This is a genomic window from Nocardiopsis sp. CNT312 (genome assembly GCF_000515115.1).
GTDB lineage: Bacteria > Actinomycetota > Actinomycetes > Streptosporangiales > Streptosporangiaceae > Nocardiopsis.
In genome coordinates this window covers 79,836-136,085 of the sequence record NZ_KI911536.1, presented here as the reverse complement: position 1 = coordinate 136,085, position 56,250 = coordinate 79,836, and the positions used below count along the sequence as shown (strand labels likewise).

The 56,250-nt window shown below is 72.1% G+C and carries 55 protein-coding genes and 2 pseudogenes; 15 read left to right on the top strand and 42 right to left on the bottom strand.

All coding sequences use genetic code 11. The features are described from left to right. Positions 1-14: 14 nt before the first annotated feature. A complete protein-coding gene (locus B042_RS0117580) occupies positions 15-1,388 on the top strand; it encodes a hypothetical protein (RefSeq protein ID WP_155989185.1) in 1,374 nt (457 codons plus the stop codon). An 11-nt stretch (positions 1,389-1,399) separates the two neighbouring features. Beyond that, on the top strand, positions 1,400-1,924 hold the full coding sequence (locus B042_RS0117575; RefSeq protein WP_028649422.1) for a hypothetical protein: 525 nt from the start codon (positions 1,400-1,402) through the stop codon (positions 1,922-1,924). Between the two features lie 745 nt (positions 1,925-2,669). On the opposite strand, the gene B042_RS0117560 is transcribed toward B042_RS0117575, so the two are convergent. Further along, a complete protein-coding gene (locus tag B042_RS0117560) occupies positions 2,670-3,227 on the bottom strand; it encodes an ATP-binding protein (protein WP_028649420.1) in 558 nt (185 codons plus the stop codon). Between the two features lie 253 nt (positions 3,228-3,480). On the opposite strand from B042_RS0117560, the gene B042_RS0117555 reads away from it, so the two are divergent. Both B042_RS0117555 and B042_RS0117550 read left to right on the top strand, forming a co-directional pair. Then, complete coding sequence (locus B042_RS0117555) at positions 3,481-4,326, top strand: helix-turn-helix transcriptional regulator (RefSeq protein ID WP_028649419.1); 846 nt, start codon at positions 3,481-3,483, stop codon at positions 4,324-4,326. 3 nt (positions 4,327-4,329) lie between these two features. Beyond that, positions 4,330-4,578 (top strand): DUF397 domain-containing protein, encoded by a 249-nt coding sequence (locus tag B042_RS0117550; protein ID WP_028649418.1) that lies wholly within the window; start codon positions 4,330-4,332, stop codon positions 4,576-4,578. A 140-nt stretch (positions 4,579-4,718) separates the two neighbouring features. On the opposite strand, the gene B042_RS0117545 is transcribed toward B042_RS0117550, so the two are convergent. Further along, entirely contained in the window at positions 4,719-5,069 is a 351-nt protein-coding gene (locus B042_RS0117545; RefSeq protein ID WP_028649417.1) for a C-terminal helicase domain-containing protein, read from the bottom strand. A gap of 375 nt (positions 5,070-5,444) precedes the next feature. Here B042_RS0117545 and B042_RS0117540 point away from each other — a divergent pair, with 375 nt between their 5' ends. Beyond that, positions 5,445-5,726, top strand: coding sequence for a hypothetical protein (locus B042_RS0117540; RefSeq protein ID WP_028649416.1), 282 nt, complete (start codon positions 5,445-5,447; stop codon positions 5,724-5,726). 45 nt (positions 5,727-5,771) lie between these two features. Here the strand turns inward: B042_RS0117540 and B042_RS0117535 are convergent, their stop codons facing one another. The 10 genes from B042_RS0117535 to B042_RS0117490 form a co-directional block, all read right to left on the bottom strand. Beyond that, positions 5,772-6,893: a DNA alkylation repair protein gene (locus B042_RS0117535; RefSeq protein ID WP_028649415.1), complete on the bottom strand. Its 1,122-nt coding sequence runs from the start codon at positions 6,891-6,893 to the stop codon at positions 5,772-5,774. A gap of 62 nt (positions 6,894-6,955) precedes the next feature. Next, positions 6,956-9,046: a hypothetical protein gene (locus B042_RS0117530; RefSeq protein WP_028649414.1), complete on the bottom strand. Its 2,091-nt coding sequence runs from the start codon at positions 9,044-9,046 to the stop codon at positions 6,956-6,958. Then, positions 8,988-9,482, bottom strand: a complete 495-nt coding sequence (locus B042_RS25860; protein ID WP_155989182.1) for a hypothetical protein — start codon at positions 9,480-9,482, stop codon at positions 8,988-8,990. The genes B042_RS0117530 and B042_RS25860 overlap by 59 nt, the downstream gene beginning before the upstream one ends. 590 nt (positions 9,483-10,072) lie before the next feature. Further along, positions 10,073-10,789 carry a hypothetical protein gene (locus tag B042_RS0117520; RefSeq protein ID WP_036555571.1) on the bottom strand — a complete coding sequence of 239 codons (717 nt, stop codon included), beginning with the start codon at positions 10,787-10,789 and terminating at the stop codon, positions 10,073-10,075. A 201-nt stretch (positions 10,790-10,990) separates the two neighbouring features. Then, positions 10,991-12,232 carry a cytochrome P450 gene (locus B042_RS0117515; RefSeq protein ID WP_028649411.1) on the bottom strand — a complete coding sequence of 414 codons (1,242 nt, stop codon included), beginning with the start codon at positions 12,230-12,232 and terminating at the stop codon, positions 10,991-10,993. Between the two features lie 55 nt (positions 12,233-12,287). Next, positions 12,288-13,511, bottom strand: a complete 1,224-nt coding sequence (locus B042_RS0117510) for a cytochrome P450 (protein WP_036555524.1) — start codon at positions 13,509-13,511, stop codon at positions 12,288-12,290. Continuing rightward, positions 13,508-14,122, bottom strand: coding sequence for an ATP/GTP-binding protein (locus B042_RS0117505; protein ID WP_028649409.1), 615 nt, complete (start codon positions 14,120-14,122; stop codon positions 13,508-13,510). Before B042_RS0117505 ends, B042_RS0117510 begins: the two co-directional genes overlap by 4 nt. Beyond that, positions 14,103-14,462, bottom strand: coding sequence for a DUF742 domain-containing protein (locus B042_RS0117500; RefSeq protein WP_028649408.1), 360 nt, complete (start codon positions 14,460-14,462; stop codon positions 14,103-14,105). The genes B042_RS0117505 and B042_RS0117500 overlap by 20 nt, the downstream gene beginning before the upstream one ends. Continuing rightward, positions 14,459-14,863 carry a roadblock/LC7 domain-containing protein gene (locus B042_RS0117495; RefSeq protein ID WP_028649407.1) on the bottom strand — a complete coding sequence of 135 codons (405 nt, stop codon included), beginning with the start codon at positions 14,861-14,863 and terminating at the stop codon, positions 14,459-14,461. Before B042_RS0117495 ends, B042_RS0117500 begins: the two co-directional genes overlap by 4 nt. After that, a complete protein-coding gene (locus B042_RS0117490; RefSeq protein ID WP_231494137.1) occupies positions 14,863-16,248 on the bottom strand; it encodes a sensor histidine kinase KdpD in 1,386 nt (461 codons plus the stop codon). The genes B042_RS0117495 and B042_RS0117490 overlap by 1 nt, the downstream gene beginning before the upstream one ends. A 615-nt stretch (positions 16,249-16,863) precedes the next feature. Between B042_RS0117490 and B042_RS0117485 the strand changes: the two genes are divergently transcribed. Beyond that, entirely contained in the window at positions 16,864-17,238 is a 375-nt protein-coding gene (locus B042_RS0117485; protein WP_028649405.1) for an RNA polymerase-binding protein RbpA, read from the top strand. Between the two features lie 84 nt (positions 17,239-17,322). Here B042_RS0117485 and B042_RS0117480 read toward each other — a convergent pair whose 3' ends face one another. The 8 genes from B042_RS0117480 to tnpA all read right to left on the bottom strand — a co-directional run bounded on the left by B042_RS0117480 (position 17,323) and on the right by tnpA (position 22,621). Further along, positions 17,323-18,132, bottom strand: coding sequence for an HAD-IIA family hydrolase (locus B042_RS0117480; protein WP_028649404.1), 810 nt, complete (start codon positions 18,130-18,132; stop codon positions 17,323-17,325). Positions 18,133-18,211: 79 nt separating this feature from the next. Then, positions 18,212-18,964 (bottom strand): SCO1664 family protein, encoded by a 753-nt coding sequence (locus B042_RS0117475; protein ID WP_028649403.1) that lies wholly within the window; start codon positions 18,962-18,964, stop codon positions 18,212-18,214. Between the two features lie 10 nt (positions 18,965-18,974). Then, a complete protein-coding gene (locus B042_RS0117470) occupies positions 18,975-19,553 on the bottom strand; it encodes a DUF3090 domain-containing protein (protein ID WP_028649402.1) in 579 nt (192 codons plus the stop codon). A 68-nt stretch (positions 19,554-19,621) separates the two neighbouring features. After that, positions 19,622-20,374: an MSMEG_4193 family putative phosphomutase gene (locus tag B042_RS0117465; RefSeq protein ID WP_028649401.1), complete on the bottom strand. Its 753-nt coding sequence runs from the start codon at positions 20,372-20,374 to the stop codon at positions 19,622-19,624. Between the two features lie 73 nt (positions 20,375-20,447). Further along, the gene (locus tag B042_RS0117460) at positions 20,448-21,287 is read right to left on the bottom strand and encodes an undecaprenyl-diphosphate phosphatase (RefSeq protein WP_028649400.1); all 840 of its coding nucleotides are present in this window, start codon (positions 21,285-21,287) and stop codon (positions 20,448-20,450) included. A gap of 281 nt (positions 21,288-21,568) precedes the next feature. Then, on the bottom strand, positions 21,569-21,805 hold the full coding sequence (locus tag B042_RS26690) for a transposase (protein ID WP_231494136.1): 237 nt from the start codon (positions 21,803-21,805) through the stop codon (positions 21,569-21,571). A gap of 175 nt (positions 21,806-21,980) precedes the next feature. Then, complete coding sequence (locus tag B042_RS26685) at positions 21,981-22,196, bottom strand: hypothetical protein (protein ID WP_028649399.1); 216 nt, start codon at positions 22,194-22,196, stop codon at positions 21,981-21,983. After that, positions 22,193-22,621 (bottom strand): IS200/IS605 family transposase, encoded by a 429-nt coding sequence (tnpA, locus tag B042_RS0117450; RefSeq protein ID WP_028649398.1) that lies wholly within the window; start codon positions 22,619-22,621, stop codon positions 22,193-22,195. The genes B042_RS26685 and tnpA overlap by 4 nt, the downstream gene beginning before the upstream one ends. 157 nt (positions 22,622-22,778) lie before the next feature. Here tnpA and B042_RS0117445 point away from each other — a divergent pair, with 157 nt between their 5' ends. Both B042_RS0117445 and B042_RS0117440 read left to right on the top strand, forming a co-directional pair. After that, positions 22,779-23,729, top strand: coding sequence for an aldo/keto reductase (locus tag B042_RS0117445; protein WP_197024353.1), 951 nt, complete (start codon positions 22,779-22,781; stop codon positions 23,727-23,729). A gap of 87 nt (positions 23,730-23,816) precedes the next feature. Continuing rightward, entirely contained in the window at positions 23,817-25,541 is a 1,725-nt protein-coding gene (locus tag B042_RS0117440; RefSeq protein ID WP_028649396.1) for a helix-hairpin-helix domain-containing protein, read from the top strand. 18 nt (positions 25,542-25,559) lie between these two features. Here the strand turns inward: B042_RS0117440 and B042_RS24510 are convergent, their stop codons facing one another. The 5 genes and pseudogenes from B042_RS24510 to B042_RS23720 form a co-directional block, all read right to left on the bottom strand. Then, positions 25,560-25,994 (bottom strand): Uma2 family endonuclease, encoded by a 435-nt coding sequence (locus tag B042_RS24510; protein WP_051415767.1) that lies wholly within the window; start codon positions 25,992-25,994, stop codon positions 25,560-25,562. Positions 25,995-26,254: 260 nt separating this feature from the next. Further along, positions 26,255-27,016, bottom strand: coding sequence for an SDR family NAD(P)-dependent oxidoreductase (locus B042_RS0117430; protein ID WP_028649394.1), 762 nt, complete (start codon positions 27,014-27,016; stop codon positions 26,255-26,257). A gap of 173 nt (positions 27,017-27,189) precedes the next feature. Further along, complete coding sequence (fabI, locus tag B042_RS0117425; RefSeq protein ID WP_028649393.1) at positions 27,190-27,954, bottom strand: enoyl-ACP reductase FabI; 765 nt, start codon at positions 27,952-27,954, stop codon at positions 27,190-27,192. A gap of 74 nt (positions 27,955-28,028) precedes the next feature. Then, the gene (locus B042_RS0117420; RefSeq protein WP_028649392.1) at positions 28,029-28,733 is read right to left on the bottom strand and encodes a beta-ketoacyl-ACP reductase; all 705 of its coding nucleotides are present in this window, start codon (positions 28,731-28,733) and stop codon (positions 28,029-28,031) included. Positions 28,734-28,859: 126 nt separating this feature from the next. Next, a pseudogene (locus B042_RS23720) lies at positions 28,860-29,099 on the bottom strand (response regulator transcription factor); the annotation flags it as partial. A gap of 471 nt (positions 29,100-29,570) precedes the next feature. On the opposite strand from B042_RS23720, the gene B042_RS0117410 reads away from it, so the two are divergent. The 3 genes and pseudogenes from B042_RS0117410 to B042_RS0117400 form a co-directional block, all read left to right on the top strand. After that, entirely contained in the window at positions 29,571-30,335 is a 765-nt protein-coding gene (locus tag B042_RS0117410) for an ABC transporter ATP-binding protein (RefSeq protein WP_028649391.1), read from the top strand. Between the two features lie 2 nt (positions 30,336-30,337). Continuing rightward, positions 30,338-32,899 carry an ABC transporter permease gene (locus tag B042_RS0117405; RefSeq protein WP_028649390.1) on the top strand — a complete coding sequence of 854 codons (2,562 nt, stop codon included), beginning with the start codon at positions 30,338-30,340 and terminating at the stop codon, positions 32,897-32,899. Positions 32,900-32,991: 92 nt separating this feature from the next. Further along, positions 32,992-33,219, top strand: a pseudogene (locus B042_RS0117400) (MFS transporter); the annotation flags it as partial. 83 nt (positions 33,220-33,302) lie between these two features. Here B042_RS0117400 and B042_RS23715 read toward each other — a convergent pair. The 3 genes from B042_RS23715 to B042_RS0117385 form a co-directional block, all read right to left on the bottom strand. Further along, positions 33,303-33,602, bottom strand: a complete 300-nt coding sequence (locus B042_RS23715) for a hypothetical protein (RefSeq protein WP_036555522.1) — start codon at positions 33,600-33,602, stop codon at positions 33,303-33,305. 75 nt (positions 33,603-33,677) lie between these two features. Continuing rightward, on the bottom strand, positions 33,678-34,496 hold the full coding sequence (locus tag B042_RS0117390) for a polyprenol monophosphomannose synthase (protein ID WP_028649388.1): 819 nt from the start codon (positions 34,494-34,496) through the stop codon (positions 33,678-33,680). 148 nt (positions 34,497-34,644) lie between these two features. Beyond that, entirely contained in the window at positions 34,645-35,451 is an 807-nt protein-coding gene (locus tag B042_RS0117385) for a DeoR/GlpR family DNA-binding transcription regulator (protein WP_028649387.1), read from the bottom strand. 304 nt (positions 35,452-35,755) lie between these two features. On the opposite strand from B042_RS0117385, the gene B042_RS0117375 reads away from it, so the two are divergent. Further along, a complete protein-coding gene (locus tag B042_RS0117375; protein WP_028649386.1) occupies positions 35,756-36,526 on the top strand; it encodes a 4'-phosphopantetheinyl transferase superfamily protein in 771 nt (256 codons plus the stop codon). A gap of 56 nt (positions 36,527-36,582) precedes the next feature. Here B042_RS0117375 and B042_RS0117370 read toward each other — a convergent pair whose 3' ends face one another. Further along, the gene (locus B042_RS0117370; RefSeq protein WP_028649385.1) at positions 36,583-37,737 is read right to left on the bottom strand and encodes an acyl-CoA dehydrogenase family protein; all 1,155 of its coding nucleotides are present in this window, start codon (positions 37,735-37,737) and stop codon (positions 36,583-36,585) included. Between the two features lie 243 nt (positions 37,738-37,980). Here B042_RS0117370 and B042_RS0117365 point away from each other — a divergent pair, with 243 nt between their 5' ends. Next, complete coding sequence (locus B042_RS0117365; RefSeq protein WP_028649384.1) at positions 37,981-39,315, top strand: ABC transporter substrate-binding protein; 1,335 nt, start codon at positions 37,981-37,983, stop codon at positions 39,313-39,315. A 16-nt stretch (positions 39,316-39,331) separates the two neighbouring features. Here B042_RS0117365 and B042_RS0117360 read toward each other — a convergent pair whose 3' ends face one another. From B042_RS0117360 to B042_RS25855, 11 genes are all read right to left on the bottom strand, one after another. Further along, positions 39,332-40,738 (bottom strand): HAMP domain-containing sensor histidine kinase, encoded by a 1,407-nt coding sequence (locus tag B042_RS0117360; RefSeq protein ID WP_036555518.1) that lies wholly within the window; start codon positions 40,736-40,738, stop codon positions 39,332-39,334. Between the two features lie 127 nt (positions 40,739-40,865). Then, entirely contained in the window at positions 40,866-41,606 is a 741-nt protein-coding gene (locus B042_RS0117355; RefSeq protein WP_028649382.1) for a TIGR03943 family putative permease subunit, read from the bottom strand. Further along, positions 41,603-42,685, bottom strand: a complete 1,083-nt coding sequence (locus tag B042_RS0117350) for a permease (RefSeq protein WP_028649381.1) — start codon at positions 42,683-42,685, stop codon at positions 41,603-41,605. The genes B042_RS0117355 and B042_RS0117350 overlap by 4 nt, the downstream gene beginning before the upstream one ends. 95 nt (positions 42,686-42,780) lie before the next feature. Then, positions 42,781-44,244, bottom strand: a complete 1,464-nt coding sequence (locus B042_RS0117345) for an alanine/glycine:cation symporter family protein (RefSeq protein WP_081748869.1) — start codon at positions 44,242-44,244, stop codon at positions 42,781-42,783. A gap of 252 nt (positions 44,245-44,496) precedes the next feature. Next, on the bottom strand, positions 44,497-46,023 hold the full coding sequence (locus B042_RS0117340) for a DEAD/DEAH box helicase (RefSeq protein WP_028649379.1): 1,527 nt from the start codon (positions 46,021-46,023) through the stop codon (positions 44,497-44,499). Between the two features lie 321 nt (positions 46,024-46,344). Continuing rightward, entirely contained in the window at positions 46,345-47,184 is an 840-nt protein-coding gene (locus B042_RS0117335) for an enoyl-CoA hydratase/isomerase family protein (RefSeq protein WP_028649378.1), read from the bottom strand. A gap of 78 nt (positions 47,185-47,262) precedes the next feature. After that, entirely contained in the window at positions 47,263-47,490 is a 228-nt protein-coding gene (locus tag B042_RS0117330) for a helix-turn-helix domain-containing protein (protein ID WP_028649377.1), read from the bottom strand. A 56-nt stretch (positions 47,491-47,546) separates the two neighbouring features. After that, positions 47,547-49,145, bottom strand: coding sequence for an ABC-F family ATP-binding cassette domain-containing protein (locus B042_RS0117325; protein WP_028649376.1), 1,599 nt, complete (start codon positions 49,143-49,145; stop codon positions 47,547-47,549). A 169-nt stretch (positions 49,146-49,314) separates the two neighbouring features. Beyond that, positions 49,315-50,634 (bottom strand): AI-2E family transporter, encoded by a 1,320-nt coding sequence (locus B042_RS0117320; protein WP_028649375.1) that lies wholly within the window; start codon positions 50,632-50,634, stop codon positions 49,315-49,317. A 109-nt stretch (positions 50,635-50,743) separates the two neighbouring features. Beyond that, positions 50,744-51,151 (bottom strand): YccF domain-containing protein, encoded by a 408-nt coding sequence (locus tag B042_RS0117315; protein ID WP_028649374.1) that lies wholly within the window; start codon positions 51,149-51,151, stop codon positions 50,744-50,746. A 456-nt stretch (positions 51,152-51,607) separates the two neighbouring features. Further along, positions 51,608-51,757: a hypothetical protein gene (locus tag B042_RS25855; protein ID WP_155989180.1), complete on the bottom strand. Its 150-nt coding sequence runs from the start codon at positions 51,755-51,757 to the stop codon at positions 51,608-51,610. A gap of 68 nt (positions 51,758-51,825) precedes the next feature. On the opposite strand from B042_RS25855, the gene B042_RS0117305 reads away from it, so the two are divergent. Further along, on the top strand, positions 51,826-52,125 hold the full coding sequence (locus B042_RS0117305) for a WhiB family transcriptional regulator (RefSeq protein WP_255342358.1): 300 nt from the start codon (positions 51,826-51,828) through the stop codon (positions 52,123-52,125). Between the two features lie 108 nt (positions 52,126-52,233). On the opposite strand, the gene B042_RS0117300 is transcribed toward B042_RS0117305, so the two are convergent. Together B042_RS0117300 and B042_RS0117295 are read right to left on the bottom strand one after the other, a co-directional pair. After that, positions 52,234-53,538 carry a phosphoribosyltransferase family protein gene (locus tag B042_RS0117300; RefSeq protein WP_028649372.1) on the bottom strand — a complete coding sequence of 435 codons (1,305 nt, stop codon included), beginning with the start codon at positions 53,536-53,538 and terminating at the stop codon, positions 52,234-52,236. 125 nt (positions 53,539-53,663) lie between these two features. Then, positions 53,664-54,230, bottom strand: a complete 567-nt coding sequence (locus tag B042_RS0117295; RefSeq protein WP_028649371.1) for a GNAT family N-acetyltransferase — start codon at positions 54,228-54,230, stop codon at positions 53,664-53,666. Between the two features lie 263 nt (positions 54,231-54,493). On the opposite strand from B042_RS0117295, the gene B042_RS0117290 reads away from it, so the two are divergent. Then, positions 54,494-55,693 carry an MFS transporter gene (locus tag B042_RS0117290; protein ID WP_036555515.1) on the top strand — a complete coding sequence of 400 codons (1,200 nt, stop codon included), beginning with the start codon at positions 54,494-54,496 and terminating at the stop codon, positions 55,691-55,693. Positions 55,694-56,250 lie beyond the last annotated feature (557 nt).

Genomic DNA, 56,250 nt, shown 5'->3' with positions numbered 1-56,250 from the left:
CGACCGTGTGCCACGTGACCCCGGACGAGTACCAACGGCGTCTGACCGAAGCCCGAGCTTGGCCGTTGGGGTTCGTCATCGTGGAGTTCACCCCCGGCCGCGTGCAGGTCACAGCGAGCGCGTGGGGCGTGGCCCCGGTCCACCTGACTTCGACGGGCGGCATGTTGCGCGGGTCGTGGGACCTGTTGGACCTGGTGCCTCACGTGGACACCCGCAGACTCGATCCGCCGTCGGTGGTGAGGTTCCTGACCTACGCCAACTACTACTCCTCAGCGACTCTGCTGGCCGACGTCACCACCGTCACCGAGCGGGCCACCGCCACTTACACTGGCGACGGACTCGGCATCGCTTACCCCGAGCCGGGGTTGCACGCTCTACCCCGTGAGCTGAAGCCCGACGCGGACCCGGTCGAGGTGTTCGAACGTGTGCTGCACGGGGTGATCAGCCGGTGGGAGTTCGACCCTGACCGAGCGGCCGTTGATGTGTCCGGCGGCATGGATTCGGCGAACGTCGCCCTGGCTTTGGCCCAACTCCATCCCGGTCGGATCGGAACGGGAGGGATGCTGCTGGCCGGATCCATGGGTGAGCAGCAGAGGCGGCGGCGTCGTGCATTGGTCGCGTCGGGTTTCCGGATCGACCACACGGTGGCGATGTTGGACCACCTGCCCTTCTCTCCTGGGGGCCGTCGCCGTAGCGGGGCTCCGTTCGACCCGATGGAGGGCGCCTTCGCCGAAGCACGGGATGTTCTGGTGGGCGCGTACGCCGACGGGGGAAAGCGGGTCCTGTTCACGGGTCTGGGTGGGGACGAGGCGATGAAGCTCCGCTCGGCCGAGCGTGAGCTGTGGGGTGTGGGCGGCCGGTCGCCGTTGCGCCTACGGGACGGGGCACCGGCATTCCTCGGTTCACGGGGACGACGCCTGGTACCCCACCAGTTCGATGGTGTGGCTCCGCTGGGACCGACTCTGTGGTCAATCCTGGAGTGCTTTTCGGCGTTCTACCCCCAGCACATGCGGCACGGGATCTGGCCGATCAATCCGTTCGCGGCCCCCGAGATCGTGCGGCTGGCCGAATCCCTCCCCTCCGCGTGGCGAGTGGGCAAACGCCTGTTGCGAGAGCGGTTGGGGCGGGCCGGGTTCTCACAGGACGTGACTCATCCACGCTCCCCGGAGAACTTCCAGCACATCCTGGACACCGCCATGATCCGCCACGGAGTCGGCCACCTGACCGACATACTCGACCGTGGGGCACTCCTGGTCGGGGACGGATACCTGGACGAGTTCGAACTGCGCCGATCCGCACGCGGGTTCCAGGCCGCTGGGAAGCGTACGTTCGATGTCTATCGGCCACTGATGCTGGAGAGCGCCCTGGTATCCCTGCAAGCCGGGTGAGAGGGAAGACGATGGAGATTCGACCAGCGGTCCCGACCGACCACGACGGTGTCGAGGCGATGGTGACGCGGCGCTTGGAGTGGATGGCCGACCGAGGGCTGCGGTCCCGGCCCACCGTGGCCCGGGACCTGGCCGCCCAGACCAACGAGGCCGAAGTCCCTATGTGGGTGCTGACGGAGGAGGGCACGGTGGCGGGGTGCACCAGCGCATACTCCGAATCACCGGAGTGGGGGTTCACCGAGAAGGAACGAGAGGTGCCCGCGCTGTTCCTGGCCTCCACCTGGACCGAACCGACGCAAGGCCGGCGGCTGGGCTGGGTACTGGCCCGCTGGGCGCTGGACCACGCCGCGCGCACAGGCCGGGAAGCCGTCCGGCGCGGTACTTTCGCAACGGGACTCGTGGAGTACTACTCACAGGTGCAGGGGTGGTCTGTGGTGCGGGAGGTGGAGCGCCGGAACCGGGTGTGCACGTTCCTGTCCCGGCCCGCAGAACCGCGTCCTGAGGTGGCGGCCCTCGTCAGGACGGCTACGGCATGAGGAAGGTCTGACGGTTGAGGACTTCGTGGCATCGGGGACGGGGCGGGGCCGCCGCTGCGGCGAAGTGGTCATGGACGCCCTGCCCGAGGACTTCCCCGGACCGTCGGCGGTGCTCGCGGGCGGCGACACCTGAACCCGGACCACAGGGCGGGGCCGGGTGGGGAAGGGCCGCGCCGGCCCCCGAACCGGCGCGGCCCCGGCCTATGAGCGGGCCGCTACAGCACCGCCGTGGACAGGTGGTGGGCCAGCGCCCCCACACCCGAGGCCATGGCGTAGGCGGCCACCAGCCGCGCCAGCCCCGGCCCCCGCCGGGGCCTGCGGTGGCGAGCCAGACGGCGGCCGGACGTGCGGTGCCCGTCGCGCGGACGCCGCGAACGCCGACGCGGCAGCGGCGGCTTCGGCGGCAGGGGTGCCGGCCGGGCCGGGCCGTCGTCGGGTGCCTCACGCGGACGCGGGACCGGAAGCGTGCCGGGCCGGTCGTCGGGCCGCTGGTGGGGGCTCTGGGGCCGGTCGGACCGGTCGCAGGCGGCGATCCGCTCGGCGTGGGCGTCCATCCAGGCGGGCAGCTCACCGTGCGCCTGCCGGTACACGGTCCGGGGGTTGTCGGCCATCTGCGCCAGGACCCGCTCGCGGCGGGTGNACTCGGCTTCGGGGCGCCGGGAGCCGGTGCGGGTGCGGGTGAAGCGCGCCCCCCGGGGCGCGGACAGCACCGCCCGCACCCCGGAGGAGACCGGCGCGGTCGCGGTCACTGCCCGGCCCCAGCGGCCGTAGCGGCGGTGAGGACAGCGGGCGTGAGGGTGAATTCGGCCCACAGGAACGTGCCCAGCCCCTCGCAGAAGGGGAAGCCCGCCACGGCCCGGCTCCCCCACGATGCGGCGAGGGCGTCGACGAGCAGCAGGCCGCGTCCGCGTTCGGCCTCGGCCCACTCGCGGGGGCCGCGGTCGGCGGGGATCTCGGGCAGCGTGGGCGGGTGGGGGCCGTTGGAGCGGTAGCCGTCGTCGATCACCCCCACCCGCAGGCGGTCTTCGGCGGGCATGGTCAGGGTGCGGATGACGTGCCCCTCGGGCTCTCCGGAGCGGGAGTGGTCGACGGCGTTGGCGAAGAGCTCGCTGGCGCACAGCACCGCGTCGTCGGCGGTGTCGGAGGCCANGCCGGACAGGCGGGCCAGGTCCTCGCGCAGGTCGTCGCGGAGCTCGCGGGTGTGGACCAGGTCCCCGGGGTAGAGGCGGCAGGGCCACCGCCGCCCCGCGAACCCGCCTGTGGACGTGTGGAGGGGTGTGCGCTGTTCGGGCACAATGAACATGCCGATCTCGCTTTCTGGCTACACAGGGTGGAAAGGGTTGGCGTGCCCTGGGGGGTGTTGGCGCACCCACCAGGGCTTTCTCATGCCCAGAGCACAAGCAACATCGCGGCAGGGCCGGACACCGACCACCACCCGTCACCGAACGCCCAGGCTCGACTACAGTAGATCTCATGAGATTCGCATATGCAATCCGCATCTACAGATTTCTTCAAGAGATTTGCCCACCCAGGGACGCCAAGGCACCATGGAAGGCATGACAACAAGCCCGACTGTCGCGCAATGGCAGCTAGCAACCGATTTGCGCAAATTGCGCGAAGATCGGAAGCTCGGGGAAGTAGCCAAAGCCATCAAGGTGAACATCTCCACCGTCTCCCGTTGGGAGACTCCGGGAGTCGAAGGGGTCATCCCAGGCCCCGGGAGCTTGGAGCGCCTGCTGGAGTTCTACGGCCTCTCCCCCGAGGCGATCGAGCGCTTCCTCCATGTTCGCAAGGAAGCCCGATCGTCCGGCTGGTGGCAGTCCAGCGGCATCGCCGAGGACTACGGGACCTACATCGGACTGGAGAGCGCGGCACGGCGCATCCGCACCTTCGAACCCGTCCTGATCCCTGGGCTCATGCAGACCGAGGGCTACGTACGGGCACTCTTCAAGGGAACGATGCCGAGCGCCACCACCGATGTCGTCGACGCGGCCGTCGAAGTCCGGATGAACCGACAGAGCGTGTGGCAGTCCAGCAGTGCTCATATGTGGGCGATCGTCAGCGAAGCCGCTATTCGGACCACGGTCGGAGGCCCTAAGCTGATGGCCGAGCAGCTCAGGCACCTCGTCCAGACCGCGGAGCAGCCGAACGTGACCTTCCAGGTCCTCCCCTTCGAGGCAGGCGCCCATGCCGCCCTAGAGATCGGTGCATTCACGCTCCTCACCTTGGATGCGCTGGAAGTGCTCATGACCATCACCGACAACACGAGTCTCTTCTGGGACGATCAGACAGTCTTGAACCGGCACACGGAAGTCTTCGAACGCCTGCTGGCCGATGCGTGGCGCCCGGCTCAGACGATCGAGTTCCTCAGCCGAACCTCCGAGACTCTGGAGAAGGAGTAAGCGATGCAGCCGCAGGCCCTGCACTGGTTCAAGTCCAGCTACAGCGGGACATCATCCAACTGTGTAGAGGCCGCCCACGCCTCCGCCCGGCTATGGCACAAGGCAAGCTACACCAACGACCGTGGGGCGTGCGTCGAGGTGGCCGAGGGGCCGGTCACCGGGGTCCGCGACACCAAGAACCGTGAGCTGGGCGCACTCTTCTTCGGTGCCGATGAGTGGCAGTCCTTCATCGACACCACCAAGGACGCCTGACCGCCCCTCCCCCGGCCCATGAACACGTGATCTTGCTACCAGCGCAGGAAAACGGCCCTGATCCTGCACTGGTAGCAAGATCACGCACGTCCGGCCCCGTCCGCTGCCCGCCAGCGGGCGGGGCCGAGTGCTGCCAGGGATCAGGCGGGGGCGTGCCGCTGGCCGTAGCGGTCCACGCGGCCCTCGCGCTGGTCGTGGCGGGTGGGGTTCCACGCCAGGTCGTAGCGGACGACGGCGTCGAAGTAGTGCTGGAGGTTGACGCCCTCGGACAGGCAGTCGGTGGCGACCAGGACGCGGCGGGAGCCGGGTCCCGGGGCCGTCTCTCCCCCGGCCTCGCGGGCGGCCTCGGCGGCGGCCTCCTCGGCCAGTTCCTCGATGCGCTGGACGCGCTGCTGCGGGGAGAGAGGAGTTCGAGCGGGCGGCGCGGGAGCTGTCGGTGCTCGCCGGGCGGGCCGCCGAGCTGGCCCGGGAGGGTCTGACCGGCGGGGCACTGGAGCCCGCCGAGGACCGGTAGCCGCTCGGAGCGGGATCGGCCTCGGGTGGGGTCGACCTTCTCCCTGGGGCGAAGGTCGACCCGAAGTCTCGCCCTGGCACGATCCTCGGCAGCCACCGGAACACGAACCAGGGAACACAGGCGTTCGAAAACAAGGGTGTTGACAAAGTTTTCGTTTGAAACCCAGTCTGTGCACTGACAGGGTGCGCACCGGCGGACTCTGGAATAGTTTGGGGCGCACGTCCGAGACTCGGACCCGGCCGGGTCCGGAGATCGACAGCCACGGCTCCCTACCGCCGCGTCCTTCACCGAGGAGGAGCCAGCCGAACCGTCGGCTGCGCAGGGCCCCGAGACCGCCGACTTCGGCAGGGTGATGCTGTCGCTGTACGAGCGGGCCAAGTCCGAGGCGGGCTACACGGCCTCCTCGTTCCTGGGGATGCTCTCCGACCTGGGTCCGATGGAGACCGCACGCAAGCTGCTCGACGCCCCAGCCGTCTCCGACGGGTTCGCGAACCTGAGGGAGCGGGGGCGGCTGGACCTGACGGTGGAGGCGCTGGTGCTGCGGTCGGAGTACGCGCCGCTGTTCTCCGCCGAGCAGATGGAGCGGGCGCACGCGCGCCTAGCCCAGTTCGGGTACCGCTTCCCGGACGACTGATCCGGCAGCACGCCGCCGCCCGTCGGCCGCCCCTCCCCGGGGCGGTCAGCCCAGGAGGGCGAACCGTCCGGTGGCCAGGGGCAGGCCGTTGACCAGGATGTCGACGGGGTGCTCGCCGGGGTAGTAGACGCGGGTGCTGATCTCCTTGACGGGATGGGCCTTCTCCAGGTGGCGGACCCGGCCCGGCGCGAGTTCGAGTTCGGTCAGCTTGAAGACCTTGGGGGTGAGCCGCCCGTTGGCGCGCACGTGGTGGACCGCGTAGTCGACGGTGACGAGGTGGGTTCGGGTGTCGGTGTTCTCCAGGGCGAAGCGGAGGGTGACGGTGCCGCCGAGGCGGACTGCGGCCGGGAGTACCGTGAGGCCGTGCACGCGCATGTGCTCGCCGCCGGTGGCGCCGAGCAGGGCCAGGGCCTCCTGGTCGCCCTGCTTGACCAGGGTGCGCAGCGCGTGTCTGACGATCCACGCCGTCTCTGGAGTGGGGCTCTCCCGGGTCCAGCGCCCGACGGTCTCCAGTACGAGGGCCGGGTGGTCCTTGGAGAGGTCGTTGAGGTTGTTGGCCACGGAGGTGCGCACATAGGCGGAGGGGTCGCTGCGCAGGTGCTCCAGGACCGCCAGGACGGGCGCGGGGTCCTCGGCGAAGAACGGGAGCCGTCCCGCCCAGGGCAGACGGGTGCGCGTGCCCTCACTCGCCAGCCGCCGGACGTTGTGGCTGGGGCTAAGCGCCCACCGGGCGATCCGCTCCATCGCGGCGTCCCGGTGCTCGGTGATGAAGGGGCGGACCGCGTACTCGCCGGTGTGGCAGCGGGTCACCTCCTCCAGGAAGTCCAGGGACTCCTCGGGATGGCCGAGGCCGTACTCCTCCACGTACCGGGCCACGGGCATGAGGAACCAGGTCGTCTTGAACATGCCCCGGCCCTCGGGGAGTTCGTCGACGAGTGTGCCGCGCAGGGCGTCCAGGGTTTCGGGGTAGGGGCCGGGCAGGCGCGAGCGCAGGCCCTCGGCCAGGACGAGGACCCGGTCCTTGAGCTCCAGGCCGGGCACGCGCCGGTCGACCTCGGCCGCGTATCCGGCGGTGTCGAACCCGGGTACGGCCTCGGCGATGCCCGCGCCGAGCATCGCGGCCGTCTCGCCGGTGAAGTGCCTCTTCAGGCTGTGGTCGCTGGGCACGCCTCGCTCCTTGTCGAATGCTCCGCTGTGCCCCGCCCCCGGAAGGGGCGGGGCCGCCCGCCTCAGAAACCCATGCCGGGGCGCGAGGGGAGGACCTCCTCGGAGGCGGGGACCCTCAGGTCGACGGGGGCGCCGACGCTGCGGAAGGTGTAGTCGCGGACCCAGTGGCCCACCTCGGGCGGCGGTCCGGTGTTGGGGACCTCCACCGCGAGGTTGAGGGGGGCGCGGTCCTCTCCGACGATGAGCACGAACTGCCGGGTCGCGCCGTCGTCGGCGGTGTAGGTGCCCTCCAGGCGGGTGCCGGGGACCAGGTCTCCGGTGGCGGGTTCGACGCTGGGGTCGTAGATGTGCCAGAGCTCCAGGACCGGCGCGAACTCGGTGGGCTCCTCCGAGGTGACCTCGCCGGTCTCGGCGATGGCCGTGAGCGGGCCCGCCACGGCCTCGGGGGTGTAGTCGGCCGGGTCGTAGGCGGTGCCGCCGGTGTCGTCGAACCAGGCGTTGGTGCCGAAGTCGTTGACGAGCATGCGCCCGTCGACGTACATGCTCCAGTCGTACTCGGAGGCGTAGGTGCCCACCTGGCGCTCCATCGCCGAGCCGTCGTAGGCGTAGTTGTCGAACCAGACCTGCATCCCCGACGCGCCGAAGGGGTCGGCGGGCGGGTCCTGCTCGGGCCCGGACCCGTCCCCGGCGTACTGGTGGACGGACACCTCGAAGCTGCCGGCGTCCAGGAAGGACTCCAGGGAGGCGGCGGCCAGGTCGACCCCGGCGGGGTCGGCGGAGACGGGGATCTCGGACCCCTCCACGGCGGGGGGCGCCGCCGTCGGCTCTTCGCCGCCCGAGCGGTTGAGCAGCAGGTAGCCGCCGGCGGTGACGATGCCGACCGCGACGACCCCGGCGGTGACGAGCGCGGCGACCTTGAGGCCGCCGGAGGCCGCCGCACCCCCGCCTGTGGCGGAGCCGCCCGGCGCCGGGCCGGGGTCGGGGCTCAGCATCTCGGAGAGGGAGCGGGCGGAGCGCCCCCCGTCGGAGGGGATGCCCGCCGGGATCGGGGCGGATCCGGAGGGGGGAGTCGGGTCGTAGGAGGGCGGCGCGGAGAAGCCGCCGTCGGAGGGGATCCCGGCGGGGACCGCGCCGCCGAGGGGTTCGGCCGGTGCGGGCGGGGGCGCGGGGATGTCCCAGGTCTTGGAGGGACGGGGGGCGGGGGCCGACCCGGGGCCGGGGAAGGGTGCCTGCGGGGCGGACGGCCCCGCAGAGGCGGCCCGGGACGGGCCGTCCGCGGGTGCGCCGACGGAGCCGGCGGCGGAGGCGTCGTCGTCCCCCCGACCGACCGCGTTGCGCCAGCGGGCCGGGTCGTGCCAGGAGGTGTCGGCGTAGGGGCCGTGCTCGGCGATCAGGGCGGCCAGGCGCTCCGGCCACTGCTGCGCGGGAACGTCCTCGCCGATGCCCAGGAGGAGCAGGAGTTCGAGGTGGACCTCTTCCATCTCGGGGCGCGCCGCCGGGTCCGGCGACAGGGCCCGGCGGATGAGGGAGTCGAGCCCGTCGGGGAGGTGTCCGGGGCGGGCGGGGGTGCGCCCGGCGGCGAAGAGCACGAGCCGCGCCCAGGAGGCCACGTCGCCGCTGGCGTCGGACGCGGAACGGCGGATCCAGCGGCCGAGCCCGTGGTCGACCAGGCGGGGTCCGTCGGCGGTGATGCACGCGGTGTCGGGGCCGACGTCGCCGTGCACCAGGCCGGCAGCGTGCAGGGCGCCGACGGCCTCGGCGTACCCAGCGGCAGCGGTGACCAGGGCTCGGCCGGTGATGGGCCCCTGTTCCTGGAGCTGTCGGCGCAGTGTGCGTCCGGGGAGGAAGGGGACGGCCGTCCAGGGGGCACCGCGGTGGAGGCCTCCGTCGCGGGCGGCCACCGCGCACAGGCCCGAGGCGGCGCGGGCGGCGGCGATCCGTTCGGCGAGCGCGGTCTCGGCCCCCGGTTCGGCACGCACGTCGGTGCGGGTGAGCGCGGTGGGGGTGCCGTCGTCGGTGAGGGCCGCGTAGACGGTGGCGGCGGAGGCGTCGTAGAGCCTGCCGATGAGCTGGTAGGAGCCGATGGTGTGCGGGTCACCCGGAGCGAGCGGTGTGACTCCGGGCGGCAGGTGTCGTGCGGGGGGATGGGCCATGGCGGAGGCGGTTCTTCCCTAGAACATGAAAGGTGCGGGCGTGGGTTACCGGGGAGTTCGATCGTAGACGCAAGTGAGACGCCCCAACAAGACGCAGTGTCACCGGACGCGCCGGGCGCGGAGTCGGAGCACCGGTGCAGGCGACCAGCGGCGGGAGGATCAGGACGGCGGTGGACAGGGCGGCGCAGACGGCGAACGCCGTGTCCCCGGTCCCTGGCGGTCTGCGGTGTCGGCGCAGCAGCGCCAGCACGTCGGCGGTGAGCTCCAGGTGCTCGCGGACGGTGGGGCCGGTGAGAGCGGTGCACGTCCCGGGCCGGACGGCCAGGTCGATCGGGCCGACGGCGTGGAGGGGGCCGTAGCGGCGCACGGCGCCCTCGAAGCGGACGGCCGGATCCCCGGCGGAGGCGTCCCGGGGCGGGCGTGGGTGGACCGGCATGGACCCCACGGTACGGGCCCGGCCCGGCACCGCTTGCGTCAGGGCTTGCGGCCGACGGCGCCGTAGCCGTCCCCGCTGGCGGGCCTCGTCCAGGATGCGCTCGGGCTCGCACAGGTCGGTGTGGACGTCGTCGGTGGCTCCCTCGGAGGTGGGAGGGGCGTGCCGGACATCCTTCCAGAATCCACCCCGCGTACCAACAGAACCGCTGCGGGGGCGGGCTTGTGGGCCGGGAGCAGCCTCAGCGGTACCGGCGGTGCGGGTGGGGTGCCGTGCGCCTGCGGGGGCACCGCCCTCGGCGGGCGGGCCGGGGCACTCCCCCGCACGCGCGCGCCGGGGCGCGGACCTCGGGAGGGTGCGGGAGCGGCCCGGGGAGGGGCGGGTGGTCCAGGGCGGCGGCCAGCACGGCCGCGGCACACCACAGGCACAGTGCCGGGGGCAGGGGGCGTCGCGAGGGCATGGCCCCCACTCTGGCAATCCCGGCCGCCGCGGGGGCGGCGATCCGCGGACGGAACGTGTCCGCTAGCGGACACACCGTGTGCGCATGGGCGATCCGGGCCGGGGAATGAGCACTCTTTTCGGCCCGGCCGGTGTCAGGGGACCGGAACGGTGAGGTCGACGAAGGCGGAGCACTCCTCCAGGCATCCGGTGAGCGTGACCTCCCCGCCGAGGTCGACGTCGCGAAAGTACAGGGCGGCCTGGGTGTCGTCGCCGGCGTCGAGTTCGCGCTCGCCTCCGGCGGCCCGCGCGCGCACCTCGTCGTCGCCCGGGTTCCGGTAGACGGCCCCGGACAGGTCGAGGTCCACGCTCTCCTTGGTGGAGATCCCCAGGACGACCACCAGGACGGGGCCGGTGACGCTGCGGTAGGCGGTGAGGAGCGTCGCCTGGGTCCCCGCGGAGGAGGCCGGGTCCGTGCCGCCCTCGACGAGGTAGGGGCCGGGGTCGAGGCCGTCGACACGGAAGTCGGACACGAGTCCGTCCTCGTAGGCGAGGCCGGTGAGGTCGGCGCAGCGGTTCCCGTCGGCGGGCGGGGCGTCGCGGCAGACCCGGACCCCGTCGGGCACGGGTTCGGCGGTCTCGTCGGCCAGGGGGCGGCCCCCGTCGGCCCAGGCCCGGGCGACGTAGGTGCGGTGGCGGAGGTAGGTGTGGGCGGTGGAGCCGTCGGCGGCGCTCGTCCACCCTTCCGCCATCCGGTCGGGGGCGCTCGTGGCGGTGAGTGCCTCGGCGTAGTCGCGCGCGGCCTCCTCCTCGGCGGCGGCCGAGGCCGACGCCGCCAGGAGCGCGGCGGCGAGCAGGTGTGTCGGGTGCACGGAGTCCTCCCCCACCAGGGGCACGCATGCTTCTTATGCGAAGTTCGTGACCTTATGAACCATTCGGTGGCTTCATTCCTCGGCGTACACCACGGGAAACCCACCCGCGGGAACGGAAAGGACGGAGTCCGTCACCCCGGGTAGCGCGCCCGGGTGAGGCGGCCCCGGCCGCCGGGGGGTGTGCGGCCGGGGCCGGGTCCGCTACGGACGCAGGCGGACGGGGAACTCGGCGAGGCTGGTCACCGACAGGGCCGACTCGACCCGCAGGTCCTCGTCCGGGACCGCCAGTTCCAGACCGGGGAAGCGCTCGAAGAGCATGGGCAGCACGATCCGGGCCTCCAGACGCGACAGCGGCGCCCCCGGACAGATGTGCGGCCCGTAACCGAAGGTGATGTGCCGCCCCTGGGTACGGCCGGGGTCGAACACCGAGGGGTGCGGCTCCTCACCGAACTCGGCGCGGTCGCGGCTGGCCGCACCGTAGTGGGTGGCCAGCGCCTCGCCCTTGCGGATGGTCTGCCCGCCCAGCTCCACGTCCTCGGTGGCGAAGCGGAACATGAAGATGTTGTTGGGCGGGTCGTAGCGCAGGACCTCCTCGATCACCGCGTCCCAGGTGATCTCCCCCTTCTTGAGCAGGTCGAACTGCTCGGGGTGGGCGAGCAGGGCGCGGACCGCGTTGTTGAGGAGGTTGACCGTGGTCTCGTGCCCGGCGGCCACCACGGTGAGCAGCGTGATCACGACCTCCTCGTCGCTGAGGCCGTCGCCCTCCTCCCCCTCCTTGAGCAGGTCGGTGGTGAAGTCGTCCCCGGGCTGGGCGCGCTTGCGGGCGACCATCTCGGAGAAGAACTGGAACAGCTGCGCGTAGATCTGGAGGTGCTCGCCCTGCTCTCCGGTACCGGAGAAGAGCTTGCCGTACATCTCTCCGAGCTGGGAGTACTCGGACTCCTCCACGCCGTACAGCAGCCCGATGACCGACATCGGCACCCGGAAGGTGAACTCCCTGCGCAGGTCCAGGACCTCGCCCGCCCTCGGCTCCAGGGCGTCGAGCGCCGCGGCGGTCACGCGTTCGATGTCGGGGCGCAGCCGCTCCACCCGGCGCGCGGAGAACGGGCTGGAGGTGAGCTGGCGCATGCGCCGGTGGGCGGGCCCGTCCAGGGCCAGCATGTTGGTGTTGTCCCGGGGGATGGTGCCCAGCAGCGGCCACCCCTCGTCCACCGTGCCGTTCTGGTAGTCGGCCCAGTGGTCGACGCTCTTGGCGAAGCGGGGGTCGTTGAGGGCGGCCTTGCTGACCTCGTGGTGGGTGGTGGCCCACGCCCGGACCCCGCCGGGCAGCTCGATCCGGGTGACCGGCCCCTCCTGGTAGAGGCGCTCGCGATCGGCCTGGACGTCGTCGGGTACGGCGTGGACGAGGGGTACCCCGTCGGCGGCGTGCATGGGGCAGGACATGGTTCTCTCCTTGTGGGGGCGTGGTGACTGTCCTGGTGCGGGGTAGCGGGGGTCTTCAGAGCACCGCGTGCGGTGTGGTGGGGGTGAAGGTCGCGGGCAGGGAGAGCACGCCGCGGACCCAGGGCGAGGGACGCCACTGGACCTCCTCGGCGGGGATCGCCAGTTCGAGGTCTGGCAGGCGGTCGAGGAGGACCTCGACCGCGGTGACGGCCATGACCTCGGCCAGGCCGCGCGCGGCATGGGGGCACCCGTGCTCACCGTGGGAGAAGGACAGGTGGGCGTGGTTGGTGCCGACGGCGGCGGAGCGGCCGGGCGGGTTCAGCCACGGGTCCTGGTTGGCCGCGGCGAAGCCGAGCAGCAGCAGGTCCCCCTCCCGGATGATGCGGTCCGCCAGTTCCACGTCGTGGGCGGCGAAGCGGCCCGCGTTCATCTGGGAGGGCGAGTCCTCCCACAGAACCTCCACCAGGGCCTCGCGCACGCTGCTGCGCGCCCCGGACAGCGACGCGGAGAAGCGGTCGTCGGTGAGCATCAGCCTCAGGGCGTTGCCGATCCACTCGGTGGTGGTCTGGTGGGCTCCGCCCAGGATGGCCACGAGCTCGGCGACCAGGTCCTCGTCGCCGTAGCCGGCCGGGTGGACGATCAGCCGGGACACCACGTCCGGTCCGGGCCGCTCACGGCGCTCGGCAATCAGCCCGCCGAAGGCCGCGGCGATCCTGCCGTGGGCCTCCACAGATTCGGGCCCCGCGTTGAAGACCGTGGTCAGAGCGCTGGCGATGTCCTCGCCCCGATCGTCGTCGAGGCCGTACATCCAGCACAGCAGCAGGGAGGGCAGGCGCTCGGCGTACTGGGTGCGCAGGTCGGCACCGCCGGAGCCGCAGAAGCCGTCGATGAGCCGGTCGGCGATGCGGGCGGTGACCGTCCGCAGTTCGTGGGGGTCGGCACCGTTCAGCGCGTCGTTGACGGCCTTGGCACGGCGGCGGTGGTCCTCGCCCTCGGCCGAGAGCAGGTTGGGCAGCGGCACCAGGACCGGCAGCAGCGGCCAGTTCTCGGGGACCCGGTCCCAGGCGTTCCAGCGGCGCGGGTCGCGCGCGAACACCGAGGGGGTGCTCAGCACGTGGTGGAGTTCGCGGTAGCCGATGACCAACCAGGCGGGGACGTCCCCCTCCAGCAGGACCGGCACCACGGGCCCGTGCTCCTCGCGCATGGACCGGTAGAGGGCGGAGGGGTCTTCGAGCCCGGAGCCGTACAGGCGGACGGGGTTGCCGGTGTCAACGTTCACCGCGGGTCTCCTGAGACAAGGGATCGGACGTGTTGGACGAGGGTGACGAGGACCTGGCGCGCGGAGTCGCGTTCGCGCGCGTCGCACCGGATCAGGGGGACCGCGGGGTCGAGGTCGAGCGCGGCGCGGATGTCGTCGAGGGTGTGTTCGGCGTCACCGAAGTCGTTGTGGGCGACGATGAACGGCGTCTTCTGCGCTTCGAGGCGGTCGATGGCGTACCAGGAGTCCTCCAGACGGCGGGTGTCGACGAGGACGACGGCGCCGAGGGAGCCGGCGAGGACCCGGTCCCACAGGAACCAGAAGCGCTGCTGGCCGGGGGCGCCGAACAGGTACAGCACGGAGGTGGCGTCCAGCGTGATCCGGCCGAAGTCGAAGGCGATGGTGGTGGTGCGCTTGCCCTCGACCCCGCGCACGTCGTCGACGTTCGCGGCGGCCTCGGTCATCGTCTCCTCAGTGGTGAGGGGGCGGATCTCGCTGACCGAGCGCACCAAGGTGGTCTTACCGACGCCGAAGCCGCCCACCACGGCGATCTTCAGGGCGTGTTCGACGGTGCCCGGAAGGGGGGACCCCGGGGTGGGGGCGTCGGCGGCGTCACAGGTTCTGGAGTGCAAGGAGCACCTTCTCCAACACGTCCGGTGAGGTGGTCGGGCGCGCTCTGCGGGGCGCGCTCCGGGGGTGGCGGGCGGTGGCGTGGCCGCCGTCGAGGAGGTCCGTGACGAGGATGCGCGTGATCGCCAGGGGCAGCTCCAGGTGCGCGGCGATCTCCACGAGCGCTGTCGGCCCGCGGCATAAGCGCAGGATGCGCGCGTGCTCGGACTGCATCCCCGCGGTGGGGGCGTTCTCGGCGACGATGAGGGCGACGGAGTCGAGGGCGTCGTCGGGGGCCGAACTGCGACCCGAGGTGATGACGTAGAGCCGGTCGGGGCTCTCATCGCGGTGGGATCGGCTCATGAGGAGCCGTGTGCGGCGCGCAGCGGGGTGGTGAGATGCTCCCCCATCTGCTCGACGAGTTCGTGCATGTTGTGACCGAGCAGGCCGGGGTCGGCGTCCTCGGCGGCGATGACGGCCAGGTGGGTGCCGTGGCCGGCCTCGACGATGAAGAGCAGGCCGCCGTAGAACTCGGCCATGGCCTGGCGGACACCGCCGTCACCGGAGCCGAACTCGACGGAGGCGCCGTGCACGAGGCTCTGGAGTCCGGCGGCGATCGCGGCGAGGTGGTCGGCCTTGTCGGTGTCGAGCGCGGCGCTGTGGCAGAGCTTGAGGCCGTCGCGGGAGAGCACGAGTGCGTGCTTGGCGCCCGGGGTGCGGTCGAGAAGGCCTTCGATGAGCCAGGTCAACTTTTCGAGGTCCATCACACGTCCTTCGGTGTTGCGTCCGGGGCCTGTCCGCGCACCGCGGTGCGGAAGGCGCGGAAGCCCCCGGTGGACTGGGTGGGTGTCTTGGCTTTGGGGGCGGAGCGCTCAGGGCCGGGTCCGGCCTCGGCCAGGGTGTGGCCTCGGCGGCGGACGGGCAGGCCCTTGACGGAGTCGCCGGTGGGCGGCTCCGCGGCTGCTCGGCTCCGGTGCCCGGCGAACGGTTCCTCGTCGCCTGCGGGGGGTTCGGCCGGGTGTTCGGTAAGGGCCGACTCCTCGGAGAGGGATTTGACCAGCTTCCTGGGGATGAGCAGGACCACGGCCGTTCCGCCCCGCGAGGAGGTGCGGAAGGAGACCGACAGGTCGTAGCGGCGGGCGATGTGGCCCACCACGGACAGGCCCAGGCGGGTGCCCGAGATCGAGGTGATGTCGAGGCTGTCGTCGACGGCCGCGCGGGCGCGTCTGAGCGCCTCGTCGCCCATCACCAGGCCGGCGTCCTCGATCATGACGGCGATCCCGGCCTGGACCTCCTCCACGTGGACGTGGACCTCGGTGGTGGGCGGGGAGAACTTGGCCGCGTTGTCCAGCAGTTCGGCCAGGGCGTGGATGACGCCCTCCGCGGCGAACCCGGCGACGGCCAGGCCGGTGGCCTCGTGGGTGCGCACGCGCTGGTAGGAACCGATCCGGGACATGGCGCCGCGGAGCAGGCTCTCCACCCTGATGGCCCGGCTCCACCTGCGGCCGGAGCGGGCCCCGGTCAGGACGGCGATACTGTCGGCGACACGGCCGGTCTGGGCGATGCTGTGGTCGAGCTGCATGAGGTCGCCGAGGACGCCGCCGTCGGTGCCGTCGCCGTAGCGGTCCTGCATGCGGCGCAGGTCGGCGAGCATAGCGGTGGACATGGCCTGGACCCGGCCGGCGGCGGTGGCGCAGGCGAGCATCGCGGCGGTGCGGCGGCGCTCGGCGGTGGCGATCTCGGTGGCGACAGCGCTCAGCAGGTCCTGGTGGATCGGGTCCTCGGGCAGGGTGTGCCGGGACAGGGCCGTCTCTGCGGAATCCCCCGAGCGCAGTCGCTCAACGAGGTCGGGCAGGTGGCGCTCGGCCAGGGCGGCGGTGTCCGCACGCTGCTCTTCCACGGCCCGTTCGAGCGCGGCGATACGGCGTTCGCGCTGGTTGACCAGAACGGCCAGGAAGCTCATGAGGGCGAGGGCCAGCCCTCCGGCCAGGAGGACGGACACGAGTGCACCGTCGCGGGCCGCCCAGAGCGCCCAGGCCCAGAACGGGAGGACTGCCAGAGGGAGCAGGAGCCAGCGTGGAACGGCGAGCCACGGCGGCAGGGACTCCCGGGCGGGCGGGGGATTCCAGGTCGTCATCGTCTCCAGCATCCGTACATGGGTGTCGCGGTCGGGCAGAAGGGGTGTGGGGATCCACGCATGGGCGCTAGACCGCAAAAAACGTTGAAACATCACGAATTCGACGCCATTCGCACACAGCGAGAGAACATACCACCATGGATCTGAAATGACCACGTGGTCACCATGCGTGATGGTCGGTGTGGCCATGAGAGCTCTTCGTACAACGATGGACAGCCACAACCCCTGCACCACAGGCAGTTTGGCCCACAAGTCCCGACCAGGACTTTCGCAGTGAACCACCCCAGAAATACTCACAAAAAGGACATCACCAAGCGATCGGCGGCCGGCGCAGGACACCGGAACAGCCGACGAAACATGACGGAAACATCACCCGCCGGGAAGGAGCGACGCCGCCCATCACGGAACGTCATCAGAAGACATGCCATTCTTTCCTTACGCGGAATCACTCGATCCGGCCGTCCGAGGTCGCTGCCTCCCCCGAGCGCTCCGTCGGGCCGACAGGGCCGGGGAAAGGCGACCCGGGGCCGCCACGGGTGGTTCGACCCCAGGTCCGCGGGGAATCTTGACGTGGACCGACGCGTTACACCCCGCGAAACCGCACGAGCGCCTGGAGGCACCCACACGATGGCCGAGCGAGCACTTCGCGGCACCCGGCTCGGAGCGACGAGCTACGAGAACGACCGCAACACCGATCTGGCTCCGCGACAAGAGGTCACCTACGACTGCACCCGGGGCCACCGCTTCTCGGTCACCTTCGCCACGGAGGCCGAGATTCCCGCGGAGTGGGAGTGCCGCTTCTGCGGAGACCGCTCTCTGAGGCGGGACGGAACCGGTGAGGAGCCCAAGAACGCCAAGCCGGTACGCACCCACTGGGACATGCTGCTGGAGCGGCGGAGCATGGAGGACCTGGAAGAGGTCCTCGCCGAGCGCCTCGCCCTGCTGCGAGCGCGCCGCCGCGAGGAGGCGGCCAAGGTCGAGGAGCTCGCCAATCAGGAGTAGCTCCCACCCGCGTAGGGCCAGAGGGACCGAACGGGGGCGGCGGGCCTCGTGTCCACCGCCCCCGTCACGTACCACGGGTCCTGCTCAGCCCTCCTGGGCGAAGGGGTCACCGGTCCTGCCCACCAACTCCTTCACCGACCCGATCACCTTCGTGGGGCGGTAGGGGAACTCCTCGGCGGTGTCGCGGCCGGAGATCCCCGACAGCACCAGGACGGTCTGCAGGCCCGCCTCCAGGCCGCTCAGGACGTCGGTGTCCATCCGGTCGCCGACCATGATCGTGTTCTCGGAGTGGGCTCCGATCCGGCGCAGCGCCGACCGCATCATCAGGGGGTTGGGCTTGCCCACGAAGTAGGGGCGCCGACCCGTGGCCTTCTCGATCAGCGCCGCCACCGCGCCCGTGGCCGGCAGCCGCCCCTCGGCGCTGGGACCGCTCTCGTCGGGGTTGGTGGCGATGAAGCGCGCACCGGCCTCCACGAGGCGGATCGCCCGCGTGATGGCCTCGAAGCTGTAGGTGCGGGTCTCCCCGAGCACCACGTAGTCGGGCTCGGTCTCGGTCATCACGTAGCCCGCGTTGTGCAGCGCGGTGGTCAGACCGGACTCGCCGACCACGTAGGCCGACCCGCCCGGCCGCTGGGTCTGGAGGAACTGCGCCGTGGCCAGCGCCGAGGTCCAGATGGACTCCTCCGGGATGTCCAGTCCCGAGTGGAGCAACCGGGCGCGCAGGTCGCGCGGGGTGTAGATGGAGTTGTTGGTCAGCACCATGAACGGGACGCCGTTCTCACGCAGCTCGGAGACGAGATCGTCGGCGCCGGGGACGATGTGCTGCTCGCGCACGAGCACACCGTCCATGTCGAAGAGGTAGTTCCACGCGTGTTCGTTGCTCACAGGGCCCATTGTGCCGCCGACCGGTGCCGGGGCACGCACCGGCCGGTGGGGCGCGCCTCACACACCGTCCGGTACGCGCGGGAGCGCCTCACACGGGTGGCCAGGGCACCGACGGCCAGTCGGGCGACGGGTAGGGGTGGATCCGGTGCTCGACGAGCAGTTCCACCCGCCTGCGCACCGCACGGGCCTCCGCCTCGGTCAGGTGGCGGTCCAGGGTGCGCGCGAGCGCGCTCCCACTGTCGGCGAGCAGGGCACGCACCGCCTCCAGCGCCTCCAGGGCCTCCGCTGTGAGCGCCTGCCCCTGCCACTGCCACAGCACGGTCCGCAGCTTGTAGTCCTCGGCGAAGGAGACACCGTGGTCGCAGCCGTACAGGTGGCCGCCCGGGGTGGGCAGCAGGTGGCCGATCTTGCGGTCGGAGTTGTTGATGACCGCGTCGAAGACCGCCATGCGGCGCAGGCCGGAGTGGCCGGCCTCCCGGGAAAGGGCGACGAGGTCGACGGTGGTGTCGCCGTGCACCCACAGTTGGACCATGCCCTCGCCGAACGGTCCGTCACGGTGGACGGTTGGCGGGACCACGCCCCACCCCAGCGCCTCGGAGACGGCGTAGGCCGACACCTCCCGCCCGGCCAGCGTGCCGTCAGGGAAGTCCCACAGCGGCCGCTCCCCCGCCACCGGCTTGTACACGCACGCGGCCGAGCGCGCGCCGTCGGAGACGGTGCAGTACAGGGTGGCGTTGGAAGCCGATGTCAGGCGGCCCTCGACGGCCAGGTCCCCGCCGTGGAGCAGCTCCAGGCCCTCCGCCGTGCCCAAGCCGTCGAACGCGCCGGTCGTCTCGCTCATCAGGGCCGGCTCAGACGACGCGGCCCGGCCGGTAGCCGTTCTGGCGCACGCAGATGTGGCCCTTGGGGTCAAGCGGCCGGGTGCACAGCGGGCACTCGGGCCGACCCGCCGCCACCACCTTCAGCGCCCGCCCGGCGAACGCGCGCGCCGCGCCGGAGGTGAGGTAGACGCGCAGGACGTCGCGGTGCGGAGCCTCCTCAGCGAAGACCTCGATCTCCTCCTCGTCGTCCTCGGTCAGCTCCTCGTCGGTACCCTCCTCGATCTCCTGCGCCTCGATGATGACGCGGCCCGCCTCGGCGTCCCAGGCCAGGGCGAGGGTGCCCACCCGGAAGTCCTCCTCGATGGGCATGCGCAGGGGCTCGTCGTCCTCGGGCGGGACCACGTCGTCGTGCGGGGGGCCGAACCGGCGGTGCACCTCTTCCAACAGCTCTTCGACCCGGGTCGCCAACGCTTCCACCTGCGCCTTCTCCAAGACGACACTGGTGACGCGCCCCTCCCCCACGGCTTGGAGGAAGAAGGTGCGCTCTCCCGGCTGGCCCACGGTCCCGGCGACGAACCGCTCCGGCGGATTGAACTGAAAGACGGGCATGCCATGCACCCTAAGGGATGGCGGCGACACCGCGCTCGGCTACGCCCCGTACGTGCCCCGCTTCGCGCCTACTCCGCGCCCTCCCGGGCGCCCGCGCCCCCGCCGACCGCCGCGTCGCCCGAGGCCTCCCCCCGGGTCGGCAGGCTCCCGGCCAGGCCCTCTCCCGTGTCGTTGAGCTTGTTCAGGAAGGGGCGGGTGCGGGTGTAGGTGATGGAGGTGACCGAACAGGGGTCCACGCGCAGACGTTGGAACAGGTCCAGGTGCAGGCCCAGGGCGTCGGCGACGATCGCCTTGATGATGTCGCCGTGGCTGCACACGACGTACACGGGGGGCTCGGCGGAGTCGGCGGACCGGCCCTGGAGGAGGCGGGTGTTCCAGTCGCGGACCGCCCCGACGGCGCGCGCCGAGGCGGCGGCGAGCGCCTCGCCGCCGGGGAACCGTGCGGCGCTGGGGTGTTCCTGGACCACCCGCCAGAGCGGTTCGGCCCCCAACTCTCCCAGGGTGCGGCCGGTCCAGCTTCCGTAGTCGCACTCGATGAGGCGGTCGTCGACCGCGACCGCGGCGCCCAGGTGCTCGGCGACCGCCTCGGCGGTCTCCCGGCAGCGTTCGAGGGGGCTGGAGACCAGGGCGGCGGGGCGCAGACCGGTGAGTCGGCGGGCCAGGTCGGCGGCTTGGGCGCGGCCGGTGTCGTTGAGGCGGACGCCCTCGGCCCGGCCGGCCAGCAGGGGGCCGGTGGCGTCGGTCATCCCGTGCCGGACGAGGAGGAGGGTGACCGCCTCCGGGGCGGGCGGCGGGGCGTCGGCTGTCTCGGATGTCGCCATGGGCCCACAGTAGCGGCGACGGTGCCCCGACCGAAGGGGCTCGGCCGGGGCACCGGGAAACGGGGTGCGGCGGCTATCCGACGCCCGCGCCGCCCTGGGGGTCGAGCGTGCCGGTGAAGACCAGGACGAGGATGAGCACGCCCAGGGCGACGCGGTAGTAGACGAACGGCATGAAGCTGTGCGTGGAGATGAACTTCATCAGCCACGCGATGACGACGTAGCCGACCACGAAGGCGACGAGGGTGCCGACGATGGTGGCGCCCCACCCGGCGTACTCGCCCCCGCCGATGTCGAGCATCTTGTACAGGCCCGACGCGAACACTGCCGGCAGCGCGATGAGGAACGCGAACTCGGCGGCGTCGGGGCGGGTGAAGCCCATCAGGCGGCCGCCGGTGATCGTCGCACCGGAGCGGGAGACGCCCGGGATGAGGGCGAGGGTCTGGAAGAGGCCGAAGGCCACGCCGCGGGACAGGTTCAGGTCCTTGATCTCGCGCTCGCGGCGGGCGAAGTGGTCGACCGCGCCGAGGATGAGGCCGAAGACGATCAGTGTCAGGGCGATCAGCCGCAGGTCGCGGAAGACACTGTCGATCTGGTCCTCCAGCAGCAGGCCGAGGACGCCGATCGGGATGGTGGCGATGATGATGTACCACCCCATGCGGGCGTTGATGTCGCCGCGTAGGTCCCGGTTCACCAGGGAGCGGCACCAGGTGGAGATGACCGCCCAGATGCGCTTGTGGAAGTAGAGCACGACCGCCAGTTCGGTACCGATCTGGCTGACCGCGGTGAACGCGGCCCCGGGGTCGGGCCAGTTGAAGAAGGCCGCGAAGACCCGGAGGTGGGCGCTGGAGGACACGGGGAGGAACTCGGTCAGGCCTTGGATGAGACCGAGGACGACCGCCTCGAAGATGGACACTGGGATCGAACTTTCGTCAGGGTCCGGCGCTGGGGGGCGCCGGAGCACGGCCAGGGAAGGAAGGGAACCCCGCCGCGGCGGGGCAGGGGAGGACGGTGCCCGGCGGCATCCGTGGCGGGTTCGTCGCCGATACCGGGGCGTTCCCGGTGCTCACCGGGCAAGGGGGACGGTAGCAGAGCATAGCCGCGGTGTCGGACCTCGGAGTTCTCCGAGGTGGACACGGTGCTCTCCAGGCGGTGACTCCTCCTACCGCCGAAGCGGCGGGATTCTCCTGTCCCGACTCAGGCGACAGGAAGGACCAGCCCGGCCCTGATCCCCGCGTTGACCGCTCCGCCCCGGTCTGCGTGCCCTGCGTAGCCGCACCGGGCGCAACGGAACTCCTCCCGCGTGATGCGGTTGTCCGCACCGGTGTGCCCGCATGCTTGGCGCGGGCAGGTGCGCGACGTGTCGCGGGGGGCGGCTGGGGCCAACCCGCGACCGGCGCTCTCAGCCCTGTACTCGAGGATTCCCAGGAACACCCCCCAACCCGCCTCGCGGGATACTCTTGTCCGGTCCGGCCTTGGCTGCCGCGCGGTTGGGCAGGAACGCTCCCGCACGCCCGGGACCGGGCTTGGGGCCGGGCTTGACACACCCGAAGGACGCCTGGAACGCCTTGTCCGGGCAGCGGAGGGTGGCCTGCTGTCAGGAGAACGGCTACCGTCCCTGACGTTGGGGGGCGAACGACCGGATCTCTTTGAGCCGCGCGGACTGGTCGCCGTACTCGATCTTCGTCTTCGACGGGTGGGCGCAGGCCTGGCGCCGCTCTTGCGGTGCCCCGTCGCACAGAAAGCAGTGGTCGCGCAGCGGCTGCGCGAGGGGTGCCTGCTGGCGGCCGGCGGGGCGGAGAAGGAACTTGCACGAGCGGATCACGTGCCGTTCCCCTTCTTCCGCGGGCGTTCCCACTGGGTGTCGATGTAGCGCTGCACGGTTTCGGCGCTCACGGCTCCCGCGGACGCGGCGAAGTACGACGACGACCACAGTGTGGGGAGCCTGGACCGGAGCCGGGGGAACTCCTCACGGAGCACACGCGAGGTGTACCCCTTGAACTGGTTGGCGACGTAGGACGCCGACGCCTTGGGGTCGTGCTTGACGAACAGGTGCACGTGGTCGGGCCTCACCTCGACCGTGACGGCCTCCCAGCCGCGCTCGTCCGCCTTGGACCTGACCAGTTCCTCCAGGCGCTGTGCCACGCGCCCGCCCAGGACCGGGCGGCGGTACTTCGAGCACCACACGACGTGGAGCCCGAGGTCGTACACACCGCTGGAGAACCGGCGAACCTTGCGGGTCACAGACATGCCGCAATTATACACGCGCCTCAAGTCTACTTGGCAAGTACTGTGGTGGGTGTGGACGCCGGACCGGCTAGCGGCGGTTCGGCTGTCCTTGTCCCGCTACGCGGGAAACCCTGATTCCCCCACCGGCTCAAGCCGGTGGTCCCCTCAGGAGGATTTGATGGAACAGCGACAGGTGGGCAGATCGGGGCTGTGGGTGTCACGAACCGCCCTGGGCACGATGACCTGGGGAAAGGACACCGGCGAGGAGGACGCCGGGCACCAGCTCACCGCGTTCGTCGACGCGGGCGGCACGTTCGTGGACACCGCCGACATCTACACCGGCGGACAGAGCGAACGCATCCTGGGCCGTCTGCTGGGCGCGGCGGTGCGCCGCGAGGACGTGGTGGTGGCGACCAAGACGGGACACACCCCGGAGGGCTACCGCGCCGTGGACACCTCCCGGCGGCACCTGCTCGCCTCCCTGGAGGCCTCCCTTCGGCGGTTGCAGACCGACTACGTGGACCTGTGGCAGCTCCACGTGTTCGACGCGGCCACCCCTCCCGAGGAGTCCCTGTCCGCGATGGAGGAGGCGGTCGCGGCGGGCAAGGCCCGGTACGTGGGCACCGGCGACCTGACGGCGTGGCAGTTCGCCACCCTGGCCACGTGGCAGCGCGCCCTGCCCGGACGCGTGCCCCTGGTGAGCGCCGGCGCAGAGTACTCACTGCTCAACCGCGGTGCCGACCACGCGCTGCGGCCCGCCGCCGCGGCCGCCGGGGCGCACCTGATCGCGTGGTCGCCGCTGGGCCGCGGGGTACTCAGCGGCCAGTACCGCGACGGGGTGCCGCCGCAGTCGCGGGCGTCCCTGGCGCACATGGCGCCCTACGTCGAGCCCTACCTGGACGGGCGCAGCCGCCGCGTGGTCGAGTCGGTGTGCACGGCCGCCGAGGGGCTGGGGGTACCGCCGCTGGCGGTGGCGCTGAGCTGGGCCCGCGAGCAGCGGGGGGTCGCCGCGGCCGTGGTGGGTCCGCGCACCCCCGAGCAGTTGGAGCAGATCCTGCGCGTGGAGCGGGTCGAACTGCCCCCGGAGATCCGGTCCGCCCTGGACGACGCCACCGACGACGGCCCCTGAGGCCGGTCGGTCGGGAGCGGAGGGTCACCCGGAATGGATAGGGTTTCCTGCGTCCAGCGAACCGCGTGACGAGGGGGACCAGCCGAGGTGTCCGAGGCCGTCGAACAGGTCAGTGCCGTCCTCGACCGGATGGGCGCCCCGCCCTCCCTGGCCCCGCGGCTGGTCGCCGCCCTGGGTCCGGGCGCCGCCGCGGAACTGGACGCCGATCCGTGGCTGCTGCTGCGGCTGCCCCGGGTGAGCGTCGAACAGGCGGACTTCTGTGCGCGCAGGCACCTGGGTCCGGGCGCCCGCCCCGACGACCCGCGTCGGCTGGGCGCCCTGACCGCGCACGTGCTGCGCCAGGCCGCCGCGCGCGGGCACACCGCCTTGGAGGAGCGGCGGCTGGCGACCATCGTCGGCAAGACGGGGGCGCCCGACCCCGCGGCGGCGCTGGAGGCCGCCGAGGCGTCGGGGAGCACGGTGGTGTTCGAGTCCACCGACGAGGGCGACGAGGACTTCGACTTCGAGGACGGCGTCCCCGAGGTCCCGGAGGCCGAGCGCTTCCACGCCCTGCCCGACCTCGGCCACGCCGAGCAGCGCCTGGGCGCTCAGGTGGCCCGCCTGGTCGACACCGGCGAGCCGGTCATGGACGCGCTGACGGCGGAGGAGACCGCCCGGGCCGAGGCGGAGCGGCACGGGTTCGCGCTGGGCGGGGAGCTGGGCACGGCGGTGGTGACGGCCGCGCTGCGCCCGGTCACGGTGCTGCTGCACGGCCCCGGCGACGCCGCCGAGGTGGCCAGGGCTCTGCTGTGCCTGCACGGGATCGGGGAGCACAGTGAGGTGGGGTGCGCCGTGGCGGCGCCGACCGCCCAGGGCGCGTCGGCCGTGGCGGCCGATCTGGGCCGCCTCACTGACTCCGCGCCGCCGGTGGTGCCGCTGGCCCGGCTGCTCGCCGCCCCCGTGACGGCGGGCCTGGTGGTGGTGTGCGAGGCGATGGCGCTGGACACCGTCCGCATGGCCGAGCTCGTCTCGGCCTGCCCGGACGGCACCCAGTTGGTGCTGGCCGCCGACCCGCGCCAGGCGCCCTCGGCCGGACCGGGCCGGGTGGTGGCCGACCTGGTGGCCTCACGGACCGCGCACACGGCCGTGCTGGAGGTCAACGGTCCCGTCACGGGACCGCTCACCGAACTGGCCTGGGAGGTGGCGGGCGGTTCCTGGACCGATGTGGAGGCGCCGGAGCGCGAGGTGGTGCGGGTGCCCGCGGCCTCGCCGGAGGAGACCGTCCACCGGGTGCTGCAACTGCTCACCGACTCGATCCCCCGCGCACTGGACATCGGCTCCGAGCACGTGCAGGTGGTGGCGGTGCGCGAGGACGGCCCGGCCGGGACGGCGGCGGTCAACGCCGCGTGCAAGGAGCGGCTCAACCCGGGGCCGGGGGAGCACGGCGGCCTGGACGTGGGCGACCGGGTGCTGCTGGCCGCCGGCGGCCCGGGGTACACGCGCGGCGACGTGGGCTACCTGCGCGCGGTGGACGGGGGCGTCGCGGCTGTGGAGCTGGCCGACGGCTCGCGGGTGGACGCCGATCCGGGGGCGCTGCGCCCGGGGTGGGCGGTCACGGTGGCCGCGGCGCACGGCAGCCGGTGGCCCTCGGTGGTGCTGGCGCTGACGCCGGACGCACCGCTCTCGCGTCCGCTGGTGTACACGGCGCTGACCCGGGCGGTGCGCCACGTGTCGGTGGTGGACGCCAGCGGCGGCGGTCTGGAGGCCGGGGTGCGCGACAACCCGGGCACCGAGCGCACGACCCGCCTGGTGGGGGTGCTGCGCGAGGCCTGAGCGCCCCGCACGGGGCGCTCAGCCGGTGCGGCGGGGGAAGACGCCGGTGTCGATGCGGACGTCCTTGAGCGGTTCGGGCGGGACGGCCTCCTCACCGAACACGGTGTCGTGGTGGGCCCGGTACTGGCCGCCGCGCGGGTCCCAGTAGACCCCTGCGGTGCCCTCCCTCGGGTCGATCAGCGGGTAGAGGGGGATGCGCCACCGCGCGTGCAGCGACGGCTTCACCTTGGTGCCGTTGCTGTGGCTGCTCGGGGAGACCACCTCGACCACGCAGTCGACGTCGTCGGGGTCGACCAGCCGGCCGTCCTCCTCCTCGGCCTCGACCGGAACGATGAGCAGGTCCGGAGGGGCGGAGTCCTCGCCCTCGGGTGCCTCCACCGAACACAGCTGCTCGGCGACACGGTCCTCCGGCCACTGCGTGGCCACCCGGTCGTAAGAGCCGGCGCAGGACACCGGCGTGCCCCTTCGACGGGGCCGGAGACATCACGACGGCCCCGTCGGTGACCTCCACCGTGGTTCCGGGGGAGCTCGGGGCGGTGGGCCAGTTCACGCAGGCTGAACGGGGCTGGAAGCGCCCGGGACGGCTCCGCCGGCAGGGCGGTCATGTCTTCCCCCCTCTTTCGCTTCGCCGTCTTAGGGACCTCCGGGGCCGTGCGTCCGGGCTTCGCCGGTCTTCACCGTGCCCCTACCTGTTCCCGGCCGGCAGCTCCGGCTCACACGCGGTCGAGGAAGCCGCCGTCGACCACCAGGTTCTGCCCGGTGGTGAACGCGGAGACGGGGCTGGCCAGGAAGGCGATGGCGCGGGCGACCTCTTCGGGGCGGCCCAGGCGTCCGCAGGGGATGCGCTTGCGAATGGTCTCGTAGTACTCGAGGTCGGTCTCGCGGCGACGGTCCCAACCGCTGCCGGGGAAGTCGACGGGGCCGGGCGAGACGGTGTTGACCCGGATGCCCTCCCCGGCCCACGCGCGGGCGAGGGAGGCGGCGTGGTGGTTGAGGGCGGCCTTGACCGCGCCGTAGGCCGCCGCCCCGGCGGGGCGGGTGGTGTGCAGGGCCGAGGTGGTGGAGACCAGGATGATCGCTCCGCTGCGCTCGGAGGCGACCAGGTGCGGGTGGGCGCGCTCGGCCAGGCGGACGAAGGGCAGCAGGTCGGTGGCGAAGTTGCGCTCCCACTGGTCGGGGACGCGGCTGCTGCCGGCGGAGACGTTGGAGACCACGATGTCGATCCCGCCCAGGTACTGGGCGGCGGAGTCGACGAAGGCGTCCAGCGCGGCGGTGTCGGCGACGTCCAGGGCCCGGGTGTGGACCACGCCCCCCGCCTCGCGGAGCCCGGCGGCGGCCTCCTCCAGGGGTTCGGGGGAACGGGCGCAGATCGCCAGGTCGGCGCCCTCCTCGGCGAACACGCGGGCGGTGGCGAGGCCGATGCCCCGGCTCGCCCCGGTCACGATGACGCGCGATCCCGACAATCCAAGGTCCATGCTCTGTCCCCTCCTCGCGGCCGGTGCCGTGGGGCAGGCTACACCGGGCCGGGGCCGCCGGTGCGAACCCCGGGCCGGTCCCGGCCGTGTTGCCCGCGCCGCTCGGCGAGCATCCGGCCGGCGGGGCATGGAGAGGCCCCCGCCGAGGCGGGGGCCGCGGTGCGGGCCGGGGCTCAGGCCCCGGTGGAGTGGAAGCCGCCGTCGACGTGCACCACCTCGCCGGTGGTGGCCGGGAACCAGTCGGAGAGCAGCGCCACGACGGCCTTCGCGGCGGGTTCGGGGTTGGACACGTCCCAGCCCAGCGGGGCGCGCTGGGGCCAGTGCTCGGCCAGGTCGGAGAACCCGGGGATGCTGCGCGCGGCCATGGTGCTCAGCGGACCCGCGGAGACCAGGTTGACGCGGATCCCCTCGCCGCCGACGTAGCGGGCCAGGTAGCGGGCGGTGGAGGTGAGCGCGGACTTGGCCACGCCCATCCAGTCGTAGATGGGGTAGGACACGCTGTTGTCGAAGTCCAGGGCCACGACCGAGCCGCCGTCCTTCATGAGCGGCATCAGGGAGGTGGTGAGCGACTTCAGCGAGAAGGTGGAGGTGTGCATGGCCGTGGCCACGTCCCGCCACTCGGTGTTGAGGAAGTTGCCGCCCAGGGCCTCCTGCGGCGTGAAACCGATGGAGTGCACGATGCCGTCGATGCCGTCGACGTGCTCGCCGACGCGGGTGGCGAGGCTGGCGAGCTGCTCGTCGTCGGTGACGTCGAGTTCCAGGACCGGGGGCGTCTCGGGCAGCCGTTTGGCGATGCGCTCCACGAGGCTCATCCGGCCGTAGCCGGTGAGCACGAGTGTGGCGCCCTGTTCCTGGGCCAGGCGTGCCACGTGGAAGGCGATGGAGGAGTCGGTGAGCACCCCGGTGACGAGGATGCGCTTACCTTCGAGAAGTCCCATGGTCGGGTGTGTCCGTCCTGTTCCTGGTCGGTCCGGTGGGGGCGGCCGGCTGGTGGTGTGGTGGAGGGGCCGTGTCAGTGGCCCATGCCCATGCCGCCGTCCACGGGGATGACGGCACCGGTGATGTAGGCGCCGCCGGGCCCGGCGAGGAAGCCCACGGTGCGGGCGATGTCCTCGGTGCTGCCGTAGCGCCCCAGCGGGATGTTCTTCTTGATCTCCTTCTGGCGCTCCTCGGGCAGCTCGGCGGTCATGTCGGTCTCGATGAACCCGGGGGCCACCACGTTGACCGTAATGTTGCGGGACCCGAGTTCGCGAGCGAGGGATCGGCCAAAACCGACCAGCCCGGCTTTGGAGGCCGCGTAGTTGACCTGGCCGCCGGAGCCTGTCAGGCCCACGACGGAGGAGATGAGGATGATGCGGCCGCTGCGCTTGCGCATCATGCCGCGCACGGCGCGCTTGGCGACGCGGAAGGACCCGGTGAGGTTGGTGTCCAGGACGGAGGAGAAGTCGTCCTCGCTCATGAGGGCCAGGAGCTGGTCCTTGGTGATCCCGGCGTTGGCGACCAGGACCTCGACCGGTCCCTGCTCGGCCTCCACCTCCTTGAAGGCGGCGTCGACCTGCGCGGAGTCGGTGATGTCGCAGCGCACTCCGAAGAGCCCTTCCGGCGGCTCGCCCGAGCGGTGGGTCACCGCGACGCTGTCGCCGCCCGCCGCCAGCTCCCGCGCGATGGTCAGGCCGATTCCGCGGTTGCCGCCGGTGACCAGAACCGATCTCGACATTGAGGGCACCTCTTCTCCAGTGGCCGGGGTGAGCAGCCACGACGTGATGTTCCAGGGATGGGACCGCCTCGCAGGGTACCGAGGTACCCGCCGGTAACGGCAACCGAGGCACCCGGGAGGCGCCCTTCAGACCCAGCCCGCGTCGTGGGCGAGGATGGCGGCCTGCACCCGGTTGGCCAGCCCCAGCTTGGCCAGGATCCGGCTGACGTGCGCCTTGACGGTGGCCTCCCGCATGCCCAGGGCGCGCCCCGCCTGGGCGTTGGACCTGCCCTCGGCGACGGCCGCGAGCACCGCGCGCTCGCGTTCGGTGAGAGCCGACAGCCTTCGCTCGGCCTCCGGACGCCCCGCCGAGGGCGCGGGGCCGGGGCGGCGAACGGGAACAGGCCGAGGGCGTAGATCCAGCCGGCGAGGCGCAGACGGTAGGTCCACCACCACTCCCGGCCGCACCGCCACGTGTGGGCGGCACCGCCCGGCGCCCCGCCGCTCGGCTTGTCCATGCGCCGGATTCTACGGCCGCGCACCGACCCGGACCGACCGTTTCGATCAGCAGGAAAACGGACCGACGATCGTCGATACGGCCGGTATCGCTCCAGGCCACAGGGTTTCCGCGCCGGTGCGGTTCTCCCGAAGCGACCGGCCGGGCCCCGACGAAAGTCGGCGGTGGGGCCCGACGTCGGCATCGGCGGGGGCCGTGCACCCACCCGTTCGGCCGGGGCACGGAATCATCCCGTAGGCCGATGAGAGCGGGCGGTGTCCGCGCCTAGCCTGGGGACCGCGCCGGTCGGTGGTCCTCCCCCCCCGGTGCCCGTATACGCCGCGATCCTGGAGCCGTTCACCGTGACCGAGCCCGCAACCCAGCCCGCCCCTGCGACCACAGCGCCGCCGGTGGTGGTCGCACGGGGGCTGACCAAGACCTACGACACCGGTGACAGCCGGGTCCACGCGCTCGCCGGGGTGGACGTGGAGTTCCACCGCGGTGCCTTCACCGCGATCATGGGCCCCTCCGGTTCGGGCAAGTCCACGCTCATGCACTGCCTGGCGGGCCTGGACGCGCCCACCTCGGGCACGGTGCACCTGGGCGGGACCCCGATCACCGGCCTGCGCGACAAGGAGCTGACCCTGCTGCGCCGCGACCGGATCGGTTTCGTCTTCCAGGCGTTCAACCTGCTCCCGATGCTCACCGCCGAGCAGAACATCCTGCTGCCCTCCCAGATCGCCCGTCGCCCCGTGGACCGCGAGCGCTTCGCCCACATCGTCGAGGTGGTGGGGCTGCGCGACCGCCTCGGCCACCTGCCCGCCAAGCTCTCCGGCGGCCAGCAGCAGCGCGTGGCCGTGGCCCGCGCCCTGCTCAACGCCCCCGAGGTGGTCTACGCCGACGAGCCCACCGGCAACCTGGACTCGCGTTCGGGAGCGGAGATCCTGGAGTTCCTGCGCGACTCGGCGCGGGACCTGGACCAGACCGTCGTCATGGTCACCCACGACCCGGTGGCCGCCTCCTACGCCGACCGCGTCGTGTTCCTGCGCGACGGCCGCCTGGTGGACGAGGTCGCCGACCCGACCGCCGAGACGGTGTCCTCGCGACTGTTGAAGCTGGAGGCCTGACGATGCTGCGCACCACGCTCGCCGGGCTGCGGCTGCACAGGTCCCGGTACGTGACGACCGTCCTGGCGATCCTGCTCGGCGTCATGTTCGTCTCCGGGACGATGGTCTTCGCCGACACCCTCAACGCCGACTACGAGGAGTCCGTCATGGGCTCGGCCACCGGCGTCGACGCGATCGCCGAACCGGCCGCCCCCGAGCCCCCGGTCGATGAGGGGCCCGAGCCGCTGACCGGCGACCACCTGGAGGAGGTCCGCGCCCTACCCGAGACGGCCTCGGCCGGCGGCCTGGTCCGGAGCCGGGTCGTCCTGCTGGACGCCGAGGGCCGCGCGTTCGGCTTCATGCCCCCGGCCGCCGTCGCCTTCGACGGCCCCGTCCGGTTCTCCGCCGCAGAGGGCGCGCTGCCCTCGGACGGCGGCGAGATCGCCCTGGCCACTTCCACCGCCGAGCAGGCCGGGTTCGGGGTCGGCGACACGGTGACCGTACTCGACAGGCGGGAGCGGGAGCGGGAGTTCACCGTCACCGGCCTGGTCAACTTCGGGGTGGACCCCTCCTACAGCGGCAACGGGGCCGTGGTCCTCGATCCGGGCACCCTGGAGAAGGTCGCGGGGGCGACCGGTTACACGGAGATCGACGCCGTCGCCGCCGAGGGGTACTCCGACCGGGAGGCGGCCGACGCCGTGGCCGCGGCGCTGGGGTCCGCCGCTGAGGTGGCCACCGGCGAGGAGTTCGGTCTGGCACTGGCGGAGAGCTTCGGCGCCCCGACGGAGATGCTGCGGATCGCCCTGCTGCTGTTCGCGTTCATCTCGATGTTCGTCGCCGGGATCGTCATCTACAACACCTTCGCCATCCTCATCGCCCAGCGCCAGCGCGAACTGGCCCTGCTGCGGTGTGTGGGCGCCCAGCGCTCTCAGGTGTTCCGGTCCGTGCTCGCCGAGTCGGCGGTGGTGGGCCTGGTCGCCTCCGCACTGGGCGTCCTGGCGGGTACCGGTGTGGGGGTGGCGGGCTCCGCCGTGGTCGGCCCGCTGGTCACCGGTACCGAGACGGGGGCGGACGCGGTCGTCACACCGGTCGCGGTGCTCACCGGGCTGGCCGTCGGCACGGCCGTGACGGTGTGCTCCGCGCTCATCCCGGCGGTGCGCGCCACGCGCGTGGCCCCGCTGGTGGCGCTGCGCACGAGCGCCGCGGCGGCCGGGCTGGAGAAGGGCACCGGCCGGGTCCGCGTCGCGGCGGGGACCGTACTCTTCGCCGGTGCGGCGGCGCTGGTGGCCCTCACCCGCTCCACCGGCCCCACCCAGGAGGGGCCGGTCCTGGTGACGGCCGCCGCGCTGGTGGCGTTCGTGGGGGTGGTGGTCCTCGGGCCGCTGCTGGTGCGCGGCGCGGTCCGCGTCCTGGGCCTGCCGCTGCGCAGGGCCGGGGTGGCGAGCACGCTGGCCGTGGACAACTCCGCCCGCAGCCCCCGGCGGGCGGCCACCGCCATGATCGCCCTGACGGTGGGCGCCACGCTCATGACCGGCTACTCCGTGGTCAGCGCGTCCCTGGAGACGACCATGACCGCGCAACTGGAGGAGCAGTTCCCCATCGAGTACCAGCTCAACCCGCAGTTCTCGCTGGAGGAAACGGGGCCCGACGAGGAGCCCGCCGTGCCCACCGTGCCCGCCGAGGTCCGCGAGGCCCTGGCGGACGAGCCGACCGTCGAGGCGGTCTACGGGCAGCGCACGACCCAGGTGACGCTCGACGACGGGACACCGCTGTCGGTGATGACGTACACGGGGGCCGTGATCGGCACCGACCTGGCCACCGACGCCGTCGAGGGCGACGTGTCCGGCATGGGCCCCGGGAAGGTGCTGCTGGTCGAGCACTACGCCGAGGCGGCCGGGGCGGGTGTGGGCGACACCTACACCGTCCCGGTGGAGGGTGGTACCGATCTCGAACTGGAGGTCGCGGCGCTCACCGACGGCAGCGGCCGGTTCTGGGGCGCCACACTCGACGAGGCCGACTTCACCGCTGCCTTCCCTGAGGTCGACGGCGACGAGGTCCTGTTCGTCGACGGCGCCGACGGCGCGGACCCCGCCGCCCTGCGCGAGGCCGTCTTCGCGGCGGTCGACGACCACCCCACGGTCCAGGTCGGCTCGGCCGCCGAGATCAAGGAGCAGTTCTCCTCGGTCATGGACGTCGCGTTCTACACCATCGCGGCGCTGCTGGGACTGGCGATCGTCATCGCGGTGTTCGGCATCTCCAACACGATGGCGCTGTCGGTACTGGAACGCACCCGGGAATCGGCGCTGCTGCGGGCGCTGGGGCTGGCCCGCTCCCAGCTGCGGCGGATGCTGAGCGTGGAGGCGGTACTGCTGTGCCTGATCGGCGCGGGTATCGGCATCGTGTTCGGGGTGCTGTTCGGCTGGGCGGCGATCGGCTCGGTCCTGCCCGACCCACAGATCTCGGTCCCCCTGGGCCAGATCGCGGTGTTCGTCGCGATCGCGGTCCTGGCGGGGCTGCTGGCCTCGGTCGTGCCGGGGCGGCGCGCCGCGGGCACCTCGATCACCGGGGCGCTGGCAAGCGAGTGAGGTCCGGAGCACCCGGTGCGGCCCCTGCCGTGCGGAAGGGGCCGCACCGTACCGTTGCCGGGGGAGGTCGGCGATGGGCACTCGGGGCACGGTTGCGGCGGGTGCGGTGGCGGGGGACGCCCACCGCCCGGTGGGCCCTGGCGGCCACGGTCCTCGTTTCGGGCGTGGCGTTCCTGGATTCCACGATGGTCGCCGTGGCCCTGCCCGCCCTCCGGCAGGAGTGGGACACGGGGCTCTCCGGTCCGTCATGGGTGGTCAACGGCTCCATGGTGACGCTGTCGACGCTCATCCTGCTCAGCGGTTCGCTGTCCGACCGGTTCTGCGGAGTGTCGGTGCCGCCGTTGCGGGAGTGCCCGGATTCGTGTGCGGGGCATGCCGACGGCCGGTGACGCCTCCGGACGGTTCAGGAGGTCTCGTTGTCGGGCGCGGTGTCCGGCTCCCCGGCGATCTCGGACTCGGGCACCACGCTCAGGGCCTCCTGCTCGGCGCTGCGGCCGCCACCCCAGTCCCGGCGGGGGACGACCCTCTGCCGCTCGGCGCGCACCTCGTCGCTGATCCCCAGTTCGCCGCGGCTGTCGTCGTCGACGAAGCTGTACTCGACGATGTTGTACTCGGGGTCGATCCCGCTCTCGGTCTCGGCGATCGCGCTCTCCTGGGGATCGTCTCCCAGGTCGGTGTCGACATCGTAGGGCTGTTCACTCACGGTGGCCCCTCCTTCCCCCCGTTGCTCCGATGATCCCAGGTCAAGACGGCTAAGGGAAGGAACCGGATCCCGAGGTCAGTGGCGGGCGCGTTCGGACCAGCGCAGACGCAGCGGTCGCAACGCGGCCTCCAAGGCGACGGACCCGTCCAGTTTGCTCTCCCCGGCGGTGCGGTCCTCGAAGTGGATGGGGATCTCCACGAGCTTCTGGCCGCGTCGGAAGGCCCGGTGGTGCATCTCGATCTGGAAGGCGTACCCGGTGCTCTGGATGCTGGGCAGGTCGATGGCGCGCAGTGCGGCGGCGCTCCAGATCTTGAAGCCCGCGGTGACGTCGCGGATGGGCAGGGAGAGCACGGCCTTGACGTAGGTGTTGGCCCACCCGCTGAGGAGCCGCCGGTGTGCGCCCCAGGCCTCGGACAGGCTGCCGCCCGGCACGTAGCGGCTGCCGATCACCACCCCGGCGTTCGTGGACAGCTGGGTACCCAGTAGTTGGGGCACGTAGCCCGCGGGGTGGCTGAGGTCGGCGTCCATCTGCACGACGTGGTCGGCGCCGTCGTCGAGGGCACGGGACATGCCCGCGACGTAGGCGCGGCCGAGGCCGTCCTTGCTCTCACGGTGCACCACGCTGAGCCGTTCGCCGTGTTCGGCGGCGAGCTTGTCGGCCACCTCGCCGGTGCCGTCGGGTGAGCCGTCGTCCACGACGACGGCTCTCAGTCCGGGAAGGTCCAGTGCCATGAGCTGTCCGACCAGGAGCGGCAGGTTCTCCGCCTCGTTGTAGGTGGGGACGACCACGCTCACCCGTGCGGCGGACCAGGAGGGGGGCAGTGCGACGGGCGGGGGTGAGATCCGTACCGGGGCTCCGGGGGTGCGGTCGGTACGGGAGGACTGTTCGTGCATACGCGGCGGCTCCTCGGCTCCTGCGTGTCTACGGTGCGGGGTCCGGAGGCGGCCGAACCCGGGTCCGCGCGTCCGGCGCCGACCGCGTCGACAGGTACCGACCGTAGGACACGCCCGGGACCGGTCAGGCACGGTCGGCCTGATGCGGTCACTCCCTCCGTTCCCTGTCGGCGACGACGACGTGGACGAGGGCCCCGCTCTCCTCCAGCGTGACGACCTGCTCCGGGTCGGCTCCGCTGTCGGTGACCAGGTGGGCGATCTCCTCGGGCGCGACGGTGGGCACCATGGTGTCGGTGCCGATCTTGGTGTGGTCGGCCAGGACCACGGTCTCCTCCGCGCAGGCGGAGAGGGCCCGGTCCACCCCGGCCACGGCGGGGTTGGGGGTACTCAGTCCCCGGTCGGCGCTCACGCCGTTGCCGGACAGGAAGGCGCGGGTGACGCGCAGCCCGGCCACGCCGGACTCGGCGGCAGGGCCGACCAGCGCCCGGATGGTGCCGTGCAGGGTGCCGCCGGTCACCAGGACCTCCACCCCGGGCGCGCCGGCGAGGGCGTCGGCCACGCCCAGGGAGTTGGTGACCACAGTCAGCTCACCGCACGAGCGCAGTGCGCGGGCGAAGGCCGCGGTGGTGGTGCCCGGTCCGATGGCGATGGCCTCCCCGGGGCGTACCAGGCGGGCCGCGCGGGAGGCGATGGCCGCCTTCTCCGCGGCGCACTGGTCACCGCGGCCGGAGTAGCTCTGTTCGTGGCCGATGCGCCCGGGCAGGGCGACGCCGCCCCGCCTGCGGTCGACGAGTCCGTCGGCCTCCAGAACACGCACGTCGCGGCGGATGGTGACCTCGGAGGCTCCGAGTTCCTTGGCGAGGCCACGCAGGGAGATGGTGACGCGGGCGCGTACGAGGTCGAGGATGCGCTCCCGGCGCTCGGCGGCGAACGCCGGTCGGCCCTCCTCGGTCATGGAACACGCGCCCCTTTCGTCCGCGGCTGCGGAATCCTCTTCCCGCCCCCGGGCCTCCAGGGTACGGACCCTGGCCGTCCGTCCTCCTCCCGGGAGGCCTCCCCCTCCTCCGTTCCTGCCGTGACCAGGGTCACGACCAGGACCGCCGACAGGGCCACCAGTCCGATGACCGTTCCCGCTCCGAACAGCACGACGACCGACATCCGGGCCTCCCAAGGGCGGCTTGACCTGCTGTTTGCCCGATTCCCTGTTTCGGCTGGGCTCACACCACCCGGAGCCCGGAACTTGGGAGGACAATGGGTGCATGACGCTTCGCTCCGCCCCCTCGTCCGCCACCGTGTGGTGGGCCCGCACCTCCTCCGCCGACGACCGACTCCTGCGCCTGCTGGACGAGCGGGAGAGGTCCCGCAACGCCCGGCTGCGCCACCAGGCCGACCGCGACCGCCACCTGCTCGGCAGGGCGATGGCCCGGCTGGCACTGGCGCGGGTTGCGGGCTGCCCGCCGGAGAAGGTCTCCTTCGACCTGGTCTGCCGCTCCTGTGAGGACAAGGCGCGTGCGGGGGCCGAACCGGGAGGCCGGGAGCCCCACGGCAAGCCCGTCCCCTCCGGTCCGGCGCTGGGCTGGGAGATCTCCGTCAGCCACTCGGGCGAGTGGGTGGTGCTGGCCCTCACCGAGGGGCCTCCGGTGGGGGTGGACGTGGAACGGGTCTCCGACGCCCGCGACCTGGAGGGGCTCGCCGACTACACCCTGGCCGAGTCCGAGCGGGCGTTCTGGAAGACGCTGCCGCCCGCCGAGCGCACCGGCGCCTTCTTCGGCTACTGGGCCCGCAAGGAGGCCCTGCTCAAGGCTACGGGTCTGGGCCTGTCCGGCGGACTGCGCAGGGTGGGCGTCAGCCCGCCGCACGAGGCGGCCCGGCTGGTGGAGTGGACGGGCGGGGGCGGCCCCGGCGCGGTCTGGCTGACCGACCTGGACCGGGAGGAGGACTACCGTTCCGCGCTGGCCGTGCTCACCGACGGAGAAGTGGAGGTGTCGGTCCGCTCCCTCGGGGACACCGCGGCGCTGCTGCGCGGCTGAGGGGGTGCTCCGCACGGCTCCTGCCGCGGTCGGGTGCCCCTGGGGGCCGGGCCGCCTCACGCCCCGCGTGCCAGGTGGCGGCCGATCACCAGGCGCTGGATCTGGTTGGTGCCCTCGACGATCTGGAGGACCTTGGCCTCGCGCATGTAGCGCTCGACGGGGAAGTCCCGGGTGTAGCCGTAGCCGCCGAGGACCTGGACGGCGTCGGTGGTGACGCGCATGGCGGTGTCGGTGGCCATGAGCTTGGCCATCGCCGCCCGCGCTCCGAAGGGCCGGCCGGCGTCGCGGAGTCTGGCGGCCGACAAGTACAGCTCGCGGGAGGCCGCGATCTGTGTGGCCATGTCGGCGAGCAGGAAGCCCACGCCCTGGAAGTCGCCGACGGGCGTACCGAACTGGTGCCGCTCGCGCGAGTAGGCGAGGGCGGCCTCCATCGCCGCCTGAGCGAGCCCGACCGCGCAGGCGGCGATCCCCAGGCGTCCGGAGTCCAGCGCGGCCAGGGCGATGGCGAACCCCTGGCCCTCCTCGCCGATGAGGGCGTCGCCGCCGAGTTCGACGCCGTCGAAGAGGACGCCGGCGGTGGGGGAGGCCGACATCCCCATCTTGCGTTCGGGGGGCGCGGCGCTCAGCCCCGGGACGCGGCCGGGGACGTGGAGGCAGCTGATGCCGCGTGCGCCGGAGTCGGGGGCCCCGGTGCGGGCGAAGAGCGTGTAGTAGTCGGCGCGGCCGCCGTGCGTGATCCACGCCTTGGCGCCGTCGACGCGATATCCGGCAGCGGTGCGCTCAGCGCGGGTGGTGAGGGCGGAGGCGTCGGAGCCGGAGCCGCTCTCGGAGAGGCAGTAGGCGCCCAGGAGGCCGCCGCCGAGCATGGCGGGCAGGAGGGCTGACCTCTGGGCGCCGGTACCGAAGGCGGCCAGCGGGAAGCACGACAGGGTGTGGACGCTCACCCCGAGCCCGACGGTGAGCCAGCCGCGCGCCAGTTCCTCGACGACCTGGAGGTAGACCTCGTGGGGCTGGCCCCCGCCGCCGTGGGCCTCGGGGTAGGGCAGGCCGAGCAGTCCGGCGGAGCCGAGTGTACGAAAGACCTCGCGGGGGAAGGCGGCCTCCTCCTCGTCCCGGTCGGCGCGCGGGACGAGTTCTTTGTCCACGATTTCGCGGGTGAGCCCCAGGAGCTGCTCCGCCTCGGGTGTGTGCAGTGTGCGTTCGACCGCCATGTGCCCTCCTACGGTTGCGCCGCCCCGCGACGAATATAGTAGGTCGTCCAACTATAGGGTGAGGTCCGCCACTCGGCCAGTACGCCGCACGGGGGGTGCGCACCGACAACCGGGAGGCGCGAACGCGCGGAGCGAACTCGCCAGTAACATATGTACGGACAGACCTCCCGCCACCGGCCTGCACCGGTCCGCCGTATCCCCCCGTGCCCGACGAACAGCACCTTCCCTTCCCAGGACGCCTCCATGCGATCACTGACCATCTCCGCCTCGGCGCTGGCCGTCGCGCTCCTGGCCGCCTCCTGCTCCGGCGGGGAGAAGGCCGACAGCACCGCCGCGCCCGCCGGGGACCCCGCTCAGGGCGTGAGCGACGACGCGGTCGTCGTCGGCACGCACCAGCCCCTGTCCGGTGCGGCCTCCCCCGGCTTCGTCCACGTGTCCACGGGCGCCCGGGCGGTCTTCGACTACGTCAACGACAACGGCGGTGTCCACGGGCGCCGAATCGAGTACGTGGTGAAGGACGACGCCTTCGACCCGGTGCGGACCCAGACCGCCACCGGCGAGCTCCTGGACGAGGAGGGGATCTTCGCGATGGTCGGCGGGCTGGGCACCCGGACCCACGAGGCCGTCATCGACGAACTCAACGACCGCGGGGTCCCCGACCTGTTCGTCTCCTCCGGGGCGCTGTCCTGGGACCAGCCGGAGGAGTACCCGTACAGCTACGGCTTCCAGCCGGACTACACCCGTGAGGCCAAGGTCCAGGCCCGTTACATCGCCGAGAACCTCCCGGGTGAGAAGGTCGGCCTGCTCTACCAGAACGACGACGTGGGCCCGGCGGCGCAGGCCGGGATCGAGCAGTACCTCACCGACGAGGTCGTGGCGTGGGAGGCCTACGACCCCAGCGTCCCCGAGCTGGGTGGACAGATCGCCGGCCTCCAGGAGGAGGGGGCCGACGTCGTCGTCTGCTCCTGCATCCCCTCCTTCCTCGCCCTGGCGCTCATGGAGGCGGCCCAGGCCGGCTACGAGCCCCAGTGGGTGGCCCCCAGCTTCGGCGGCGACGCGGCCGTGGTCGCCGGGGTCATCGAGGAGTACTCGGCCGGCACGCCCCTGGAGGGCGTTCCGCCCGCGGGCCTGGTCGACGGCCTCATCCTGACCTCCTTCCTGCCGTTGGCGTCCCAGACCGACGACCCCTGGATCGAGTTCTACCGGGAGGTCCTCGACGAGTACGCCCCCGAGGGAACACCCTTCGTCGACACCACCGTCTACGGCATGGTGCAGGCGACACTGTTCGCCCGGCTGCTGGTGGAGACCGGCCCCGACCTGGACCGCGCCGGGCTTCTGGAGACCCTGCACTCCCACGATCTGGCCGGGCCGGGCCTGGTGCCGTTCGCGGCCACCGAGGAGGACCACGCCGGGTACACCGGTGTCATGGTCGCCCGGATCCGGTCCGGCCAGGAGCCGGAGATCCTCCAGGGGCCCCAGCGCACCGACCGCGGCGGAGGGGAGATCCTCGACGTCGAACTCGACCGCCCCAGCCCCGACGGGGTCCGGATCTTCGGCGGGGAGGAGAACCCCGGGTAAGCCCGGCTCGGGCCGGTCAGCCGGGTCGGCCGGGCTCGGCCGGGAGCATGAGCGTGAAGACGGCCCCGCCCAGGAGGGGGCTGTCCCCGACGGTGAGCGTGCCGCCGTGGTCCCTGGCGATCTCACGCGAGATGGTCAGGCCCAGGCCGCTGCCGCCCGGGTCACGCTCCCGCGACTCCCTGAGCCGGGCGAAGCGCTCGAACACGCGCTCGCGGTCCTCCTCCGGCACGCCCCGGCCGTCGTCGTGGACGCGCACCACGGCCCTGCCCCCCTCGCAGCCGACCGCGACCACGATCCGGGAGCGGGCGTGCCGCTCGGCGTTGGCGACCAGGTTGGTGAGGACCCGGACCAGGCGGAGCCGGTTGGCCGACACCAGCACCGGGTTCCCGGCGTGCACCTCGACCGAGGTGCCGCCCCGGATCTGCCCCGTCTCCTGTCGGACCAGTTCCGACAGGTCGAGGCTCTCCCTGCTCATCGCGAGTCCGGCGTCCAGGCGCGCCATCTCCAGCAGGTCGTCGACGATGCCCTCCAACCGCTCGGTGTCGTCGAGCAGGACCCACAGCAGCCGCTCGCGCTCACGTGGATCGGGCTCGGGCTCGGACAGCTCCACCTCCAACCGGGTGCGCATCCCGGCGATGGGGTTGCGCAGTTCGTGGGAGGCGTCGGAGACGAACCGCCGCTGCTTGGTCACGGACTCGGACACGCGCTCGATGCTGTCGTTGGCCGTGCGCGCCAGGTGGGCGATCTCGTCCCGGGTGCGGGGGACGGGCACCCGGCGGTCGAGGTCGCTCGCCGACAGGCGTTCGAGTTCCAGACGGATCTCCTCCACGGGCCGCAGCGCCCGGCCCACGCCGTACCAGGTGAGGGACCCGCTGATGGCGAGGAGGAGGACACCGGTGCCGAGGATCAGCGCCTCCGGTGCGTTGGTGCTGACGATGGCGGGCTCGGGGGTGCTGGCGATGACGAGCACGTCGTCCCCGTAGGCCGTGTCAAGGGCCTCATAGACCACCACGACGAAGCAGACCTCGCGCTCGTCCTCCACCCGGATGGTGCACACGGTCGTCTCCATCCGGATCCCGGCGATCGGGGTCGGCGGCCGGACGACCGCGGGCGCACCCCGCATCGCGGCGCTGGCGGCCAGGACCTCGTAGGTGCGGGCGTCGACGATCTGGAGGCGCCCGATCGGGGGATACGGAGGGATGTCCCCGGCGTAGCGCTCCGTACCGATGTCCTCCACCACCGCTCGGGCGGCGGCATCGGCCTGGACGGCCTGCTGGGCGACAAGAAGCGTGTGGAGGACGATGATGAAGACGACGAACAGCACGGTGAGGAGGACGAAGAGCACCGCGACCGACCACAGTGTCACCCGGGCGCGAATCGACCGCGGGCGCTTGCTGTTCCACAGTCGTCTAGCGTGGTCCATCCATTCCGACACCGACCCATTATCACCCGTTGCACTAACCGCAACCCGGAGGGTGGCTCCTGCGGCGATTCGGTTCGGCCCGCGAGGCCCTGGTCCGGGCGAGCCGTCGCGCCTTCCATGCGGCCCTCTACCCCTCGTAGGGGTCGGGCGGGTTCTGCACGGCCTCCTGCTCCACAGCGTGGAACTCGTGCTGGGCCACGTCGACGAGGTCGCCCTCGGGTTCCACCCAGGTGCCGCGCACCGTCCACCAGGAGTCCTTGTCGGGCGCGGGGGTGTTGGTGATGAGCACCTTGTTGACAATGGCGTCAGCGGCGCAGCAGGCCATCTGGAGGCGGGCCAGGTACCACCCCTGCCCGTCCTCGGTAGGGACCGCGAACCCGGTCAGCTCGATCTCCCGGCCCGCCATGGCGCGTTCCTCGTCGACCCAGGCCCGCATCACGAACTGGCGGATGTCCATGTCGACGGCCTCGCCGGGGGCCGCCTCGTCCAGACCGTCGTCGAACATGCTGCCGCGGTAGGGCACCTCGGGCGGCGCGGCGGGGGCGTCATCGCGCTCCACCGTGTAGGAGCCCAGCGCCGGCGGAGCCACCACGAAGACGGCCACGACCGGCGCGAGCAGGAGCCAGGCCACGCCCGGGGCGCGCTCGTGGCCGTGGCCCGGGGCGCAGTCGGGATCGGCGCTGCCCTCGCCGCGCAGTTCCGCGGCGATGACGAGCGCCCCCAGGATCGCCATGACGACCCCGGCGGCGATCAGGAAGGGTCCGAAGACGGGTTTGACCCAGTTCAGGTACAGGTCGCTGAAGAGCGTGCTGCTCAGCGCCGCGGACCCGAGCAGGACGAGCGTGAGCCCCTGGGCGATCCGGTTCACAGCAGAAGTCCTCCGATCACGAACGTACTGGCCAGACCGACCACCAAGCACAGCGGCGCGAAGCGGACGGCGAAGCGCCAGCCGAACACGGCGGCCTGCATGGCGATGAGCTTGAGGTCGACCATCGGGCCGATCACCATGAAGGCGAGCTTGGCCGTGGGCGAGAAGTCTCCGAAGCTGAGCGCGACGAAGGCGTCGGCCTCGGAGCAGACGGACAGCAGGATCGCCAGCGCCGCCATGACCAGCACCGACACCACGGGGGTATCGGCCACCGCCAGCAGCCACTCGCGGGGGATCATGATGTTGAGGCTCGCAGCGGCCGCGGCCCCGACCACGAGGTAGCCGCCCGCGTGCATCATGTCGTGGAGCATCGAGTCGCGGAAGACGAGCCACCGCGCCGTTCCCACCGCGTGGGTGGGCGCGGGCAGCCTGATCCAGTCGGCGCGGCCGAAGCGCACCCAGATCCAGCCGATCACCACCGACGCGGCCAGGGAGGCCGCGAACCGGGCCAGCACCACCTCGGGCTGCCCGGCGAAGGCCACCGCGGTGGCGATCATGACGACCGGGTTGATGGCGGGCGCGGCCAGCAGGAACGTGAGCGCGGCCGCCGGGGCGACCCCGCGCTTGACCAGGCTTCCAGCGATGGGGACCGAGGCGCACTCGCATCCGGGCAGCAGCGCCCCGGACAGTCCGGCGACCGGCACAGCCGCCCCCGGACGCGAGGGGAAGAAGCGCTGGTAGGCCGAGGCCGGCACAAAGGCGGTGAGCGCCGCGGACAGGGCGACCCCGAAGACGAGGAAGGGCAGCGCCTGGAAGCTGATCGCGGTGAAGATCGTGGACCAGGCGAGGAAGGCCTGGTGGGTGAGCTGGTCGGACACCCAGGCGTGGCCCAGCGCCATCGTGGTGATGAACAGCGCGAACAGCCAGACCGTCCCGGTCCCGGGCCTGCGCTTGCGGCGCCCCCAGTCCGAGGGGGGTAGTTCCTCCCCCTCCGCGCGGGGGTCCCATCCCCCGGCGAGCGTGTCGCCGAGGGAGGAGTGAGTGGTGTCGTCGTCCGAAGGCGTGGTCCGGTCGGGCACAGCGCTACTCCGCGTGGTCGGGTGGGATCTGCCCCAAGGGTAGCCGAGAACCGTTTTCCTTCGGACCGCCCCCGAGGCCTGTGGACAGGCCCGTTTCAGCCCCGCTCCCGGCCGTCCTCCTCCGGCGGACGCCCGTCCTCGTCCCGCAGCACGGGGTCGCCCAGTGGGGAGCCGTGGCCCAGCTCCACCTCCTCGGGCAGGGCCCCCTCCGCCTCGCCCCAGCACCGCACGTTCCTCAGGTCCGGCATCTTGGCCAGGCTCCACTGCGGGTCGAGACCGTTGCGGTGCTGGCGAGTGTAGTCGGCCAGGAGCCGGAACGCGGTCCCCGACAACGGGATGAGGGCGGCCAGATTGACCAGGGCCATGACGCCCATCGCCGCGTCGGCCAGGCTCCACACCAGGGGCAGCGGCGCCACGCTGCCCAGGAACACCGCGGCCAGCACCACTGCGCGGAAGTAGGTCATGTGGCGCGGATCGGCGTCGAGGAACCTCAGGTTGGTCTCGCCGTAGTAGTAGTTGCCCAGCAGCGAGGTGAAGGCGAGCAGGCACAGGATGAGAGTGAGGGCGTGAACCGACCAGCCGCCCAGGCTGGCCTCCAAGGCGACCTGGGTGACCTGGGCACCCGCGTCGCCGCCGTAGTCGGGTTCGGGCACCAGGATGACGAACGCGGTGACCGAGCACACCAAAAGCGTGTCGAAGTACACCCCCAGGCACTGCACCAGGCCCTGTTTGACCGGGTGCGACACCGAGGCCGTGGCACCGGCGTTGGGTGCCGACCCCAGGCCCGCCTCGTTGGAGAACATGCCGCGCCGCATGCCCTGGACGATCGCGGCTCCCGCTCCGCCCGCGACGAACTCGCGCAGCCCGAACGCCCCCGCGAGGATGTCGCCGAGGACCCTGGGCAGCTCCCCCAGGTTGAGCACCACCACGGCCAGACCGATGAGGAGGTACAGCAGGGCCATGGCCGGGACCAGCGTCTCGGCCACGTGGGCGATGCGCCGCACGCCCCCGAAGACGACGAGCCCGAGCAGAGCTGTCACCACGAGCCCGATGAGCGTGTTCAGCAGCCACCCCGTGGGCAGGCCCGCCGAGTCGACCGACATCGCGACCACCCCGGCGATGCTGTTGGACTGCACCGAGTTGAACACCAGGGAGAAGGTGACGGTGATGATGACGGCGAAGAGCACGCCCATCCAGCGCTGCCCGAGACCGTGGAACATGTAGTAGGCCGGGCCGCCCCGGAAGCCGGTCTCGGTGCGCACCTTGTACAACTGGGCCAGTGTGGACTCCACGAAGGCGGCCGATCCGAGGACCGTGGCCATCAGCCACATCCAGAAGATCGCTCCCGGGCCGCCCAGGACGATCGCCGTGGCCACACCCGCGATGTTGCCCGTGCCCACACGCGAGGCGGCCGAGATCGCGAACGCCTGGAAGGACGAGATCTCCTTGCGGCCGTCGGGCGCGGTTCCGGGGCTGCTGCGCACGACCCGGAACATCTCCGGGAACAGCCGCAGTTGGACGAACCCCGAGCGCACCGTGAAGTAGACGGCCAGGACCATCAGGAGCGGGATGAGGATCCAGCTCCACAGGACGTCGTTGACGGCGGTGATGGCGTTCACGCGTTCCCCTCCGTACGGCGCGGGACTCCCGGCCCTGTTCCGGGGCCGTCCCGCCACTGTCCACGGCAACGCGGCGGAAGGGCACGCGGGACACGTCAAATCGGGGCAAAGGAGGGGCTCCGGCAGCGGTGCGGAGGTCCCGGACACGCCTCGGGCCCGGCCGGAGCCGGGCCCGAGGCACAGCCGCAGGTGTCAGCGGCGTCCGGCCGGGTTATAGCGACCGCCCCTGCGGTCATCGCCGCGGTAGCCGCCCCGGCTCTCGCCGCGGTGGTGTCCGCCCCGATCCTCGCGCCGGTCCCCGCCGCGGGGGCCGTCCCCGTCGCGGTGGCCGCGGCGCTCGCCGTCGCGGAAGCCGCTTCCCTCACCCCGGTAGGCCCGGCGCTCGCCGTCGCGGAAGCCGCCTCCCTCGCCCCGGCGGTTGCCCCGCGGACGGTCGCCGCGGTAGCCGCCCCGGTAGCCGCCGCCGCGGTACCCGCCGCGGCGGGGGCCGCCCCGGCCGCGGCGCGGGCGCTCCGGCTCCGGCGGCTCGACCCACGGCTCACCGCTGGGCTCGCGCGCCCCGGTCACCTCGGTGAGCAGCTCGTCACCGGGGTTGACCAGGTGCTGCTTGGCCACCACGCCCGCGTCGCTGAGCAGGCGGCGCGCCGTGCGGCGCTGGTTGGGGGCCACGAGGGAGACCACCGCGCCCGAGGAACCGGCCCGGGCGGTGCGGCCCCCGCGGTGCAGGTAGTCCTTGTGGCCGGTGGGCAGGTCGACGTTGACGACCAGGTCGATGCCGTCGACGTGGATACCGCGGGCGGCGACGTCGGTGGCGATCAGGGCCTGGATGCGGCCCTCCTTGAACTTGGCCAGGGTGCGGGTGCGCACGCTCTGCGTCTTGCCGCCGTGCAGGGAGGCGCAGGGGACGCCGAGCTGGACGAGCTGTTCGCTGATGGTGTCAGCGCGGTACTTGCTGCGCACGAACAGGATGGTGCGCCCGTCTCGGGCGGCAATCTGCGCGACGATCTTGTTCTTGTCGCGCGGCAGCACCTTGAGCAGGTGGTGCTCCATGGTGGTGACCTGCGAGACCGGCGGGTCCACGGAGTGGGTGCGCGGGTCGTTCATGTACTTGCGGACCAGCTTGTCGACGTCACCGTCGAGGGTGGCCGAGAACAGCAGGGTCTGCCCGCCGGGGCGGACCTGGTCGAGCAGCTCGCTGACCTGCGGCATGAAGCCCATGTCGCACATCTGGTCGGCCTCGTCCAGGACCGAGAGCTCCACGTCGCCCAGGTCGCAGGCGCCCTGCTCGATGAGGTCGGTGAGGCGGCCCGGGGTGGCGACGAGGACGTCGACGCCGCGGCGCAGTTCGTTGATCTGTCGGGTGTAGGAGCTGCCGCCCACGACGTCCCCCACGCGCACACCGACAACGCGGGCGTAACCGCGCAGGGCGTCACGCACCTGGTGGGCGAGTTCGCGGGTGGGCACCAGGATCAGGGCCCGGGGGCGGGAGGCGGCGGCGCGGCGCTCGGAGCAGCGCATGAGCACCGGCAGCCCGAAGGCCAGGGTCTTGCCCGATCCCGTGCGGCCGCAACCGAGGACGTCGCGGCCCTCGATGGCGTCGGGGATGGTGGCCGCCTGGATCGGGAACGGCGTGGTCACACCGTTCTTGGCCAGCTCTCCGACGATGTCCTGGGGCAGCCCGAGGCCGTCGAAGGCAGGCTCTACGGCAGTGTCCGTCAAGTGACGTGTACCTTCCTCATCGTTTGGCGGCGTTTCGAGGAAGGCTCCACACGGCCCGGGGACCCAGCGAAGAAATCACACAAACGCGCCTGATCACACGCGGAAGCGGACCCCGGACTGGATTCGGGGTTCGGGACTCTTCACTTCAAGAGTGACGCCGACAGGGTCGGCACGCGCTCCGCGTCTTGCGCGGCCCGGCGCGCTCGGATGCGCGCGGCATTGAACGACCGCTTGGAGAAGCCTACTAGACATCCTCCGCGACCGGGACGGGACGGGGGTTTCCGGCTCGTGATCCAGCTCTCCCCCGCCCCTCCGGCCGGTTCAGGAGGGGTCGGCTGCCCGGGCCCCGGCGAGCGCGGTGAGGCGCGCCGCCTGCGCCCGGCGCTCGGCCGCGACCTGCTGCTGGAGGGTGTTGCCCGGGGCCTGCTGGAGCAGCGCCTTGGTGGCCGTGGCCGCGTCGGGGTCGGTGGCCAGCAGGGCGGCGACGAGGTCGTCGACGGCGCCGGGGAGTTCACCGGCGGGGACGACGGCCTCGGCCAGGCCGAGTTCGCGCGCCTCCCGGGCATCCACCCTGCGCGCGGTGAGGCAGATCTCGGTCGCCCGGTGCACGCCCACGATGTCCACGAGCGGTTTGGTCCCGGTGAGGTCGGGGACCAGGCCGAGGGCCGGCTCCTTCATGCACAGGGAGGCGTCGTCGGCGAGGATTCGGATGTCGCAGGACAGGGCCAACTGGAACCCGGCACCGATCGCGTGCCCGCGCACGGCGGCCACGGTCACCAGGTCGGGGCGGCGCAGCCATAGGAAGCCCTCCTGGAGCCCCGCGATGTAGGCGTCCACCCCCTCCGGATCGACCGTGCCCGCGGCGATCTCGGTGACGATGGAGCGCTCCCCCTCGATCCCCTCCGGGCTGAACATGCCCAGGTCGATGCCGGCGGAGAAGATGTCGCCCTCTCCCGCGAGCACGACGACACGGACACCGCCGGGCAGGGTCCGGCCGATGCGGGCCAGGGCGGCCCACATGCGCCCGGTCATCGCGTTGCGGCGCTCGGGGCGGGCGATGGTGACACGGGCCACCGGCCCGTCCACCGCCAGCCGCAGGCCGACCCGGGCGAGCTCCTCCCCGGTGGGTGCGGTTTCCGTGTCGCTCGGGGCCGGTGCCATGGGTTCCTCCGTCGTGTTCGGTGTCACACCCAAACCCTACTGTCAGGTAACCCCGGGGCCACGGGTGGGCACGCCGATCTACTCGACGATGGTGCCCCGGCGACGCGAGACGCCGCCGCCCCCGCGGCCGCGCAGCTCCACGCCGGCCTCCTCCAGCACCGTGCGGACGAACCCGTAGGACCTCCCGGTGGCCGCCGACAGCATGCGGATGCTCTCTCCCGCCTCGTAGCGGCGCCGGAGCTCAGCCCCCAGGGCCGTGCGCTCCTCGCCGGAGACGCGGGGGCGCTTCTCGGAAGCCTCGTTCACGGTGCACTCCTCAGGGTCGTGGGGGCGGTGGGGACCACCGCAGGGCCGGCCGCCGCTCACGCGAGGGCGATGAGGTCCTCGAACTCGGCGTTCCACACGTCCTCGACACCGTCGGGCAACAGGATCACCCGCTCGGGCTGGAGCGCCTCCACCGCGCCCTCGTCGTGTGTCACCAGCACGATGGCGCCCCGGTACCCCCGCAGCGCCGCCAGGATCTCCTCACGGCTGGCCGGGTCGAGGTTGTTGGTGGGCTCGTCCAGCAGCAGCACGTTGGCGCTGGAGACCACCAGGGTGGCCAGTGCCAGGCGCGTCTTCTCCCCGCCGGAGAGCACCCCGGCGGGCTTGTCCACGTCGTCACCGGTGAAGAGGAAGGAACCGAGCGTCTTGCGCGCCTCGACCTCCGGCAGGTCCGGGGCGGCGCTCATCATGTTCTCCAGCACGCTCCGGTCCACGTCCAGGGTCTCGTGCTCCTGGGCGTAGTAGCCGAGTTTGAGGCCGTGGCCGGGCACGACCCGGCCGGTGTCGGGCTCCTCCACGCCGCCCAGCAGCCGCAGCAGCGTGGTCTTGCCCGCGCCGTTGAGGCCCAGGATGACCACACGGCTGCCCCGGTCGATCGCCAGGTCGACCCCGGCGAAGATCTCCAGGGAGCCGTAGGACTTGGACAGCCCCTCCGCCATGAGCGGGGTCCTCCCGCTGGGCGCCGGGTCGGGGAAGCGCAGCTTGGCGACCTTGTCCGAGACCCGCACGCCCTGCACGCCGTCCAGGATCCGGTCCGCGCGGTTGAGCATCTGCTGCGCGGCGCGCGCCTTGGTGGCCTTGGCCCGGAAACGGTCGGCCTGCTTGCGCAGGGTCTCCGCCTGCTTCTCGGCGTTGGCGAGCTCGCGGCGGCGTCGGCTCTCGTCGGCCTCGCGCTGGGACAGGTACTGTCTCCAGCCCATGTTGTAGACATCGATGACACTGCGGTTGGCGTCCAGGTAGAACACCCGGTTGACCACGTCCTCGACCAGTTCCACGTCGTGGCTGATGACGATGAGGCCGCCCTGGTGGGCCTTGAGGAAGTCCCGCAGCCAGACGATGGAGTCGGCGTCCAGGTGGTTGGTGGGCTCGTCCAGGAGCAGGGTGTCGGAGTCGCTGTAGAGGATCCGTGCCAGCTCGATCCGGCGGCGCTGGCCGCCGGAGAGCGTGCGCAGGGGCTGCGACAGCACCTTGTCTGGCAGGCCCAGGCTGGAGGCGATGGCGGCGGCCTCGGACTCGGCGGCGTACCCGCCCAGGACGTGCAGCCGCTCCTCCCATCGGGAGTAGGCGCGCACCCCCTTGTTGCGGGTCTTGGTGTCGGTGCTGGCCATCTTCTTCTCCGCCTCGCGCATGCCGCGCAGGGCCTCGTCGATGCCCCGGGCGGAGAGGATCCTGTCCTTGGCGACGACGTCGAGGTCGCCGGTGCGCGGGTCCTGGGGCAGGTAGCCGATGCTCCCGCTGGAGGTGACCGACCCGCCGGTGGGAATCCCCTCACCGGCCAGGACCTTGGTCATGGTGGTCTTGCCCGCGCCGTTGCGACCGACCAGGCCGATCCTGTCCCCCGCCCCCACGCGGAACGTGGTCGGCTCCAGCAGGAGACGGGCTCCGACACGCAGTTCGAGGTCGGTGGCGATCAGCATGGCAGGGGCTTCCTCAGGTCGGTGGGACTCATGCGGCGGCGCACCCGTGCCGCGAGGGGCCGGTGCGCGGGCGACCGCTCCAGCGTAACCGCACCCGGGGGCCGGATCCGGTGGCCGCGGACGTACGGTCCCCGCCCGCTCGGTGGGGGCGGGAACCGCATACCGCGGGTCAGCCCCCGGCGACCGGAGCCCTGGGCTCCTCCCCGCGACCGCTCTCAGGACCGGCCCCGCCGTCCTTGGCGGGCGGGCCGTTCCTGACCGCCTCAGCGCGGGGAAGGGCCGGCGGCCGGTTGCGCAGCAGGGCGGCGAGCACGGCCGCGACCGGGGTCGCCAGGAACAGGCCGGTGATGCCGCCGAGGATGCTGCCGATGGTCAGGGCGATGAGGACGATCGCCGAGGGCAGTTCGAGCGCCTGCCCGTAGATGCGCGGCGCGAAGACGTTGCTCTCCAACTGCTGGACCAGCAGAACCACGCCCAGCACGACCAGGGCCACGATCCACCCTTCGGTCACCAGGGCCACCAGGACCGCGAGCAGGCCGCTGAGAAAGGCCCCGATGATCGGGATGAAGGCCCCGATGAAGGTGAGCACGATCAGCGGGATGGCCAGGTTGGTGTCGATGAGGAAGACGAGGAACACACCGATGCCGACCGCGTCGAAGAGGCCGACCATCGCCACACCGCGCACGTACCGCCCCATCACGCCGTAGGCGACGCCGCCCGCGTGGCGCAGGCCCGGGCGGGACTTGGGCGGCAGCAGGGTGATGAGCCACTCCACGAGCTGGTCGCCGGAGTGGACGAAGTACACGGTGAGCACGATGATCAGGACGATCCCGAGCAGGACCTGGAACACCGCGGTCGTGGCGGTCCAGGCTCCGGTGAGGATCTGGTCCTGGTTCTCGGTGAGAGTGGTCTGGATCTGGGCCCAGGCGCTGTCGATCAGTTCGGTGAACACCGCGGGGTCCAGACCGAAGGGGATCTCGATCGTCTGCAACCGGTCCACCGCGTCGTTGACGCTGGCCACGATCTCGTCGAAGCCGCTGACCGCCGGGGTGACGATCATGGAGATCACACCGCTGAAGACGATGAGCCCAAAGAGCAGACTGATGGCGGTGGACAGCCCCCGACCGAAGCCGGTGCGCCTCAGGGGGTTGGGGTTGCGCAGCCAACTGGCGAGGGGCATGAGCAGAGCGGTGAGGAAGACCGCGATGACCACGGGCAGCGTGACCACGCGCAGGTAGATCACGGCGTAGAGCAGCAGTCCCGCCACGACGCCGATGATGAGCAGCCTCAGGGCCACGTCGCTGACCACGCGGAGGATGTCACCCGCACCGATGTCGTCCTGGGCCGCCAGTTCCGCTTCGGGGATCTCGGGCTCGGGCGGCGGGGACGGCTCCTCGGCGCGGACGCGGGCACGGAGCTCGGCCCGGGCCCGGCGGGCGGTGGTCCACCTGTTCAGAAGCGCCCACACTCCTGGCCGCTGGGCTTGCACATGGACTCCATTCTCTGGGGGTCGGTGGAACACGGTGGGAAGCGGCCGGCCCGCGGGGCACCGTCGCCGCCGCACGGGAGCCCGGCCCCCTCACAGGGGATCCAACGTGTCAGAACTGCCAGGGTTCCCGGGGTTGACCGCTGTGGACGATCTCGTTGCCGAAGGGTGCCAGGGCGACGGGGATCATCTTGAGCGAGGCCCACGCCATCGGCAGTCCGATGATGGTGACGGCCAGACCGATCGCGGTGGCGACGTGGCCGAGCGCCAGCCACCATCCGGCGACGATCAGCCAGATGACGTTGAGGACGGTACTGCTTCCGCCCGAACCGGGCTTGCGGACCAGTTCGCGGCCAAAGGGCCAGAGGGCGTAGTTGGCCGTGCGGAAGGAGGCCACACCGAACGGGATCGTCACGATGAGGACGCAGCAGATGACGCCGGCGATGACGTATCCGACCGCCAGCCAGAAGCCCGCGACGAAAAGCCAGATGACGTTGAGGACGAGTCTCACGAAGGCCATCGTGACGTGGTTCTCCCTGTGGTCCGTTTTACGGGCGGCGGTGTCGTGGAAAGGCCGCCCCTGTCCTACCGCATCGGATGCGGAAAGACCGTGATCCGTTCCCGGCGGTTTCCCTTTCGGAGCGTTCGGGGGTCGACCGGCCCCGGCCGCCCCTGGGAGGCCGGTCGCCCACAGTGATGCCCTACGGTCGGCCGGATCCCGGGCGCGGAGCCTGTCCACAATGTGACCAGTACATCACAGAAGGCCCCTAGGCAGGCGGGACATCGCGCCATACGATGTGTGACGTCGTCGGCAAGCCTGCAACCCCTTGCTGTTTACGACAAAAATGGACAATCAACCACATGCCACGCCGTGGCTACGTGGATTCGGTAACGGTTCTGTGAGTAATTTCCCCACCCCCCGTGCATGATCGGGATCGGGGATGGCATGATTACGTACCGGCTCGGACGGAGGCTGTCACCGCCTCCACAGCCGTTCGTGTGAGAGCACCCCGTCGACGGCGGCCATCGCCGCCTCGCCCGTGCGCTTCTTCGTGGCCTCAGCCACACCGGGGAACACCGCCATCGCCGCGGGCGTTCGCGTCCTGCGGGGACTCTCACGCCGCATGACCGACTTTGTGGTGACTGAAGCTTTTTCTGACAGCTTACTAGTGATTCAGTAGAGGTGGTTCAAGCATGTCTCAGGTACGTCGGCAGGCCGCGCTGCGCCCCCGCCCGAGCTGGGGGTGGCAGGACGCCGCCGCGTGCCGGGGCGAGGACCTTGTGCTCTTCTTCGGCCCCGACGGCGAACGCCAGCCGGAACGGGAGATCCGCGAGCGCAAGGCCAAGGAGATCTGCACGGCCTGTCCGGTACGCACGGAATGCCTGGACTATGCGATCTCGCGTCCGGAGAAGTACGGCACGTGGGGCGGCCTCAATGAGGACGAGCGCGCTTCCGAGCGCCGCCGCCGCATGCGCCGCGCCAACGCCGCCTGACCGCGGACCCTGACGCGGCAGCGGCCGATCGCAACTCCCCGGTGGCCCCGGCCCCAGAACGAACCCGCGGCGCCCGACGACCAAGGTCGAGGGCGCCGCGGGTTTTTCTCATCCCTTCTCCAGGTGGCGGTCGAACCAGTCCACCGCCTCCATCGCCACCTGCCGCCACTCCTGGGTCTCCTGGAGCAACTGCTCGGCCCCCGACACCACCTTCAGGTCGGTCTCCGCGCCCATCCTCCGGCGCGCCCACTCCCCGAGTTCGCGGATGAAGGAGTCCCGGCCCTCCAACAGCACCAGCACCGGGGCGCCCACCTGCGGAAGGCTCGGCTCGGCCAGATCGATCCGACCGCCGTAGGCCACCACGGCGCCCACGTCCTGCGGGTGCCGCGCCGCCGTGACCAGGGCCGCCGGAGCCGCGGAGCCGTACCCGAGGATCCCCGGGGCCCGCTCGGCCACGTCCGTCGACCGCCTGAGCCAGGCGACCGCCGCGTCCAACCGGTCGCCCAGCACCGAGGCGTCCACACCGTCGATCCGGTGGGCGCGCTCGGCCGCCGTCACCAGGTCCAGAACCAGGGTCGCGTACCCGGACCGCCGCAGCACCGCCGCGATCGCCCGCCAGCGCGGATCGTCCCGGCCAGTCCCCGTCACCAACACGACCGCGCCGCGCATGGCCGCGGGCACGGTGAGCTCGCCTTCGAGATAGGCCTGGCCGCCGGCCCGGATCCGGACTCCGCGCACGGTCTCGGGCTGCTGGCGGTGGCCCCCCAGCGCGGAGAGGATGGCGGTCACGTGCCCGTCGGAGAGCTGGCTGAAGTCCCGGTACCACTCCCCCACGGCACGGAAGTTGTCGGGGACGCCGAGCACGATGAGCTTGTCGGCCTCCGGACGGAGCGCCTCGACCGCCTCAGGAGAGGCGATCGGGACGGCCAGCACGAGCTGGGCCGGCTTCTCCTGGCGGAGCATGCGCAGCGCCGCACGCGCGGTGCCGCCGGTGGCCACGCCGTCGTCCACGACGATGACGTCGCGTCCGGCGATCCGCGGCATGGCGCGGCCCCCCCGGTACACGCGGCTCCGGCGCTCCAGTTCCCTGCGCTCGGCCTCGACCGTGGCGGCCAGGGCCTGGCGCGGTAGGCGCATCCGGGCCAGGGCCGTGTCGTCGAAGATCACGTGCCCGTCCTCGGCGACCGCTCCGACACCCAGTTCCGGCCGACCGGGCAGGCCGATCTTGCGGACGATGAGCACGTCGAAGTCGGTGTCGAGCAGGCGGGCGAGTTCAGCCCCGACCGGGACCCCGCCCCTGGGCAGGGCCAGTACCAGCGGGTCCGCGGCCGCGAACGGGCGCACCCGCTCGGCGAGGCGGCGGCCCGCCTCTGCGCGGTCGGCGAAGGGCAGCGAAACGGGTACCGGGTTCATGTGCTCACCGGTGCCAGGGCCGTGGCCCCGCACCACTCCTCTCTGTGGAGTGAGCCGTGGGAAAGTGCTACCGGGATACCCCGGACCGCGGCGGCCACAACCCCGCCATCAGGCAAAACCCGATTTCAGTCCTCTTTGGCGGGTATATCGCTACGCAATACCCCCATGAGGAGCGCGTCGTGGCGGCGGCCCTCCCAGAACAGGGAGTCGCGCAGGCGGCCCTCCACGGTGAAACCGCACGAACGGTACACCGCGATGGCCCTCATGTTGAACGTGTACACGTACAGCCAGATCCGGTGCAGGCCCACGCGGTCGAAGGCGTACTCCAGCACGAGTCGGGTGGCCTCCCGCCCCAGCCCCTGTCCCGCGAACCGGAGGGCCGACAGGGTGATGTGGTAGCCCGCGCTCTCGTTCTCGGGCGAGATCGCGTAAAGGAACAGGTCGCCCAGGTAGCTTCCGTCCTCTCGGGAGATGATGGCCAGATCGAGCCGGTCACCGTCGGCTGGGCGCCGCTCGCACCGCTCACGCGCGTCCTCGTAGGTGAGATGGCGGTGGCTTCCGGTGAGTCTGCGGATCTCCTCGTCGAGGCTGGCGGAGAAGTAGGCGTCCGTGTGCTCGGGCCCCAGGGGTACGAGGCGGATCCGCTCCCCGACGAGGGTGGGCGTGTCTCGCAGCGCGCTCGCGTTGATCATGAACACTTCCGGTTCCGTCCGGGCCGCGGTCGCGGTCTCCAGCGTGGGTTCGGCGGTCGTGAGCAGTGGCCGGGGCAGGGCCGGTCGGGGGCAGGGTCGAGAGGTCTTCGATGGGGGAACGTGAGGGCAGAGAACCTCTTTGTAGGTGCCGATGGGCTTTCAGGCAAGCCCCTCGGCAAGGGTGAGGAAAGGGCGTACCGCCGGATCGGCGAGAAAGATAGGATGACCCGCGCCGCCCAAACGCGTAGGAGTCCCCTGTGAGTATGCCCGATATCCGCACCGCCACCGGGGCCCCGCCCCCGGCTGAGGCCCGCAGGGCGCGGACAGCGGTCTCCACCCTCTTCTTCGTCAACGGTTTCACCTACACCAACGCGGTCCCGTGGCTGCCCGTGCTCAAGGACCGGCTGGCCCTCGACAACGCAGAACTGGGGCTGGCGATCGCCGCGGCGCCGACTGGGGCGATCCTGACCGGCATGCTCGCGGGGCCGATGATCCACCGATTCGGCAGCGGCCGCACGGCCGTCGGAGCGAGCCTCATCACTTTGGGAGCGCTCCCATTCATTGCTCTGGCACAAAACTGGTGGATGCTCGCCGCCGCGTTCCTTGTCCTGGGCAGCGCCGACGCCTGGACCGACTCCGGGCAGAACGCGCACGGGCTGCGGGTCCAGCGCCGGTACGGCCGCAGCATCATCAACACCTTTCACGCGGTGTGGAGCATGGCCGCGGTCTCCGGCGGACTCGTCGGGGCCACGATGGCGGGGCTCGGGGTACCCGTCCTGTGGCACCTGGGAGGGGTCTCCGCACTCCTGGTGTGCGTGAACCTGGCCGTGGGCCGCATGCTGCTCCCGGGCCCGGAACACAGTGAGCGCGGGGACGGCGCCGCGCACGGCGGCGACCGCACGCCTCTGCCCGTCCGTGCGGTGGCGGTGCTCGTGGCTCTCGGCATGCTGCTGATGCTCGCCGGCGGGATCGAGGACTCGGCCGCCTCCTGGGGGGCGGTGTACATGACCGGGGAACTATCCGCGCCGCTGTTCCTCGCGGCGATGCCGTTCGTGGCCTGCCAGGCGATGATGGCCCTGGGCCGCCTCGCGGGCGACCGCGCCACCGACCGGTTCGGCGCGGTCGCGGTGGGCCGGGTCTGCGGCCTGCTGGCGGGCGGGGGCATGGCGCTCGCCCTGCTCCTGCCGCATCCGGCAGCGGCCGTCGTCGGGTTCGGCGTCATGGGGCTGGGGGTGTCCACGCTGTTCCCGTTGACGCTGGCGGCTGCGGGCGAGATACCCGGGGTGCGCAGCGGTGACGGTGTGACGATCGTGGGGTGGCTGGGACGCGCGGGGTTCCTCGCGTTCCCGCCCCTGCTGGGTGTCCTGGGCGACGCCTTCGGTCTGGGCGCCGCGCTGTGGGTGGTCTCCGTCGGCGGTCTGGCGGTGTTCCTCCTCGCCTCCGTGCTCCGCCCCCGCGGCTGAGATCGGCCCCCGGCCGCGCCTTGGGGCGCGGGCCGGGGGCCGTGGCACACGTCCACGGTCCGCGGGAACCGTTCGCGGGCATGTGGATCAGGCGATCGAGGCCGGACGGCGCGCACCGGCCCACAGGGCGAACGCGCCAATACCGGTCACCACGAGACCGCCGAGCACGAAGCCCTGCATGTCGACGCCGGTCACGGCGAGGGAGTCGTCGTCCCGGTCGCTGTCGTCGTCCGCGGAACCGTCGTCACCACCGCCGTCGGCGGGGGCGCCGTTCTGGGGCCGGCGGTCGTCGCCGCCGTCATCGGTGCTGCCCCCGGCACCGCCGGAACCTCCGGTATTGCCCCCGGCACCGCCGTCACCGGAACCACCGCCCGCGCCGCTACCGGAACCGCCTCCGGTGGTTCCACCGGAACCACCATCGCCGGACTCACCGCCAGTACCGCCGTCACCGGGGCCTTCGCCACCAGTACCGCCGTCACCACCGGCGTCACCACCAGTACCGCCATCGCCACCGGCGTCACCACCAGCGCCGCCATCGCCACCGGCGTCACCACCAG

Coding starts and splice junctions, on each gene's coding strand:
- B042_RS0117575 (WP_028649422.1), top strand. CDS start 1,400: ATGGAGATTCGACCAGCGGTCCCGACCGACCACGACGGTGTCGAGGCG.
- B042_RS0117555 (WP_028649419.1), top strand. CDS start 3,481: ATGACAACAAGCCCGACTGTCGCGCAATGGCAGCTAGCAACCGATTTG.
- B042_RS0117550 (WP_028649418.1), top strand. CDS start 4,330: ATGCAGCCGCAGGCCCTGCACTGGTTCAAGTCCAGCTACAGCGGGACA.
- B042_RS0117540 (WP_028649416.1), top strand. CDS start 5,445: ATGCTGTCGCTGTACGAGCGGGCCAAGTCCGAGGCGGGCTACACGGCC.
- B042_RS0117530 (WP_028649414.1), bottom strand. CDS start 9,046: ATGGCCCATCCCCCCGCACGACACCTGCCGCCCGGAGTCACACCGCTC.
- B042_RS25860 (WP_155989182.1), bottom strand. CDS start 9,482: ATGCCGGTCCACCCACGCCCGCCCCGGGACGCCTCCGCCGGGGATCCG.
- B042_RS0117515 (WP_028649411.1), bottom strand. CDS start 12,232: ATGTCCTGCCCCATGCACGCCGCCGACGGGGTACCCCTCGTCCACGCC.
- B042_RS0117500 (WP_028649408.1), bottom strand. CDS start 14,462: ATGAGCCGATCCCACCGCGATGAGAGCCCCGACCGGCTCTACGTCATC.
- B042_RS0117495 (WP_028649407.1), bottom strand. CDS start 14,863: ATGGACCTCGAAAAGTTGACCTGGCTCATCGAAGGCCTTCTCGACCGC.
- B042_RS0117490 (WP_231494137.1), bottom strand. CDS start 16,248: ATGCTGGAGACGATGACGACCTGGAATCCCCCGCCCGCCCGGGAGTCC.
- B042_RS0117485 (WP_028649405.1), top strand. CDS start 16,864: ATGGCCGAGCGAGCACTTCGCGGCACCCGGCTCGGAGCGACGAGCTAC.
- B042_RS0117480 (WP_028649404.1), bottom strand. CDS start 18,132: ATGGGCCCTGTGAGCAACGAACACGCGTGGAACTACCTCTTCGACATG.
- B042_RS0117475 (WP_028649403.1), bottom strand. CDS start 18,964: ATGAGCGAGACGACCGGCGCGTTCGACGGCTTGGGCACGGCGGAGGGC.
- B042_RS0117470 (WP_028649402.1), bottom strand. CDS start 19,553: ATGCCCGTCTTTCAGTTCAATCCGCCGGAGCGGTTCGTCGCCGGGACC.
- B042_RS0117465 (WP_028649401.1), bottom strand. CDS start 20,374: ATGGCGACATCCGAGACAGCCGACGCCCCGCCGCCCGCCCCGGAGGCG.
- tnpA (WP_028649398.1), bottom strand. CDS start 22,621: ATGTCTGTGACCCGCAAGGTTCGCCGGTTCTCCAGCGGTGTGTACGAC.
- B042_RS0117445 (WP_197024353.1), top strand. CDS start 22,779: ATGGAACAGCGACAGGTGGGCAGATCGGGGCTGTGGGTGTCACGAACC.
- B042_RS0117430 (WP_028649394.1), bottom strand. CDS start 27,016: ATGGACCTTGGATTGTCGGGATCGCGCGTCATCGTGACCGGGGCGAGC.
- fabI (WP_028649393.1), bottom strand. CDS start 27,954: ATGGGACTTCTCGAAGGTAAGCGCATCCTCGTCACCGGGGTGCTCACC.
- B042_RS0117420 (WP_028649392.1), bottom strand. CDS start 28,733: ATGTCGAGATCGGTTCTGGTCACCGGCGGCAACCGCGGAATCGGCCTG.
- B042_RS0117405 (WP_028649390.1), top strand. CDS start 30,338: ATGCTGCGCACCACGCTCGCCGGGCTGCGGCTGCACAGGTCCCGGTAC.
- B042_RS0117390 (WP_028649388.1), bottom strand. CDS start 34,496: ATGCACGAACAGTCCTCCCGTACCGACCGCACCCCCGGAGCCCCGGTA.
- B042_RS0117385 (WP_028649387.1), bottom strand. CDS start 35,451: ATGACCGAGGAGGGCCGACCGGCGTTCGCCGCCGAGCGCCGGGAGCGC.
- B042_RS0117375 (WP_028649386.1), top strand. CDS start 35,756: ATGACGCTTCGCTCCGCCCCCTCGTCCGCCACCGTGTGGTGGGCCCGC.
- B042_RS0117370 (WP_028649385.1), bottom strand. CDS start 37,737: ATGGCGGTCGAACGCACACTGCACACACCCGAGGCGGAGCAGCTCCTG.
- B042_RS0117365 (WP_028649384.1), top strand. CDS start 37,981: ATGCGATCACTGACCATCTCCGCCTCGGCGCTGGCCGTCGCGCTCCTG.
- B042_RS0117360 (WP_036555518.1), bottom strand. CDS start 40,738: ATGGACCACGCTAGACGACTGTGGAACAGCAAGCGCCCGCGGTCGATT.
- B042_RS0117345 (WP_081748869.1), bottom strand. CDS start 44,244: ATGGTCCTGGCCGTCTACTTCACGGTGCGCTCGGGGTTCGTCCAACTG.
- B042_RS0117335 (WP_028649378.1), bottom strand. CDS start 47,184: ATGGCACCGGCCCCGAGCGACACGGAAACCGCACCCACCGGGGAGGAG.
- B042_RS0117325 (WP_028649376.1), bottom strand. CDS start 49,145: ATGCTGATCGCCACCGACCTCGAACTGCGTGTCGGAGCCCGTCTCCTG.
- B042_RS0117315 (WP_028649374.1), bottom strand. CDS start 51,151: ATGGCCTTCGTGAGACTCGTCCTCAACGTCATCTGGCTTTTCGTCGCG.
- B042_RS25855 (WP_155989180.1), bottom strand. CDS start 51,757: ATGCGGCGTGAGAGTCCCCGCAGGACGCGAACGCCCGCGGCGATGGCG.
- B042_RS0117305 (WP_255342358.1), top strand. CDS start 51,826: ATGTCTCAGGTACGTCGGCAGGCCGCGCTGCGCCCCCGCCCGAGCTGG.
- B042_RS0117300 (WP_028649372.1), bottom strand. CDS start 53,538: ATGAACCCGGTACCCGTTTCGCTGCCCTTCGCCGACCGCGCAGAGGCG.
- B042_RS0117295 (WP_028649371.1), bottom strand. CDS start 54,230: ATGATCAACGCGAGCGCGCTGCGAGACACGCCCACCCTCGTCGGGGAG.
- B042_RS0117290 (WP_036555515.1), top strand. CDS start 54,494: ATGCCCGATATCCGCACCGCCACCGGGGCCCCGCCCCCGGCTGAGGCC.